Annotated in this window: 50 protein-coding genes and 1 tRNA gene (2 of these 51 only partly in view); 22 read left to right on the forward strand and 29 right to left on the reverse strand. The window is 63.6% G+C overall.

Features of this window, described 5'->3' with window-relative positions:
* Positions 1-2444, reverse strand: the 5' portion of a protein-coding gene (locus E5K00_RS01625; RefSeq protein WP_167856708.1) for a DUF4394 domain-containing protein. 1996 nt of this gene lie to the left of the window's left edge; 2444 of the gene's 4440 nt are visible here — the first part of the coding sequence; its start codon is at positions 2442-2444; its stop codon lies off the left edge, out of view.
* A gap of 262 nt (positions 2445-2706) precedes the next feature.
* Between E5K00_RS01625 and E5K00_RS01630 the strand changes: the two genes are divergently transcribed.
* The gene (locus E5K00_RS01630; protein ID WP_167856709.1) at positions 2707-3177 is read left to right on the forward strand and encodes an META domain-containing protein; all 471 of its coding nucleotides are present in this window, start codon (positions 2707-2709) and stop codon (positions 3175-3177) included.
* 254 nt (positions 3178-3431) lie between these two features.
* Here E5K00_RS01630 and E5K00_RS01635 read toward each other — a convergent pair whose 3' ends face one another.
* The 3 genes from E5K00_RS01635 to E5K00_RS01645 all read right to left on the reverse strand — a co-directional run bounded on the left by E5K00_RS01635 (position 3432) and on the right by E5K00_RS01645 (position 7918).
* Positions 3432-5105 carry a T9SS type A sorting domain-containing protein gene (locus E5K00_RS01635; RefSeq protein WP_135461022.1) on the reverse strand — a complete coding sequence of 558 codons (1674 nt, stop codon included), beginning with the start codon at positions 5103-5105 and terminating at the stop codon, positions 3432-3434.
* Positions 5106-5333: 228 nt separating this feature from the next.
* The gene (locus E5K00_RS01640; RefSeq protein ID WP_167856710.1) at positions 5334-6554 is read right to left on the reverse strand and encodes a tail fiber domain-containing protein; all 1221 of its coding nucleotides are present in this window, start codon (positions 6552-6554) and stop codon (positions 5334-5336) included.
* Positions 6555-6712: 158 nt separating this feature from the next.
* Positions 6713-7918: a PAS domain-containing sensor histidine kinase gene (locus E5K00_RS01645; protein ID WP_135461026.1), complete on the reverse strand. Its 1206-nt coding sequence runs from the start codon at positions 7916-7918 to the stop codon at positions 6713-6715.
* Positions 7919-8269: 351 nt separating this feature from the next.
* Between E5K00_RS01645 and E5K00_RS01650 the strand changes: the two genes are divergently transcribed.
* From E5K00_RS01650 to E5K00_RS01660, 3 genes are all read left to right on the forward strand, one after another.
* Positions 8270-8908: a GNAT family N-acetyltransferase gene (locus E5K00_RS01650; protein ID WP_135461028.1), complete on the forward strand. Its 639-nt coding sequence runs from the start codon at positions 8270-8272 to the stop codon at positions 8906-8908.
* A 141-nt stretch (positions 8909-9049) separates the two neighbouring features.
* Positions 9050-9832: a hypothetical protein gene (locus E5K00_RS01655; RefSeq protein ID WP_135461030.1), complete on the forward strand. Its 783-nt coding sequence runs from the start codon at positions 9050-9052 to the stop codon at positions 9830-9832.
* A gap of 172 nt (positions 9833-10004) precedes the next feature.
* Positions 10005-10571: a hypothetical protein gene (locus E5K00_RS01660; RefSeq protein ID WP_135461032.1), complete on the forward strand. Its 567-nt coding sequence runs from the start codon at positions 10005-10007 to the stop codon at positions 10569-10571.
* 193 nt (positions 10572-10764) lie between these two features.
* Here the strand turns inward: E5K00_RS01660 and E5K00_RS01665 are convergent, their stop codons facing one another.
* A complete protein-coding gene (locus E5K00_RS01665) occupies positions 10765-11409 on the reverse strand; it encodes a hypothetical protein (RefSeq protein ID WP_135461034.1) in 645 nt (214 codons plus the stop codon).
* A 228-nt stretch (positions 11410-11637) separates the two neighbouring features.
* Here E5K00_RS01665 and E5K00_RS01670 point away from each other — a divergent pair, with 228 nt between their 5' ends.
* From E5K00_RS01670 to E5K00_RS01680, 3 genes are read left to right on the forward strand one after another with little or no spacing between them, the layout of a single operon-like run.
* Positions 11638-13218: a class I SAM-dependent DNA methyltransferase gene (locus E5K00_RS01670; RefSeq protein WP_135461036.1), complete on the forward strand. Its 1581-nt coding sequence runs from the start codon at positions 11638-11640 to the stop codon at positions 13216-13218.
* 7 nt (positions 13219-13225) lie between these two features.
* Entirely contained in the window at positions 13226-14461 is a 1236-nt protein-coding gene (locus tag E5K00_RS01675; RefSeq protein WP_135461038.1) for a restriction endonuclease subunit S, read from the forward strand.
* Positions 14461-15063: a Fic/DOC family protein gene (locus E5K00_RS01680; RefSeq protein WP_135461040.1), complete on the forward strand. Its 603-nt coding sequence runs from the start codon at positions 14461-14463 to the stop codon at positions 15061-15063. Before E5K00_RS01675 ends, E5K00_RS01680 begins: the two co-directional genes overlap by 1 nt.
* Here E5K00_RS01680 and E5K00_RS01685 read toward each other — a convergent pair.
* Complete coding sequence (locus tag E5K00_RS01685; protein WP_135461042.1) at positions 15029-15220, reverse strand: hypothetical protein; 192 nt, start codon at positions 15218-15220, stop codon at positions 15029-15031. The two genes, E5K00_RS01680 and E5K00_RS01685, sit on opposite strands and share 35 nt — an antisense overlap.
* Before the next feature lie 198 nt (positions 15221-15418).
* Here E5K00_RS01685 and E5K00_RS01690 point away from each other — a divergent pair, with 198 nt between their 5' ends.
* Both E5K00_RS01690 and E5K00_RS01695 read left to right on the forward strand, forming a co-directional pair.
* A complete protein-coding gene (locus E5K00_RS01690) occupies positions 15419-18505 on the forward strand; it encodes a type I restriction endonuclease subunit R (RefSeq protein WP_135461043.1) in 3087 nt (1028 codons plus the stop codon).
* Between the two features lie 364 nt (positions 18506-18869).
* The gene (locus E5K00_RS01695; protein WP_167856711.1) at positions 18870-19595 is read left to right on the forward strand and encodes a GAF domain-containing protein; all 726 of its coding nucleotides are present in this window, start codon (positions 18870-18872) and stop codon (positions 19593-19595) included.
* Positions 19596-20059: 464 nt separating this feature from the next.
* On the opposite strand, the gene E5K00_RS01700 is transcribed toward E5K00_RS01695, so the two are convergent.
* The 4 genes from E5K00_RS01700 to E5K00_RS01715 form a co-directional block, all read right to left on the reverse strand.
* Positions 20060-21475, reverse strand: coding sequence for a D-alanyl-D-alanine carboxypeptidase (locus tag E5K00_RS01700; RefSeq protein WP_135461047.1), 1416 nt, complete (start codon positions 21473-21475; stop codon positions 20060-20062).
* A 69-nt stretch (positions 21476-21544) separates the two neighbouring features.
* Positions 21545-21991, reverse strand: coding sequence for a VOC family protein (locus tag E5K00_RS01705; RefSeq protein ID WP_135461049.1), 447 nt, complete (start codon positions 21989-21991; stop codon positions 21545-21547).
* 35 nt (positions 21992-22026) lie between these two features.
* Complete coding sequence (locus E5K00_RS01710) at positions 22027-22764, reverse strand: SDR family NAD(P)-dependent oxidoreductase (protein WP_135461051.1); 738 nt, start codon at positions 22762-22764, stop codon at positions 22027-22029.
* Between the two features lie 80 nt (positions 22765-22844).
* Positions 22845-23744 carry an AraC family transcriptional regulator gene (locus tag E5K00_RS01715; protein WP_135461053.1) on the reverse strand — a complete coding sequence of 300 codons (900 nt, stop codon included), beginning with the start codon at positions 23742-23744 and terminating at the stop codon, positions 22845-22847.
* A gap of 204 nt (positions 23745-23948) precedes the next feature.
* Here E5K00_RS01715 and E5K00_RS01720 point away from each other — a divergent pair, with 204 nt between their 5' ends.
* The 3 genes from E5K00_RS01720 to E5K00_RS01730 all read left to right on the forward strand — a co-directional run bounded on the left by E5K00_RS01720 (position 23949) and on the right by E5K00_RS01730 (position 26645).
* On the forward strand, positions 23949-24584 hold the full coding sequence (locus E5K00_RS01720; protein WP_135461055.1) for a hypothetical protein: 636 nt from the start codon (positions 23949-23951) through the stop codon (positions 24582-24584).
* Between the two features lie 87 nt (positions 24585-24671).
* Positions 24672-25442: a DUF2490 domain-containing protein gene (locus tag E5K00_RS01725; RefSeq protein ID WP_135461057.1), complete on the forward strand. Its 771-nt coding sequence runs from the start codon at positions 24672-24674 to the stop codon at positions 25440-25442.
* A gap of 351 nt (positions 25443-25793) precedes the next feature.
* Positions 25794-26645: a sulfurtransferase gene (locus tag E5K00_RS01730; RefSeq protein WP_135461059.1), complete on the forward strand. Its 852-nt coding sequence runs from the start codon at positions 25794-25796 to the stop codon at positions 26643-26645.
* 213 nt (positions 26646-26858) lie between these two features.
* On the opposite strand, the gene E5K00_RS01735 is transcribed toward E5K00_RS01730, so the two are convergent.
* The gene (locus tag E5K00_RS01735) at positions 26859-27389 is read right to left on the reverse strand and encodes an MOSC domain-containing protein (RefSeq protein ID WP_135461061.1); all 531 of its coding nucleotides are present in this window, start codon (positions 27387-27389) and stop codon (positions 26859-26861) included.
* Between the two features lie 202 nt (positions 27390-27591).
* Between E5K00_RS01735 and E5K00_RS01740 the strand changes: the two genes are divergently transcribed.
* Positions 27592-29184: a hypothetical protein gene (locus E5K00_RS01740; protein WP_135461063.1), complete on the forward strand. Its 1593-nt coding sequence runs from the start codon at positions 27592-27594 to the stop codon at positions 29182-29184.
* A gap of 70 nt (positions 29185-29254) precedes the next feature.
* On the opposite strand, the gene E5K00_RS01745 is transcribed toward E5K00_RS01740, so the two are convergent.
* Entirely contained in the window at positions 29255-29965 is a 711-nt protein-coding gene (locus E5K00_RS01745) for a VIT1/CCC1 transporter family protein (RefSeq protein WP_135461065.1), read from the reverse strand.
* A gap of 176 nt (positions 29966-30141) precedes the next feature.
* On the opposite strand from E5K00_RS01745, the gene E5K00_RS01750 reads away from it, so the two are divergent.
* Positions 30142-30822: a Dps family protein gene (locus E5K00_RS01750; RefSeq protein WP_135461067.1), complete on the forward strand. Its 681-nt coding sequence runs from the start codon at positions 30142-30144 to the stop codon at positions 30820-30822.
* A gap of 322 nt (positions 30823-31144) precedes the next feature.
* Positions 31145-31226: transfer RNA gene (locus E5K00_RS01755), tRNA-Leu, on the forward strand.
* A 118-nt stretch (positions 31227-31344) separates the two neighbouring features.
* Here the strand turns inward: E5K00_RS01755 and E5K00_RS01760 are convergent.
* The 5 genes from E5K00_RS01760 to E5K00_RS01780 form a co-directional block, all read right to left on the reverse strand.
* Positions 31345-32898, reverse strand: coding sequence for an NFACT RNA binding domain-containing protein (locus tag E5K00_RS01760; RefSeq protein ID WP_135461069.1), 1554 nt, complete (start codon positions 32896-32898; stop codon positions 31345-31347).
* Positions 32899-32956: 58 nt separating this feature from the next.
* On the reverse strand, positions 32957-33478 hold the full coding sequence (locus E5K00_RS01765) for a hypothetical protein (protein ID WP_135461071.1): 522 nt from the start codon (positions 33476-33478) through the stop codon (positions 32957-32959).
* A 20-nt stretch (positions 33479-33498) separates the two neighbouring features.
* Positions 33499-34266: an MBL fold metallo-hydrolase gene (locus E5K00_RS01770; RefSeq protein WP_135461073.1), complete on the reverse strand. Its 768-nt coding sequence runs from the start codon at positions 34264-34266 to the stop codon at positions 33499-33501.
* A gap of 100 nt (positions 34267-34366) precedes the next feature.
* A complete protein-coding gene (locus tag E5K00_RS01775; RefSeq protein ID WP_135461075.1) occupies positions 34367-34744 on the reverse strand; it encodes a response regulator in 378 nt (125 codons plus the stop codon).
* Between the two features lie 61 nt (positions 34745-34805).
* Positions 34806-38912, reverse strand: coding sequence for a PAS domain S-box protein (locus E5K00_RS01780; RefSeq protein ID WP_135461077.1), 4107 nt, complete (start codon positions 38910-38912; stop codon positions 34806-34808).
* 144 nt (positions 38913-39056) lie between these two features.
* Between E5K00_RS01780 and E5K00_RS01785 the strand changes: the two genes are divergently transcribed.
* Positions 39057-40184 carry a glycosyltransferase gene (locus E5K00_RS01785; protein ID WP_135461079.1) on the forward strand — a complete coding sequence of 376 codons (1128 nt, stop codon included), beginning with the start codon at positions 39057-39059 and terminating at the stop codon, positions 40182-40184.
* On the forward strand, positions 40181-41086 hold the full coding sequence (miaA, locus tag E5K00_RS01790; RefSeq protein ID WP_135461081.1) for a tRNA (adenosine(37)-N6)-dimethylallyltransferase MiaA: 906 nt from the start codon (positions 40181-40183) through the stop codon (positions 41084-41086). The genes E5K00_RS01785 and miaA overlap by 4 nt, the downstream gene beginning before the upstream one ends.
* A 275-nt stretch (positions 41087-41361) precedes the next feature.
* Here the strand turns inward: miaA and pfkA are convergent, their stop codons facing one another.
* On the reverse strand, positions 41362-42333 hold the full coding sequence (gene pfkA / locus E5K00_RS01795) for a 6-phosphofructokinase (RefSeq protein ID WP_135463643.1): 972 nt from the start codon (positions 42331-42333) through the stop codon (positions 41362-41364).
* Positions 42334-42584: 251 nt separating this feature from the next.
* Between pfkA and E5K00_RS01800 the strand changes: the two genes are divergently transcribed.
* Positions 42585-43043, forward strand: a complete 459-nt coding sequence (locus tag E5K00_RS01800; protein WP_135461083.1) for a tellurite resistance TerB family protein — start codon at positions 42585-42587, stop codon at positions 43041-43043.
* Between the two features lie 165 nt (positions 43044-43208).
* Here the strand turns inward: E5K00_RS01800 and E5K00_RS01805 are convergent, their stop codons facing one another.
* The 5 genes from E5K00_RS01805 to E5K00_RS01825 all read right to left on the reverse strand — a co-directional run bounded on the left by E5K00_RS01805 (position 43209) and on the right by E5K00_RS01825 (position 47118).
* Positions 43209-44399, reverse strand: coding sequence for an aspartate aminotransferase family protein (locus tag E5K00_RS01805; protein WP_135461085.1), 1191 nt, complete (start codon positions 44397-44399; stop codon positions 43209-43211).
* Between the two features lie 107 nt (positions 44400-44506).
* On the reverse strand, positions 44507-45379 hold the full coding sequence (locus E5K00_RS01810; RefSeq protein WP_135461087.1) for an EamA family transporter: 873 nt from the start codon (positions 45377-45379) through the stop codon (positions 44507-44509).
* A 167-nt stretch (positions 45380-45546) separates the two neighbouring features.
* Positions 45547-46038: a periplasmic heavy metal sensor gene (locus tag E5K00_RS01815; protein WP_135461089.1), complete on the reverse strand. Its 492-nt coding sequence runs from the start codon at positions 46036-46038 to the stop codon at positions 45547-45549.
* A 36-nt stretch (positions 46039-46074) separates the two neighbouring features.
* On the reverse strand, positions 46075-46536 hold the full coding sequence (locus E5K00_RS01820; RefSeq protein WP_135461091.1) for a hypothetical protein: 462 nt from the start codon (positions 46534-46536) through the stop codon (positions 46075-46077).
* A gap of 30 nt (positions 46537-46566) precedes the next feature.
* Entirely contained in the window at positions 46567-47118 is a 552-nt protein-coding gene (locus E5K00_RS01825) for an RNA polymerase sigma factor (protein WP_135461093.1), read from the reverse strand.
* Positions 47119-47278: 160 nt separating this feature from the next.
* On the opposite strand from E5K00_RS01825, the gene E5K00_RS01830 reads away from it, so the two are divergent.
* From E5K00_RS01830 to E5K00_RS01840, 3 genes are all read left to right on the forward strand, one after another.
* Positions 47279-47977 carry a hypothetical protein gene (locus E5K00_RS01830; RefSeq protein WP_135461095.1) on the forward strand — a complete coding sequence of 233 codons (699 nt, stop codon included), beginning with the start codon at positions 47279-47281 and terminating at the stop codon, positions 47975-47977.
* Positions 47978-48054: 77 nt separating this feature from the next.
* The gene (locus tag E5K00_RS01835) at positions 48055-48918 is read left to right on the forward strand and encodes a pirin family protein (RefSeq protein ID WP_135461097.1); all 864 of its coding nucleotides are present in this window, start codon (positions 48055-48057) and stop codon (positions 48916-48918) included.
* Positions 48919-48987: 69 nt separating this feature from the next.
* Positions 48988-49680: a hypothetical protein gene (locus E5K00_RS01840; protein ID WP_135461100.1), complete on the forward strand. Its 693-nt coding sequence runs from the start codon at positions 48988-48990 to the stop codon at positions 49678-49680.
* Positions 49681-49703: 23 nt separating this feature from the next.
* On the opposite strand, the gene E5K00_RS01845 is transcribed toward E5K00_RS01840, so the two are convergent.
* Both E5K00_RS01845 and E5K00_RS22725 read right to left on the reverse strand, forming a co-directional pair.
* Positions 49704-49916 (reverse strand): DUF481 domain-containing protein, encoded by a 213-nt coding sequence (locus E5K00_RS01845; RefSeq protein WP_167856712.1) that lies wholly within the window; start codon positions 49914-49916, stop codon positions 49704-49706.
* Entirely contained in the window at positions 49819-50430 is a 612-nt protein-coding gene (locus E5K00_RS22725) for a hypothetical protein (protein WP_167856713.1), read from the reverse strand. Before E5K00_RS22725 ends, E5K00_RS01845 begins: the two co-directional genes overlap by 98 nt.
* 139 nt (positions 50431-50569) lie before the next feature.
* Here E5K00_RS22725 and E5K00_RS01850 point away from each other — a divergent pair, with 139 nt between their 5' ends.
* Positions 50570-51172, forward strand: a complete 603-nt coding sequence (locus E5K00_RS01850) for a hypothetical protein (RefSeq protein WP_135461104.1) — start codon at positions 50570-50572, stop codon at positions 51170-51172.
* 300 nt (positions 51173-51472) lie between these two features.
* Here the strand turns inward: E5K00_RS01850 and E5K00_RS01855 are convergent, their stop codons facing one another.
* The 4 genes from E5K00_RS01855 to E5K00_RS01870 all read right to left on the reverse strand — a co-directional run.
* Positions 51473-51694, reverse strand: coding sequence for a hypothetical protein (locus E5K00_RS01855; protein ID WP_135461106.1), 222 nt, complete (start codon positions 51692-51694; stop codon positions 51473-51475).
* 79 nt (positions 51695-51773) lie between these two features.
* A complete protein-coding gene (locus E5K00_RS01860) occupies positions 51774-53354 on the reverse strand; it encodes a DUF6734 family protein (RefSeq protein WP_135461108.1) in 1581 nt (526 codons plus the stop codon).
* A gap of 64 nt (positions 53355-53418) precedes the next feature.
* Positions 53419-55050, reverse strand: coding sequence for a vitamin K epoxide reductase family protein (locus tag E5K00_RS01865; RefSeq protein ID WP_135461110.1), 1632 nt, complete (start codon positions 55048-55050; stop codon positions 53419-53421).
* Between the two features lie 218 nt (positions 55051-55268).
* Positions 55269-56183, reverse strand: partial view of a TlpA family protein disulfide reductase gene (locus tag E5K00_RS01870; protein WP_167856714.1) — the 3' portion only. 540 nt of this gene lie beyond the right edge of the window; only the last 915 of its 1455 coding nucleotides appear in the window; its start codon lies off the right edge, out of view; the stop codon is at positions 55269-55271.

The raw sequence follows: 56183 nt of genomic DNA on the forward strand, positions 1-56183 counted from the left end.
GTCAGGCTCACTTCCCACAGCGACTCATTAGCCACGCCGCTGGGCGCCGCCGCCGCGAAGGCCGTGTTGGCGGGCGTAGCGGGAGTCGACAGGTCGGAGTAAATGTCGAATTCAACCCCGGTGGTGGTGTTTACCGTGATATTGGAACTGCCCAGCGTGGTGTTGGCGCCCGTGTTGGGGTTGCTGAAAATAACCACCTGGTTGGTGCTCTGGTCGTAGCCGTAGAGCGTGGTGCCGGTGGCCGCGTTGTTGTCGTTGTTGGTGTAGGCGGCTGCCGTCAGGGCCCGGCCCGTCACGCCGTCCACGATTACCACGCCGTCGGCCGGGTTCACGCGGTAGTTGTTGCCGTTGCTGCCCACGATGCGGATCCGGTCGGCGGCGGGGTTAAAGTCGAAGCCGATGCCGTTGAAGGCGGTGGTCCCGGTGCCCAGCGCATAAGCGCCCGGGCTGCCCACGGCCGTCAGCGCCCCGGTGCTCAGGTTCAGGGTGTAGAGCTGGCCGGTCTGAGCCGCGGCGTTGTAGCCCAGGGCAAACAGCTGCCCGTCCAGGGGGCGGAAATCAATGCCGGCCAGCACCTGGGAGCCGTCGGTGGGCAGGCCGGTGATGTTGACCGCCGTGCGAATCACGTTGGGCCGGCCCGAGTCGAACGACACGAGGTTGCCGCCGGCGACGCCGTAGAGCAGCCGGCCGGTGAGGGCGGCCGTGGCGTTGGCGCCTTCCAGCAGCGCCGAAACGTCGCGCACCGGTATGCCCAGCCCGATAACGCCCACGGCCGAGGCCGCGCCGGTGGTGGGGCTCAGCGCGTACAGGGTGCTGAACGAGGCCGTGGTGGTGGCGGCGTCGGCATTGGACACCAGGAAGCCCCGGTTGGTCTGGGTGGCCGCGTCGAAGTAGAAGTCTAGGTCATTTACCGCGCCGCTGCTGGGCAGCAGGCCCGCCGTCCCGAAGGCCGAGAGCTGGCCCGCGTTGGGGTTGCTCTGGGTAAAGAGCTGGTTGCGGGCGTCGTCGATGTCGAAGAGCGTGGTGCTGGTGCTGCCGGGGTAGGAGTTGGTGTAGGCCACGGCCCCGATGGTGGGCGTGCCGGTGGCCCCGCTCACGAAGTTCAGGTTGCCGTCGGTGGCCGCCACGGCGCCGTTGTTGGGGTTGAGGCGGTAGTTGCGCGTGTTCAGCCCCGTCACCCGGATGCGGTCCACGGTGGGGTTGAAGTCGAAGCCCACCGCGTTGACGGCCTCAAGCGTCGAGCCCAGGTCCAGGGTAGTCGGGCCGGCGCCCACGGCCGTGGCTACGGCCGTGGCGCGGTTGATAATGTAGAGCCGCGACTCACCGTTGGCGGGGTTGTAGCCCAGGCCAAACAGCTGGCCGGTGTTGGGCCGGAAGTCGGTGCCCACCAGCGTCTGGCCGGCGCTCAGGCCGGTAATGGCCGTGGAGGACAGCAGAAAGTCGGGCCGGCCGGAGTTAAACGAAATCAGGTTGCCGGTCGGCGTCACGGCGTAGAGCAGCTGCCCGCTGGGGGCCGGGGCGGTCCGGTCGATGCGAATGGCAATGTCGGTGATGCCGGGGGCCGGGTTGGCGTTGGTGGGTGGGTCGAAGGGGCTGCCGCCGCCCACGCCGCCTTCCAGCGTCACGGTGCCGTCGCCCAGGTTCAGGGCATACACGGCCGTGACAAACTGCCCGGCCCGCGTGGGCTCCGGGTCGGGGCCGTTGATGCTCAAATAGGCTTTCTGGACGCGGGTAGTGGGGTTGGTAAAGATGTCCAGGTCGGTGCTGACACCGGGCGTGTTCAGCGGAATCGGGGTCTTGATGGTCGTGGTCGTGTTCAGCTTGCCGTCGTTGGGCGGGTTCTGAATCGTGAGCAGGGAGCGTTCCTCATCCACGCTGTAGAGCACGGTAGCCGTCGAGCCGATAAAGCTGTTGGTATACGCCACCGAGCCGATAAACGGGTTCTGGCCGAAGTTGGCGTCGCCGGCGTTGTAGGCCAGTGCGCCATCGGGCGTTACGGTGCCGTCGTTGGGGTTCAGGCGCAGGTTCTGGTCGTTGGTGCTCACCACCCGGATGCGGTCCACGGTGGGGTTGAAGTCGAAGCCGATCCGGTCGAGGTTCGTGCCCAGGTTCAGGGAGTTGGCGCCGCCCACGGCCGTAGCCGGCACCTGCGTCACGGCCAGCGGACTTTCGTAGTTGAGGGTGTAAAGCTGGGCCTGCTGGGCCGTGGCGTTGTAGCCCAGGGCAAACAGCTGCCCGGTCGCGGGCCGGAAGTCGATGCCCACCAGCACCTGCCCCGCCGTTACGCCGACGATAGTCTTGCGGCTGCGCACGGTGGGGTTGGCGATGTCAACCGAGGTCAGGTCGGTGCCGGATAAGCCAAAAACGGTCTGGGCCGTGGCGGCGGGGCTGCCCGTGAGCAGCAGCGCGGCCCCCAGCGCGGCACCGCGCAGCCAGGAAGGCAAGCCAGAAGTACGCGCCGGAGGCGGGAGTAGGGGTAGAGGCATCAGCGAACAGAATAGAGGTGAAAGGATGAAAAGAACGGTTGCCCGCGGGCAGTAGAAGAGCTACGGAAGCGCGGTAGATATTGGATTGCGAAAAAAGGATTAAAAATAGATTAATATGCTGAAAATCAGGATGAGCTTAGCGGCCAGGGCGGGGGCGCCGGCAATCCATTGCCGCTGGCCTGCGTACACCGGGCAGGAGTCCGTCATTCTTTGCCTTGCCATGTCGTTAGTTTCCTGTCTTCGCCCGGCCGCCGCGCTGGTGCTGCTCGTGGCCCCCGCCTGTAGCTTCGATTTGAATGAGCGCCCCAATGCCGGGAGCATTACCACGGATGAGCCCGTGGCGGCCGCCTTGCAGGACGTGCGCTGGGAGCTGCGGGAGCTGGGCGGGCAGCCCGCGCCCCGCACCGAGCGCCGCCCGTTTCTGCTGCTGCGCAACAACCGCCCCCGGGTAGAGGGCCGGGCCGCCTGCAACCAGTTCTCGGGCCCCTACACCCTGGCCGAGCGGGGCCGCCTGCGCCTGGGCCCCCTGGTCACGACCCGCAGCGCCTGCCCCGACCTGGCCGCCGAGGGCGCCTTCCTGCAAGCCCTCAACCAGGCCCAGCACTACCGGCTCAGCCGCAACACCCTGACCCTCTACGCCGCCGACACCCTCGGCACCCCCCTAGCCCGGCTGGAAGCGGTGAATGAGTGAATGAGTGAATGAGTGAGGTGGTCGTTCAACGCCCGTGGGTCATTGCGAGCTTGCGAAGCAGTCCGTCCGCTGCTGGTGACCAATGATCTTTTACCAAAAAGCCCTTTATCGGTGATTCGATAAAGGGCTTTTCACATCAGGAGGCTCCACACATTTCAGAGGACGGATTGCTTCGCAAGCTCACAATGACACGGGTTGTTGAACGACCACCTCACTCATTCACTCATTCACTCATTCACCGCTTCACTCATTCACTACTCCACTACCAGCTTGCCGGTGCGGGGCTGGCCTTGGGCGTCGGTGGTGCGCAGGGTGTAGAGGCCTGGGGCGAGGCCCCGCACCGATACCCGGGCGGCGGCCGAGACGGTTGTTTCGCGGGCTACGCGGCCCCGCGCGTCGAACAGCTGCACGCGGGTGCCGGCGAGCAAGCCGGGCAGGCTCACCTCGGCGGCCGCCGGATTGGGGAACAGGCCCAGCGCCTGGGGGCGGGCCGGGGCCGTGGTCAGGGTCGGGTCGCCGAGGCGGGCCAGGAAGTTGCCGGTAGCAGCACTGCCGCTGCTGACTGTCCGGTTGTCGAAAGCGCAGGTGCCCGAGAACGTGCCGAACGCATAGTAGTAGGGCGAGCCAACGCCCACGTAGTAGCCCACGTCGGAGCCCGGGCCGCCGGCCTGCTGCACCCAGTCGAGCTGCCCGTCGGGGCGGTAGGCGGCCACGGCCACGTCGTTGCCGCCGGCGCTGGTCAGCGTCAGGGAGCCGTAGCGGGCCCCCGTGTTGAAGTAGCCCGCCACGTGGGGCTTGCCGCCCGGGTCGAGGCTGAGGCCGCCCCAGCCGTCGGAGCCGGGCCCGCCGCTGGCCGCCACCCAGCTCAGCGCCCCCAGGGGTGAATATTTAGCCAGGTAGCCATCCAGGCCGCCGGCGCCGGGCAGGGCGATGGTGCCAAAGGTGGTGGGCCCAGCAAAGGAGCCGGCCAGGTAGAGGTTGCCATCGGCGTCGGCCTGCACATCGTTTACCCGCTCGTCGCTCGGGCCGCCTTCCTGCCGCACCCAGGCGGCCTGGCCCTGCGGGTCGTAGCCGATGAGTAGCAGGTCATTGTTGCCGCGCGGGGTGTAGGCCGGGCTGCCGCTTGCCTGAATGGGCACGGTAAAGCTCGTGACGACGTACACGTCGCCGCGCGCGGCCACGGCCAGGCGGGGCGGCTGGTAGGTGGTCGGGCCCGAGGGCGGCTGGTAGTCGAAGGCCGGGGTGAGGCGGCGGGCCTCGCCGGTGGCGGCGCGCAGCTGGAGCAGGAAGGCGCCAAACCCGGTGGGGGTGCTGAGGCCCACGACCGGCGTACCAAAGCTCATCGAGCTGGTGTAGAGGCCGGTGGCGTAGACGTTGCCCAGCGCATCTGTTCCGATGGAGGCGGCGCTGACCCCGGTGCTGGCGGCGGGCGAGCTCTGCGCGGCCCACTGGGGCACCCCCTGGGGCGACACCCGAACCACGAAGACTTTCGAGGCGGTGTTGATACTGGTGAGCTGTAGGCCGTTGGTGGTCAGGGGTATGGGGCCGGTAAAGGTGCCGGTCACGTAGGCATTGCCGGCCGCGTCGAGGGCCACGTCGGTAGCCAGCTCGTTGCTGGCCGTGCTGAAGGAGAACACCCAGGCCACCGTGCCGGTGGGGGTGTATTTCACCAGGTACCCGTCGCTGAGGCCCCGGCTGACGAGGGTGGTGGTGCCGATGGTGATGCTGCCCGTGAAGCTGCCGGCCGCGTAGGTGTTGCCGGCCGCATCGGAGGCCAGGGCCCCGGCGGCGGTGGGCGCAAAGCCGGGCGCGTAGGCATTAAGCCAGGTGGGCGGGTTGATCTGGGCCTGGGCCGCGGGCAGGGAGTAGGCAAAGGCCGCCAGCACGAAGGCCGCGCGGCGCAAAGAATCAGGGGTAGAAATAGGCATTGCCAAAGATTGCCAAAGAAGCCTAGCCGCGCAAACGGCCGCGCCGGCGGCAAAGGACTCCCGCACCCGAAGGAGGTGTTTCTTACTACCGCAAAGCCCTTCACCACCGGAGCAGCAAAGGGCTTTGTCACGCTGGCACAAGCAGCAGTGGGGTATGCGAGCAAGGTCCGTCGCCCAGCTCAGAATGACAGACGAAAAAACTACACCCTCATTCACTCATTCACCCATTCACTCATTCACTCTACGGCGCAGCAGCATGCCCAGCCCGCCGCCGGCCAGCAGCACGGCGGCGGCCAGGGGCAGGCCGGCGGTAGCAGATGGCCCGGGGGCGGGGACCGTAGCGGCGGCCAGCGCCCGGCGCTCCAGGGCGTCGAGGCGGGTTTTGAGGGCGGCATTTTCGGCTTGCAGGGCGGCCAGCTGCCGGGCCTGCGCGGTGGTGCGGGCGTCGAGGGCCTGCACGCCGGCCAGGGCCACGCCGTCGGCATCCACGGTGCTGATGCTGATGCTGTCGGGGCCCAGGCCGAAGGCCCGGCGGAAGTCCTGGGCTATGGGGCCCAGGTGGCGCACGGTGGCCGGGTCGGCCTTGTAGCTCCAGCGCGTGATGGGCACCTGGCGCAGGCGGCGGAGCACGTCTTCGCCCGCAACGACTTCAAACCGGTGCTTCTTGCGGCGGTCGGAGGTGTTGGTCCAGGTGCCGCCGGTGCTCAGGTAGGCCCCGGTGGAGGTGGAAATTACCGCATTCGACTGCCCCCAGTTGCTGGTTACGCTGCCCGACTGGAAGGTAACGCCAGTGGTCAGGTTGCTGCTGGTGAAGACGCGGAAGCCGCCCGTCACGCGCCAGTTGGCCGAGTGGTTCACGCCCGCCCGGAAAGCATTATTGTTCGCGCCGCTGTTGTCGTGCGTTACGGAACGGTCGGCGAAAACAAAGGAGCCCTGCCGGGCGTTGGTGTGCGCGTCGTAGCCCAGGGCCACCGAGGCCGCGCCGGAGGCAATGGAGTATTCGCCCACGGCAAAGGCGTTGATTTGGGCGGCCGTCACGTCCTTGCCGAAAGCAGCGGTGTAGTCGCCGCTGGCCCGGCAGTTGTAGCCGGCGGCGGTAGAGTAGTTGCCGATGTTGGCCGCGTCCCACTGGGTGCCGTTGATGGAGCCGGCCCGGAAAGCGGCCTTTTCGGGGTACCACACCAGGCGGGTGCCACTGCCTTCGGCCGGCACGTACTGGCCGAAGGCGTCGCCGTCGTAGTCGCCGCCCAGGAGCAGGCCCCCGGTCGAGAAGACGGTGAGGCGGGCGGCGCTGGGGTTGCGCTTGCGCACCACCAGCAGGGTATCGGGGCCCTGGGCCGAGGCGGCCAGGGGCGGCAGCAGGGCCAGGGCCAGGGCCAACAGGCCGGCCGCCCGGCGCAGAAGAGCGGAGAAGTTGTCCATGAGAATCAGGGAGGGTAAACGGTGCAAAGTCCTGGTAAAGGTAGTTATATAGCTAAAACCAAATGAACGGCCGGCGGCCGGGCGCTGACTTGGCCGGCGGGCATACAAAAAGCCCCGCCGGGGCGGGGCTTCAACACGCCCCCTGGAAAGCCGCCGGGGCGGCGGCCCCTGCCCGGGCGGGGTGCCTAGCTCAGATCAATGAAGAAGGTGGTGCCTTTATTCTCGCGGCTCTCCAGCCAGATCCTGCCCTCGTGCAGCTCCACGATCTGCTTGGTGATGAACAGGCCCAGGCCGGTGGTGGTGTCGCCGTAGAGGCCGGGGCGCTGGGCCGCGCCGAACTTGTCGAAGACGTGGGGCTGCAGGGCTTCGGGAATGCCCAGGCCGGTATCGTGGACGATGAGGCGGATGTGGCCCGCGTGCTTTTCCAGGCGCACCGACACCCGGCCGCCGCTGGGCGTAAACTTCAGGGCGTTGCTGAGCAGGTTGTCCAGGATGCGGCCCAGCTTGTCGGGGTGAATGTCGGCGTGCTCGGCCTGGGGCGGCAGGGTGAGCACCAGCTCGATGCCGCGCTCCTGGGCGGCCAGGCGGAAGGTTGCCAGGCGCTCGTCGAGGAAGGCGTTGAGGTTGGTGTGGTGCTTTTCCTGGCGCGTCGATTCGAGCTGGCCCAGGTAGAGCACGTCGTTGAGCAGGGCGTGGGCCTGGCCGCAGGAGTGGCCGATCAGGTTGAGGAAAGTGGCGACGCCCTCGGGGTTGCTGGCCGAGCGCAGGGCCAGCAGCTCCTCGTCGCGCCGCAGCAGCTCCATCACCATCTGGATGTGGGCCACGGGGCTGCGCAAATCGTGGGCTATCAGGTGCAGCACCGTTTCCTGCGCATCGTAGAGCCGCTTGTGGGATATTTCGAGCTTCTTCCGGTCGCTGATGTCCTCCAGGGTGGTGTAGCCCAGGTCGCCGCCGTTGTCCTGAAAGAGCACGGCCGTGACCTGGCACCAGAACGACGAGCCGTCGGGGCGGCGCAGGCAGGTTTCGAGCGAGAAGCTGCGCAGCTTGTGGGCCCACAGGCGGGTTTGCAGCTCGTGCCAGTCGGCGTTGTGGTCGGGGTGGGCAAACTCCAGGATGCGCTTGCCCACTAGGTCATCGGGGCCGGCCAGGTCGAGCATCTCCACCAGGGCCGGGTTAACCTGCAGAATGGTCAGGTCGGGGGCAATGATTTTGTGGCCCAGGGGCGAGTTCTCGAACACGGTGCGGAAGCGGGCCTGGCTGAGCTGATACTCGGCGTCGAGGCTCTGCTGCCGGGCGGCTACCTCCCGCAGCCGGGCGTTTTCCTCGCGCAGCGCCCGGAGCTCGGCTTCCGGGTCGTGGGCAGGGGACAGGGAGCAGGGAGCAGAGGCCATAGAGCAGGGGCGCGGCAGCGGAGCCGGCTGGTAAGGTAGCGGAATGTTCGGTGGTAATGGCTTGGGGGTGCCTCACGGGCGCCTCACCCCCCGGCCCCCTCTCCGAAAAAGGAGAGGGGGAGCCGGACGAAGGGGGTGCTTCACTCTTCGGACGGGCGCCTCACCCCCCGGCCCCCTCTCCGGAAGAGAGGGGGAGCCAGACGAAGGGGGTGAGATGGTTCGGCGGGACGTTCTCTTTGCGGTGGTATCTTCCGGCCTTCTTTCCAGCTTCCTTCCGACTTCTTCCCGGCTATCTTCCGGCTTCTTTTTGGCTTTCTTCCGCCCTTCTTCGCACCGCTGACTGCTGCCGTTATGCATCTTGACCTGAACTTACTGGAGCGTTGGCTGACGGGGTGGAGCCTGGCCCGGGGTGTGGCGCTGCCCCGGGCCGGCGGGGGCGGGTTGGTGGTGGAGGTGGGCTGGCCGGGGCAGGTGCGGCGGCATGTGTTCGTGGAGGCCGGCCCGGCGCTGCGCGCCTGCGCGGCCCGCATCCGGGAGCCGTTGGTGTACCTGAAAGCAGCCGTGGGTCCCGACGAGCTGCGGCGGGCGCTGCCGGCGGCCTGGCAGATCGAGGAGGCCCGTTACCTGATGTACTGCCCCGGCCCGATGGCGGCCCCCGCCGGGGAGCTGCCCGCCGGGTACGCGGTGCAGCTCGGCGTCGAGCACGGGGCCTCGGTGCTGTGCCTGGTGGATGCGGCCGGGCAGACCGCCGCCACGGGCCGGGTGGTGGTGCACCGGGGCACGGCAGTGTTCGACCGGATTGAAACGATGGAAGGATACCGCCGCCGGGGGCTGGGCTCGGCCGTGATGCACGCCCTGGATCAGCTGGCGCGGCAGGCCGGCGCCACCGAGCGCCTGCTCGTGGCCACCGAGCAGGGCCGGGCGCTGTACCAGCGCCTGGGCTGGCGGGTGGTAGCGCCCTACTCGACGGCCGTGCTGGCGGCCCTGTAAGGGCCCGGGCCGCCGGGGCCGGCCCACCGCGAGGAGCCGCCGGGCGGTCCGGGGCTTGCTGGCCCGGGGGAATTGCCGACTTTCGCGCCGTACTTCCGGCAGCTGCCCGCGTGGGGTGGCCGCCGCCTTAGCCTTGCGCCGATGAAACGTCTGCTTTGCCTTGTGTTGCTGCTGTTGCCGGGCCCGGCCCTGTATGCCAAAACCCCGGCTGCCCTGGAGCAGGACCTGGTGCGGCAGGCGAAGCGCATCAGCTACTGGGCCGACTACGCCGATGACGCCCCCGGCCTGAACCCGGCCGACTCGCTGGCCCGGGCCAACGCCGGGCTGCGCCGCCTACTGCTGGCCTACACCGCCGCCGAGCCCGCCACGCTCACCTACGCCTTTGCCCGGCTGCGGCAGGAGCACGTCACCATCGCCACGTCTGCGGACGGGCGGCTGCGCATCTACTCCTGGGACACGCGGCAGGGCGGCACCATGCGCTTCTTCGCCAACGTGTTTCAGTACCGGGCCGGGGGCGGGGTGGTGCGCAGCCGGGCCCTGCCCCGCCCGGCCACCGACGCGGGCCAGGAGTACATTGATATCTTCGCCGTGCCGCGCGGCACCCAGACCTGCTACCTGGCCTACAGCCAGGCCGTGTACTCCAGCCACGACTGCTACCAGCAGGTGAAGGGCTTTGCCCTCGAAAGCGGCCGCCTCAACCCCGATGCCCGGCTGATCCGGACCGGCTCGGGGCTGCGCAACACCCTGGGCTTTGCCTTCGACTTCTTCTCGGTGGCCGGCCGCCCCGAGCGGCCCGTGCGCCTGATCGGCTACGACCCCAAAACCCGGGTGCTGACCCTGCCGGTGGTGTGGGCCGATGGCCGGGTGACGGAGAAGAAGATTCGGTATGTGTTTGACGGGGTGGTGTTTGGGAAGGCGAAGTAGGGAGCGGGCCGGAAGCCCGGGACCGGCTTTGGTCCTGCTATTGCGGGCGTAGGTACCGGGCATAGGCGGAAAAGTGTAACGGGCCGGGGGCGGGTAGTGGTGGGTGTTGCTAAGCTGTTAGCTTTGAGAAGGTTTACTCTTTTATTCACCCTCTTTATCACTAACAAGCCACATGGCACGCGTTAACAACAACATCATTACCCAGGGCCTGAGCGGCACGCTGGGCGGCACCCTGGTTTTCCGGCAGTCGGGAAACCGCACCATCGTTTCGACGGCCCCGCGGGAAACGGACCGGGAGCCCTCGGCCAAGCAGCTGGCTCACCAGCAACGGTTTCAGGAAGCGGCCCTGTATGCCAAAGCCCAGTTGGCTACGCCCGAGGGCAAGGCCGAGTATGAGGCCGCCCGCGACGAAAACAACAACAGCGCCTACGCCATTGCCGTGGCCGACTTCATGCAGGCGCCCGACATCCGGGAGCTGGACCTGAGCAATTACACCGGCAAAGTGGGGGACACCATCCGGGCCCGGGTGACGGACAACTTCAAGGTGGTGGGCGTGACGGTGCGGATCGAAAACAGCGACGGTAGCCTGGTGGAGGAAGGCCCGGCCATGCAGCAGCCCAACGCGGTTGATTGGGTATTCACGGCCAAGAAAGCCAATACCAGCCTGGACGGCGACAAAATCACCTTCCGCGCCATCGACAAGCCCGGCAACCCAACTACGGTAAGCAAGACGCTGTAAGGGAATATCTTGGCTTTGTGCAATTTTCGGCAACTAATCGGCTGAATAGGCTCCGTATAGCTTCCGTATAGGCACTGTATAGGCACCCTTTACCCAGCATAAGCGCCGCATCCGGCAGAAATGCTAAAATGAACAACGGCCGCCCCGGATTCCGGGGCGGCCGTTTGGGTTATGCCGCAGAGAAGCTGGCGTATTATTCGGCGGGAGGGGGAGCAGGCCAGTCGAACTGGTCGATGAGCAGCAGGCTCAGCTCCTGGTAGGCTTCGTGCAGGGGGAGGCTCAGGGCGCCGTGGGTGTGCAGGAAGCCGACGAACATGTAGAGCCAGTGGTGAGCGGGGTAGGAGTAGGCTTTGGTGAACAGGCTTTCCGCCTCCAGGCGCAGCTGCTCGACGTGGGCAATGGGCCGGCTGGTTTCGGTGCAGCGCAGGGCCTCCTGCATGATTTGCCAGAGGGCCTGGCACTGGGGCACGCTCAAGGGCTCCTCGGCGCTGAGCGAGTAGCGGGGCTGGGCCTCGCGCAATTCGCCCAGGGGCACCTGCGTAAACCGCAGGACGCTGCCGTGGTGCTTCAGGGCCTCTACCCAGTTCATGAAGTGGGGAAGGGCAGTAGCGAAGCTAGTCGCGAAATGGGAGTCCTGACGGTGGAAGACGGAGGGCGAACAGGTTATCAGGTAGATAGATTCGGCTTCTATTTCTTCGATGGTGAAGTGGCAAAAGGTGTCAATCTGCAGGTAGAACTGACACATCTGGGGGCGGGTGTCGATGACGAAGACCAGGGAGGCTAAGCCGGCCTCGCGCACGAGCTGGAAGAAGAGCTGGGTTTCACTGAGGAAGAGCATAACTAGATTAAGCGAGGGGCTGTGTGTGATAAGGACACGTAGGTAGCCCTCTTGTAGGTAAATAATTGGGTGTCCAATAACGCATAATCAGAATATAATACCCCACAGAATTGTACGCATTGTAAGGTGTGTAAGCTTCGTAAGAGTTGTAAGCATTGCGTAGCTTGCGAGGCCGGACGCTATGCCTATAGCGGCCGGCTTCGTGTTTTTGCCTGCTTTTGCCCTTTCATGACTGATACTCAACTCGAAAAGACCCTGTGGAGCACGGCCGATAAGCTGCGGGCCAATATGGACGCGGCCGAATACAAGCACGTGGTGCTGGGCCTGATTTTCCTGAAATATATTTCCGACGCCTTCGAGGCCCGGCATCAGCAGCTCGACCAGGAGTTGAGCGACCCGTCCAGCGACTACTACGTGGCCGAGCCCGCTGCCCGCTACAATACCCTGGAGGACCGCGACGAGTACACCGCCGAAAACGTGTACTACGTTCCCCCAAGTGCCCGGTGGAAGCACCTGCAAAGCCACGCCAAGCTGCCCACCATCGGGACGGAGCTGGACGAGGCGATGGAGGCCATTGAGCGCGACAACCCCCGCCTGAAAGGCGTGCTGCCCAAGATTTACGGGCGGCCCACGCTGGACAAGATGCGCCTGGGCCAACTGATTGACCTGATCGGGACCATCGGGATGGGCGGCAGCGGGCACATGAGCAAGGACTTGCTGGGCCGGGTGTATGAGTACTTCCTGGGCCAGTTTGCCGATGCCGAGGGCAAGAAGGGCGGGCAGTTCTACACCCCGGGCAGCATCGTGCGGCTGATGGTGGAAATGCTGGAACCTTACCAGGGCCGCATCTACGACGGAGCCTGCGGGAGTGGGGGCATGTTTGTGCAGAGCGACAAGTTTATTGAGGAGCACCGGGGCCGCAAGGACGCTATTTCGGTGTTTGGGCAGGAAAGCAACCCCACTACTCACCGGCTGGCCCGCATGAACCTGGCCATCCGAGGCATTGAAGCTACCATTGAACTGGGCGATACGCTGCTGCACGATGCCTTCCCCGATCTGAAGGCTGATTTCGTGCTGGCTAACCCGCCGTTTAATATCTCGGACTGGAACGGGGAGCAGCTGCGCGACGACCGGCGCTGGAAATACGGGGTGCCGCCCCTGGGCAACGCCAACTTTGCCTGGCTCCAGCACTTCGTGCACAAGCTCTCGCCTAAGGGGCGGGGCGGTATCGTGCTGGCTAATGGCTCGATGACCAGCGCCTCGGGCGGGGAAGACGCCATGCGCCGGGAACTGGTGCAGGCCAACTTAGTAGACTGCATGGTGGCTTTGCCTACCCAGCTGTTTTTTAACACCCAGATTCCGGCCTGCATCTGGTTTTTGGCCCGGGACCGGGCCAGCAACCCCCAGCGCGACCGGAGCAAGGAAATCCTGTTCATCGATGCCCGGCAGCTGGGCACCATGATTAGCCGCCGCAACCGGGAGCTAACCGAGACTGACATTCGCCGCGTGGCCGATGTGTATCACAACTGGCGCTGCCAGAGCGCCAGTGTGGGGCCAAATGGCGAGCCGCCGGTTACTTACTTGGATGAGCCCGGCTTCTGCCGCGCCGCTTCAATTGAAGAAGTAGAAGCTCATGGCTTCGTGCTGACACCGGGGCGGTATGTGGGGACGGAGGATGTGGAGGAGAACGAAGAATATGAAGAGTTGCTCCAAGAATTGGGTGCTGAATTAGCAACACAGCTTGCTGAGTCTGCTCAGCTAGAGGACAAAATTCGTCAGAGCCTTCTAAGTGTAGGAATCACAATCTAGCAGTGCAATGATGAACAGTTGGCGAAATGTTAAGCTAGGTGATATAGCACGCTTGATAAAAGACGGCTATACTCCCGAACCTGATGATGACACTCCCTATATAGGACTTGAGCATATAGAGCAGCAGACCTTACGGCTTATAAGCTGTGGTATAGCTTCGGATGTAACTAGTACAAAGGCCCAATTCAAAACCGGTGATATTCTCTTTGGGAAGCTAAGGCCATACTTTAGAAAGGTTTACCGGCCTAAGTTTGATGGAATATGCTCTACTGATATTTGGGTAATTAGAGCAAGGACAGGAGTAGATCAAGGCTTCTTGTTCTATTTACTAGCTAGTTACGAGTTCGTTGATATGACAGCAGCAGGGTCATCTGGAACACGTATGCCCCGTGCTGATTGGAAGTATCTTAGTAATTCCGAATGGCGCTGGAAACTTCCTCCGCTTCCCGAGCAACAGCAGATAGCAGCCATTCTTTCCAGCCTCGACGACAAAATCGAGTTGAACCGGCGTATGAACCAGACGCTGGAGCAACTGGCGCAAACCCTGTTTCGGCAGTGGTTCGTGGCTTTTGATTTTTCGAATGCCGAGGGGCAGCCTTACCGCAGCAGTGGCGGGGAGATGGTTGAGTCGGAGTTGGGTGAGATTCCGCAGGGGTGGCGGGTCGGCTCTTTGGATACTATCGCTACCTACCTGAATGGGCTTGCTCTACAGAAGTTTCCTGCTGATGGTCCAGACTCTCTGCCTGTAATTAAGATTCGGGAGATGCGGCAAGGTATTACAGATGCTACCGATAGAGCTAGCCGTGCTGTTGGAGAGAAATATATTATCCAAGATGGAGATATACTTTTTTCCTGGTCGGGTACTTTGGATGTTGTAATGTGGAGTGGAGGTGAGGGTGCTTTAAATCAACATCTTTTTAAAGTTTCATCTTCAGCTTACCCCAAATGGTTCTTCTATTTGTGGACCTTGTTTCACTTAGAGCAATTTAAGCAGATAGCTAAAGATAAGGCCACGACAATGGGTCATATTCAGCGGCGGCATCTCACAGAAGCGATAGTTACTATTCCGAATGAATTTCAGCTAGAGACTATGAGCTTGGTACTTGAGCCTATTCTGAGCAGAATTCTTAACAATATGCTCGAATCCCGCACCCTGGCCACGCTGCGCGACACGCTACTGCCGCAGCTGCTGAGCGGGCGGCTCACGGTGCGGCAGGGCGAGGAGCTGGCAGCGCAGAGCTGATGAAGTACCAGGCCGCCGATGGGGAAGGGGAGGTGCTGCCCAACCGGCTGGGGCTGACCGAGCGGGCGGCGGTGGAGCAGGCCGAAACCCAGGGGTTTCTGCTGGCCGAGCAGGAGCTGCTGGAGGAGCTGCGGGAAGACCAGGTATTCGACGCGGCCTACCTCCAGGAGCTTCACCGCCGGGCCCTAGGGGAAGTGTACGAGTTTGCGGGGCGCTACCGCAGCGTGAACATGTCGAAAGGCGGCTTCACGTTTCCGGCGGCCCTGCACCTGCCCCAGAGTATGGCGGCATTCGAGCGGGAAATGCTGCTGCCGCTGCCGCACGCGTGGCCTACCACCGCCGACCTGGTGCGCGACGTGGCCCGGGTACACGCTGAACTGCTGTTCATTCACCCGTTTCGGGAGGGCAACGGCCGCACGGCCCGGGTGCTGGCCAACCTGATGGCCTACAAAAACGGCTCGACCAGCTTTCAGTGGGAGAAGCTGGCCGAGCCGGAACAGTTTGCGCTGTATGTGCGGGCCGTGCAAGCCGCCGGGCGGCAGGTTGACTACGGGCCGATGGAGGCGGTTATTCGGAGCGTTTTGCCTTCGGAGCTGGCGTAGCGCACTTGCTGATGAATTGTTGCAGCTGGTCGGTGTTGGCCTGGATGCCTTCCACCCTGGCCGAGCCTACCGCGTTGCGCACCAGCATCTGCTGCCGCTCGGCGCTGTCGCGCAGGTGGGGAAACCGGTCTACGATTCGCTTGGCGTTTGCTTTCATGGGGAGGAACATTTTACCTTTCTACGACAAAGTAACCAGAATAATCATTCCCCGCTGTTATTCCCGCTTGTCTGCTTCCAGATCTATTATCACTCCAGGGTGTGGATGGGCAATGAGCAAAAAGAACGTCATGTCGAACGCAGTGAGACATGACGGACGTGTTTTAAGCAGTTATTGTCTACTCCCCCGCGTGCCCCGATGACCGAAGACGATATAGAGCAACTTGCGCTGGAATTTCTAGCGGCCCAGCAATACCAAACTGTATACGGCCCTACTTTGGGCCCACCCGATAGCAACCACGGCGGCGAGGAACGGCAGCACTACGACGACGTAGTACTAGCCGGCAGGCTGCGCGACTTCCTGGACCGTCACAACCGCCACCTGCCGGCCGACGCCCGCCAGGATGCCCTGCGGCAGGTGCTGCGCGTGGGCGAAGGGCTGACCCCGCTGGCTGCCAACGAGGCATTCCATACCCTGCTCACCGAGGGCGTGCCTGTGGAGTACCGCGACCCGGCCAGCGGGGAAGTGCGCGGCGACCGGGTGTGGCTGATCGACTGGGACCGACCCGAGCAAAATCAGTTTCTGGCGGTCAATCAGCTTACCATCATAGAGGACGGGCAGAATAAGCGGCCCGACATGGTGCTGTTCGTGAATGGGATGCCGCTGGTGGTGCTGGAACTGAAGAACGCTGCCAATGCCAAGGCTACCTGCAAGCAGGCTTTTCAGCAGCTACAAACCTATAAGAAGGCTATTCCGGGGCTGTTTGTGTACAACGCCCTATTGGTCGTGTCAGATGGCTTCGAGGCCAAGGCCGGCACGGTGTCGTCGGACTGGTCGCGCTTCTCGGCCTGGAAAGCCCGCGACGAGTACGGTTTGGCCCCGACCAATGAGTCGCAGCTGGAAACGCTGTGTGCTGGCCTGCTCCCGCCCGCCCACCTGCTCGACGTGCTGCGTCACTTTCTGGTATTCGAGCACGCCCGCAACGGCACGATTAAGAAGCTGGCGGCCTACCACCAGTTCTTTGCCGTGCGCAAGGCTGTGACGGCCACCCAGAAAGCCGCCAGCGTGCGTGGTGACAAGCGCGCTGGGGTAGTGTGGCACACCCAGGGCTCGGGCAAGAGCCTGAGCATGGTATTCTACGCCGGCAAGCTTGTAGTGAGTGAAGAGCTGGGTAACCCCACGCTGGTAATTCTTACGGACCGCAACGACCTTGACCAGCAGCTTTACCAGACCTTTACCGACTGCCGCGCCCTGATGCGGCAGGTGCCCGAGCAGGCGGAAGACCGCGAAGATCTACGCCGCAAGCTGAGCGTAGCGGCCGGCGGGGTGGTATTCACTACTATTCAGAAGTTTCTGCCCGAAGAGAAGGGAACCCGCTACCCGGAGCTAAGTGCCCGGCGCAACATCGTCGTCATTGCCGACGAGGCCCACCGCAGCCAGTACGACTTTATCGACGGCTTTGCCCGCCACCTGCGCGACGCTCTGCCCAATGCTACCTATATCGGCTTCACTGGTACGCCCGTCGAAAGCACTGACCGTAATACCCAGGCGGTATTCGGCGACTACATCGACGTGTACGACATTCAGCAGGCGGTGGAAGATGGGGCTACGGTGCGCATCTACTATGAAAACCGACTGGTTAAAATCAACCTGAAAGCGGGGGAGGAAGATTTAGTAGATACTGCCTTTGAGGAGTTAACTGAAAGTGAAGAGTTAACGGCTAAGCAGCAGCTTAAGGCCCGCTGGGCGCGGGTGGAAGCTCTGGTCGGCAGCGACGACCGGGTGCGCCGTATTGCTCAGGACATCGTGCAGCACTTTGAGGCCCGCACCGCCGTGTTGGCGGGCAAGGGTATGATTGTGTGCATGAGTCGCCGTATCTGTGCGGCTCTGTACGCTGAAATCGTGAAGCTGCGCCCCGAATGGCATTCGGCCAATGACAAGCAGGGCAAGCTAAAAGTGGTCATGACTGGTTCCAGCTCCGATGCGGAGCACTTGCAGCCCCATATCCGCAACAAAGCAGCCCGTACGGCTCTGGCCGACCGGATGAAAGACCCCCAGGACGAGTTGCAGCTCGTTATCGTGCGCGACATGTGGCTCACTGGCTTCGACGCGCCCAGCCTGCATACACTGTATGTCGATAAGCCTATGAAGGGCCACAACCTGATGCAGGCTATTGCCCGCGTCAACCGGGTATTTCCGGGCAAGGACGGGGGGCTGGTAGTAGACTATCTGGGTATTGCCACCGATTTGAAACGGGCCCTAGCTACTTACACCGAAAGCGGGGGAAAGGGCAAGCCTACCCTCGATCAGGCCGAAGCAGTAGCCGCTACCCTAAGTTTCCACGAAGCTGTAGTGTCGTTGCTGCACGGTTGTAACTACGGGGGGTATTACTCCCTGACAACGAAGCAGAAGCTGGCCGGCATTATCGACTTGGCCGACTGCGTGCTGGCTTTGCCTGACAATGGCCGACAGCGTTTCTTGGACCAGACGTTAGGTCTGCTTAAAACCTTCGCTATTGCCGTACCGCACCCTACTGTATTAGCACTTAGTGACGATGTGGCCTTGTTCCAGGCCGTGCGGGCCCGACTGCTAAAGCTGGAAGAAGGCAGCAAGCCGGCAGGTAAATCGGATGAAGAAGTGGATACAGCCATTCGCCAAATCGTGTCCGATGCTGTCGTAGCAGGCGACGTGGTAGATATCTTCGCCGAAGCCGGCCTGCGCAAGCCCGATATTTCTATTCTATCAGATGAATTTCTTGCCGAAGTGCGGGGGTTGAAGCAGAAGAATATTGCCCTAGAGTTGTTGAAGAAGCTGCTAGTCGAGGATATCAAAAGCCGAGCACGTAGTAACGTTGTACAAAGCCGCAAGTTCTCGGAGATGCTCGATGCGGCGGTGAAGAAATACCAGAACAACGTCATCACAGCCGCACAGATAATTGATGAGTTAATTAAGCTGGCCAAAGACCTTAAGGAGCAAGATGCCCGGGGTGACAAGTTCAACTTGAACAAGGATGAATTAGCATTCTATGATGCTTTAGGAGCTAGTGAAAGTGCTGTTGAGGTGATGGGTGATGATAAGCTACGCATTATTGCCCGCGAACTGGTCGATATCGTGCGCAAAAACACCAGCATCGACTGGACGCTGAAGGAAAGTGTGCAGGCTAATCTGCGTCGGCTTGTCAAGCGCATATTGAATAAGTACGGTTACCCACCGGATTTACAAGCTAGGGCTGTGGAAACGGTGTTAGAACAAGCGAAACGGTTGGCCGTGTCGAGTAATATCTAGCTAAGGCCTACTGATTTTTGTTGGTGTTTACTTAAAAGTAATTGCCTCTTGTAGGTAATAGCAGACTTGACTCAGAATGCGCTGCATCTCGTTGCAGGGAGGGTCGTCGTTGCCGGGGATGCTGCTGTTAAGGAAGGTGACGATCAGCAGCCGACCGCTACAGGTGCGTACGTAGCCAGCGTGCCAGTCTTGCCCCAGAATCCAGGGCCTCTAAAGTCACGGGGACTAGCTCGGAGCATTTGGACAGGAGGACAAACAGTCGTCCCAGCCTCTGGTGCCGCGCCTACTTCCGTTGCGCCTGTTGGCCGCCTCCTGCCGCCGCTAAGCTCATCCGTTTGTATAGTGGATGGGTTATATTTGCAGTATGAATACGCCTTCTCATCTACTGTCTTCGAATGAGCCCCAGCGCCTGGCGGCCCTGCAGGCGTACCAGGTCAGCGGGGATGCGCCCTTCTTCGACGAGTTCGTGCGCCTGACGGGCAAGCTGTTCCAGGTGCCCATTGCGCTGGTGTCGTTGGTGGAGGCCGATACCGTCTGGTTCCGGGGCAACGCGGGCCTGGACGCGCCCGCGCGGGTACCCCGCAGCGTGAGCCTGTGCTCGGCCGCCATTCTCTCCGACGAGGCCACCGTGTTTGAGGACCTGCACCAGCAGCCCTGCTCCCTGGTGGCGCCCACGGCCGTAGAGGCCCTGGGCCTGCGCTTCTACGCCGGCTACCCCCTGCACACTTCCAGCGGGGAGGCCGTGGGCACGCTCTGCGTTATCGACCGCCAGCCCCGGACCCTGGCCCCGGAAGAGTTGGCCCTGCTGCCGCAGCTGGCGGCCGTGGCCCTGCAACTGCTCGACGTGCAGGTGGAGCTGGCCCGGCAGCGTGGCACCCTGGCCTCGCTCTGGCCCGACATCTACCAGGCCATTGCCGGCTCGCTCAGCCGCCTCGATACCCTGGTCGGGCTGGCCCAGTGGGAAGAGTCGCCTGATACGCCGGCGGCCCGGGCTTACCAGGCCTCGCGCCGGGAGGAGGCGAGCCTGCTGGTGAGCACCCTGCAACAGCAGCTCGCCCAGGCCCTGCGGCAGCTGCGCGCGGCCGGCTAGCGTTGCCCGGCGCGCGGCCTGGTCGGGTCTGTCAGGCTGAGCAATGCCCTTACGCTTGTTATCCGGAGGCGCAGCCGAAGGACCTGCCTTCCTGTTCTGATAAACGTCTTTCAACACACAAAAGCCCTTTACCACGCTGGTGGTAAAGGGCTTTTGCACGTTGGCACTACCGGCGGTGGGGTAGGCAAGGCAGGTCCTTCGGCTGCGCCTCAGGATGACAGACGAGAAAACGCGGGAGAAAAGGGCCGAGGTGCTGTCCGGCTCCCTGCTGCTCTTCGGAGACGCTGCGCATCAAGCAGACGCGGCGGAGTGAGCAGCTGTTTGAAGTAGACGTGAACGGTGTAGAGACGCAATATTTTGCGTCTCCCCGTTGCTGAATCCGCCACCCACCTGCGGCCAACTGTTCAACGAGGAGACGCAAAATATTGCGTCTCTACATCGTGCGGACAGCTTGTGAGGCGCCCCTACAGCCGTTTCCTGACCTGGCCCAGAATCCGCTGCATCTCGTTGCGGGTGGGCTGGTCGGAACCGGGGATGCTGTTGTTGAGGAAACTCACGGCCAGCAGGCGGCCGCTGCGGGTGCGCACGTAGCCGGCCAGGTTGCAGGTGTGGGTCAGGGTACCGGTCTTGCCCCAGAGCCAGGGGCCCCGGGCGTCGTGGTAGCGGTGGCGCAGGGTGCCCTGGCCGCCGCCGGCCGCCAGCAGGCGCAGCAGGCGGGGCTCGGGCACCTGCTGGTGCAGCAGCACGAGCAGGGCGCTCAGAGAGCGGGGCGTGACCAGGTTGAGGCGGGACAGGCCCGAGCCGTCGACCCAGGGCAGCGCATCGGGCAGGGCGCGGAAGTAGGTGCGGCGGGCGTGGCGCAGCACGCGCCAGGCGCTGAGCGAGTCGCGGGGCGGACCCAGCCGGGTGGCGCACATCAGCAGCAACTGCTCGGCCAGGAAATTGTCGCTGACCCGCAGCATGCGCCGGTAGAGCGAGTCGGCGGGCAGGCCCCGCAGGGTCCGGATGCTGTCCTGGGGGCGGGGCTGCCAGGGGGCGTGCACCACGGCGCGGCGCAGCGTGTCGCCGAGCAGGCGCAGCAGCAGCGTGCGGCTGGTGCGGTAGGGCACCTCATCCACCCACCGCCGCGCCGACGGGAAGTAGGTAAAGCGGTTCTCCAGCTGGGCCCGGCTCACGTGCTGATCGGGGTGATGGCCGGCCATTTCCTCGGCGGTAGCCCGGCCCAGGAGCGGGGCGAAGGGGCGGGGCAGCACCCGCACCCGCTGGGGCACGGCCGGCAGCCGGCGGCGGGCCGGCACCGGGGCGCGGGCGTAGAAGCGCACCGTGTTGCCGTAGAGCGGGAAGGCCGTGCGCTCGGCCTGGAAGTAGTAGCGGAAGTCGTCCCAGGCCCAGCTGGGGCCGTAGGGCGGCGGGGTGGCAATGTCGCAGTAGGCCAGCCGCCGCTCGGGGCGGCCGGCCAAAAAGGCGTAGGCCCGGCGCGAGGGCACGTCGCCGTGCAGGAAGGTCGGGTCGCCGGTGCCCTGGAAAAACAGCGTGTCGTGGCGGCTGAAGTAGCGCAGGCTGGGCAGCGAGTCGCCGAGCAGCTGCAGGCCGGTGTAGAAGCTGAAGAGTTTCATCACGCTGGCCGGGGTGAAGTAGCGGTCCTCATTCAGGCCGTACACTACTTCACCCGTGGCCGCGTCGGTAATGCTCAGGCCCACCTGGTGCCGGCGCAGGGCCGGGGCCGTGGTCAGCAGCGAGTCGAGCCAGGGCAGGGGGGTGCTGCCCCCGGGCCGGGCGGCGACGGGGGCGGCGGTTTTGGAATCCGGGGTGCAGGCCGGCAGGCTGGCCGCGGCCCCGGCCCCGAGCAGCAGGCAGAAAACAAGTCGTAGTAGCAGCACAGCCCGCAAGGTAGGCAGGGAAGCCGGCTAATCAGGCGTTCGGGCCCTGGGAAGTAGGGCCGGCGCTACTCAGATATTCTCGGCCAGCTCCAGCACGTTGCCGTGCAGGTCGGCCACGAACCCGCAGCGCGTGCCGATGGCCGGCACGCGGAACGGCTCCCGGATGACCGGCACGTCGCGGGCGCGCAGCTCGGCCAGGGTTTCGTCCAGGTTGTCGACCTCGAAGCAGAGGTGGTGGAAGCCCGCTACCAGGGGCTGGCCGGGAGCCGGGGCGGGGCCGGCGGCGGGGTCGTGCAGCACTTCCAGCCAGAATTGGTCGTCGTTGGCCGGGGCCAGAAACGCCAGCTGCAGCTCGCCCACGGTCCACTCCTTCAGGATGCGGAAGCCCAGCTTGCTGGTGTACCAGTGCAGGGTGGCCGCGTAGTCGGGGGTGCGCAGGCCCACGTGGGCCGCGCGCAGCTGGCCGGGGCCGCCGGCGGGGTTCCTGGGGGGCAGGGGAATGGCAGTATTGTCCATCGGATAAAGAAGTCAGGGGAAGAAATGAGTGGAGTTTACCAGGGGCTGAGGCCGGTTTCGGGGGCGTTGTCGTCGCTGAAAAACTGGCTGGTGGGGCCGTCGGGGCCCAGCACGGCGGCCCTGACCACCCGGGCGGCGGCCGCCGCTACCGTGCCCGGGCCGCTGTGGTGGTTGAAGTCGGTGGCGGTGTAGCCCGGGTCCACGGCGTTGACCTTGAAAGCCGTGTCGCGCAGCTCGTAGGCCAGCATGATGGTGTAGGCGTTCAGGGCCGCTTTCGAGGGCACGTAGGCGGCGCCCTTCACCGGGTAGTACTTCCAGGTCGGGTCGTTGTGCAGGGTAAGGGAGCCCAGGCCGGAGGTGACGTTGACGATGCGGGGCGCGGCCGACGCGCGCAGCAAGTCCAGGAAGGCCTGGGTGACTTCCATCACCCCGAAGACGTTGGTTTCGAACACCTCCCGCACCACGCTGACGGCCGTGGTCAGCGTCGGCTGGGGCATGCCGCCGCTGATGCCGGCGTTGTTGATGAGCACGTCCAGGACAGAGATTCTCTGGCCCAGCGCGGCGCGGGCGGCGGCCACGGAGGCGGGGTCGGTAACGTCGAGTGGCAGGGGCTCAACCTCGGCGTAGCCTTCGACCCGGAGCTGGTCGGCGGCCTGCTGGCCTTTGTGCGGGTCGCGGCTGCCCAGGAACACGTGGTAGCCGAGCCGGAGCAGCTGGCGGGCGGTTTCGAAGCCGATGCTTTTGTTGGCGCCGGTAATCAGAGCGGTTTTCATGGGGCTGGTAAATAGCGGGCTGAATGAACAGCACAAAGCTACCGGCCCCCCAGCGCCCCGCCGGCCCCCATTCCGCGGTATTACTGGTACATTTTGCGGATGCTGCTGCGGTACTCGGCCGGCGTGGTGCCCACCTCGCGCTTGAAGAAGCGGTTGAAGTAGGACGCGTCGGAAAAGCCCAGGTCGAAGGCAATTTCCTTGAGCGACAGGGGTGTGTAAAACAGCAGGCGGCGGGCTTCGAGCACCAGCCGCTCGTGAATGTGCTTGATGGCCGGCCGCCCGCTCTGGGCCTTGACGACCTCGCTCAGGTGGCCGGCCGAAATGTGGAGCTGCGCGGCGTAGGCCCCTACCGCGTGCTGTTCGCGGAAGCTCTCCTCAATCCGGGCCCGGAAGGTGCGCAGCAGCAGCTGGTCGGCCGACGGCTCGGCGCCGGTGAACTGCTCGGTGTAGAGCCGGCTCAGGTAGGTGAGCAGCACCGTGAGGTAGGCCGTGAGCATGCGGTGCTGCCACTCGCCGGGGCGCTGGTACTCGGCCGCGAGCTTGGCCAGCATATCTTCGGCAAACGCCCAGTCGGCCTCCGAAAGCCGCAGCTCGTGGCCGTGGTGAGGGTTCAGAATCAGGGGCAGCTCGCGCAGGGCGGCGTGCTGCTGCAGGGCCAGAAACTCGGGGGTGAAGGTGAGGTAGGTGCCCCAGAACGGCGTGGGCGCCTCTTTCACCAGCACCTGGTGGGGCGCGGTGAAGTAGAGCGTGCGGTTTTTGCGCGCGTAGGAGGTCATGTCGACCCAGTGCCGGCCCTGGTTCTGCCGCACGAACACCAGCAGGTAATACGACTTGCGGTGCGGAATCAGCAGGTCTTCCTCGTACACCAGCGCCCCTTCCGACTGCACGATGCTAAAGGGCTGGCTGCCCTTGCCGCCGGTCAGGCCGTGGTGCTCGGAGGTATAAACCGGAATCAGGGGTTTGCCGGGAAACGGATACATGCTCGGGGGAAAGGCTAGTCTGGGGGGTACTATACTGCGGGGCAACCTACGAAAGCCCGACCAGCCCCTAACCACGCCCGGCCCGAATGGTTGGCCGGGGGCGCGAAGAATACCGGGCCCGGGCGGTTAGGCTGCGCCGGGCCGAGCGGTTACCTTTGGGTCTTACCTCGTTTTCCGGCTTCTGAATCTACTGCTACCCACGTCATGATTATTTACGGTACCAATGGCTCCCACGTGCGCACGGTGGGAGCCGTGCCCGAGCTGGCTTGCCCCGCCTGTGCCACGCCTAATGTCGTTCAACTAAGCGTATTTAGCCGCTACGTGCACGTGTACTGGGTACCGCTGCTGCCCTACGCCAAGCCCGCCGTGGCCCAGTGCGGGCATTGCGGCGGGGCCTGGGAGGCCAAAGAGCTGCCCGTCGAGGCCGGGGAAGTGCGGCAGGCGCTGCGCAGCCTGAAAACGCAGACCCGGGCCCCGTGGTGGCAGTGGTCGGGGCTGGCGGCGCTGCTGGTCGGCATGGTCTGGGCGTTTATTGCCAACGGCCAGGATGCGCGCGACAATGCCGCCTACGTGGCCGCGCCCCAGGTCGGCGACGTGTACACCATCCGCAGCACCGACAGCACCGGCAGCGCCCACTACTCCCTGCTGAAAGTGGTGGGGGCCCAAGGCAACGGCGTAGAGCTGGTGGCCAACGAGTACATGACCGACGACGCTTCCCCGCTCGGGCAGCTCAACTTCCCGGAGCGCTACGCCAAGGAGTCGTTCCCGCTGACCAACCTCGACCTGCGCATCATGCTCAACAAAGGCGAGCTGACCGACGTCGACCGGCTGGGCCAGTAAGCAGGGGAGGCGGGGCAAATCGGGGTGGGCACTTTTGGCGTGTGGGTTCCGGCCTTACCTTCGCCGCCGCAACGACCCTTCCGCCCGATGAACAAAGCCTTGTGCGTAGTAGTGGCCCTCGGGGGCCTGATTGGCCAGCACGCCGCCCACGCACAGACGCCCGGCACCTGGGGCAACTGGTACATCGGCACGGTGGTGCTGCCCGGCAGCGTGGAGAAGAAGTGGGGCGGCTACGTGGAAGTGCAGGCCCGCTCCGACGGCCTGTTCCGGCAGTACTTCTACAACGAGCTGAAAGGCGGGGTGAGCTACGATCTGGACAAGAACTTCACCGTGCTGCTGGGCACCGGCCGCTACAGCACCTTCGACGAGCCCGGCCCGCGCACCCTGGAAAAGCGCCTGTGGCAGCAGCTGGTGCTGAGTCAGTACATGGACCGGCTCAAGATTGAGCACCGCTACCGGGTGGAGCAGCGCTGGCTGCACTACCAGGCCGAGGACAGTACCGCGTTTCGCCAGCGCCTGCGCTACCGCCTGAACGCCTTCCTGCCCCTGAACCACAAGACCGTGACCGAAAAAACGGTGTTTCTCTCGGTCTACGACGAGGTGTTTCTCAATCCCAGGGGGCCGGTGTTCGAGCGAAACCGCTTCTACACTGGTCTGGGCTACCAGTTCAACCGGCACCTGAACGTGCAGCTGGGATGGGTGCGGCAGGCCAACTATTCCCAGCCCACCCTGAAGCAGGGCCAGCTGCTGCCGCTGCGGGCCTCGGTGAAAGACAACGTGGTGCTGACCGTCATCTACAGGCTGGCTCACCGCGACGCGACGCCCCGCCCCGAAAGCATGCCCTCCCAGCAGGACTAGGCGAGTTGCAACCCTAACGCGGGCCTTGCGGGCGCCTCACCCCCCGGCCCCGCAAATGCTTTATGCGCATTATCCGAAAAAGGAGAGGGGGAGCCGACCGATTACTAGAGGTCCGTTCCCTAACCTTAGGACTTGTTGCAAGCAAGCAAGCAAGCAAGCAAGCAAGCAAGCAAGCCGTGGCTCCCCCTCTCCTTTTTCGGATAATGCGCATAAAGCATTTGCGGGGTCGGGGGGTGAGGCGCCCGTCAGGCCGGGGACTGAGGCGCCCGTTAGGCCTTGCGTTAGGGCGCAACCTTAGCGCGGCGTATCTTGGCCTTCCCACCAGTTCACGTGCTTTCCCTCCCGCCGCAGATGTCTGACTTCCCGCAACCCCTTATCAGCGCCCCGGAACTGCTCCAGCGCCAGCAAACCGAACACTTTGTTCTGCTCGATGCCCGCTCCGGCCCCGAGGCCCGGCAGCGCTATCAGGCGGCCCACCTGCCCGGGGCCCTGTTCGTGGATCTGGAGCAGGACCTGGCCCGGCCCACCGCCGACGCGGCCCAGGGCGGGCGGCACCCGCTGCCGCCCGTGGCGGAATTTGCCCGCCTGCTGGGCTGCCTGGGCATCACGCCCGAGACGCCCGTCGTGGTGTATGACGACAAGAGCGGGGCCAACGCGGCGGCCCGCGTGTGGTGGATGCTGCGCGGCGTGGGCCACGCCGCCGTGCAGGTCCTCGACGGCGGCCTGCCCGCCGCCCAGGTTGCCGGCTTCCCCCTGACCGATGCTCCCGAGCAGGCCACGCCCGCCGCGCCCTACCCGGCCAGCGGCTGGCATCTGCCCATTGCCCCCGTGGCTTTGGTGCGGGAGGCCTCCGCCACCGGCAGCCACCTGATTATCGACGTGCGCGAGGCGGCGCGCTACCGGGGCGAAACCGAGCCCATCGACCTGGTGGCGGGTCATATTCCGGGGGCGGTAAACGTGCCTTTCGCCGGCAACCTCGACGCGCAGGGCCAGTACCGGCCGGCCCCGGAGCTGCGGGCCGCCTACGAAGCCGTGCTGGCCGGCCGCGCCCCGGAGCAGGTTATCGTGCACTGCGGCTCGGGCGTCACGGCCTGCCACACGCTGCTGGCCTTCGCCCAGGCCGGCCTGGAAATCCCGAAGCTCTACGTGGGTTCCTGGAGCGAATGGTCGCGCAACGACTTTCCCCGGGCTACCGGGGAGTAAGGGTTGATTGTTGACTGCTCACCCTGTCATCCTGAGCTTTTGCGAAGGACCTGCCTCTGATAAGTGACAAGCGTCCATAAATGCACAAAACCCTTTCCTGCCTGCGCGAGAAAGGGTTTTTCGTGTTGGCAGCAGCGGTGGGGTAGGTAAGGAAGGTCCTTCGCTCGACTCAGGATGACAGAAAGGCGGTGCGCTTCTATAAGTGACAAGTGGCTAAGAAGCACTTTCTGCCGGCAGTACCCGCACCGCGTCGCCGACGCGCAGGTGGCCGCCCTGGATGATGCGGGCCGTGAGGCCGCCGTGGCCCCGCATGGCGTTGTAGCCACCGGGCCCCAGCTCTTCCTCCATGCGGGAGCAGGGGTGGCACTCGCCGGTGATTTCCAGAATGACCTCCTCGCCGAGCTGGATGCGGCGGTTTTTCAGGGCCAGCAGGTTCAGGCCGCTGACCACCAGGTTGCGGCGCAGCCGGCCGGGGTCGAGGGGCGCGCTCAGGCCCAGGAAGCCGGCCACGGCCGTCAGATGCTCGTGCTGCACCAGCGTCACCTGCCGCTTGCCGCCGGCTTTCACCCGGGCGTGGTCGCCGTGCAGGCGGGCATCGGTGAGCACCTCCACGGCGGACAGGCTCTGCGGGGGCTCGCGCCGCCCGGGCCGGATGCCGATCCACTCGACGCGGCCCTGCTGGGGCAGCGTGGCCAGCAGCTGCGCGATTTTCGATTTGTCGTCGCCGAAGAAGGGGAAAGCCATATGCGGAATCAGAAAGAGGAGGGTGGAAGAGGGCATACTGTCCGGGCCCCGGGCGGGTTGTGGCCCCGGCCGCAACCGGCCCGGGCCGGCCGTAAAAAGTACGCCCGGCCCGGGCTGCATTGCTTAGCTTTGGCAAAGACGGAAGCGGCGCCGCTTCCGGTGACTTATCCTTTTCTTCTCATCCTCATTTTCCTTATTGCGCATGACTACACCATTACTCTTTATGCGGTGGGTGCTGCTGCTGCTGGGTTTACTGGCCGGTTACTCGGCGCAGGCTTCCCACGTGCTGGGCGGCGAAGTATTCTACCGTCATCTGGGCGGCAGCCAGTACCGGATTGTGTTTCGGGTGTACCGCGACTGTGGCGGCGCTGCCGTCTCCACGCTACAGCCCCGCCTCGAGTACCAGGCCAGCGGCTGCAGCGGCTTTACCTCTAGCGTTCCGATGACGCTGGTAGGCGGCTCGCAGCGCGCGGATGCTCCTTACTGCGCTACCATCGGCAATGCCTGCGGCTCGGGCCAGCGCACCAACCAGGAAAGCGCGGATTTTGACGTTATTCTGGCGCTGCCGCCCACCCAGTGGAAGCTGATTGTGACCCTGAACGCCCGGCCGACAATGGGCAACGTAAATTCCGGGAGTGGCAACCTGTACTGCGAGGCGGCGCTCGATAACCGCAACGGCCTGAACAATACTTCGGCCGTTTTCACCGCCAATACGCTGGCCGTAGCTTACGTCGGCTGGAACCAGCCGACCAGCTTCAGCGCAATGGCCGTCGACGCCGATGGCGACTCGCTGGCATACGAGCTGGTGGCGCCGCTGGTGGGCTGTAATGACCCTTTTACCTACAAGAGCTTCGTCCCACCGGCCCTCGTGGACCCTACCGACCCGGCTTGTGTTGTCAACGGGCCGGCCGCAGTTACCTATTCGCCTACGCTGCCGCTGCTTTCTTACAACGTCACCGGTAGCTGCCCCCTGAAGCAGGCCCAGCCTTTTTTCAGCTTCGGCCCCAGCAGCGGCGCAATTAGCGTCAAGCCGGCTCTTTTCACGGCGGCAGTAAATTCCCCGGAGAACAAGTACGCCATTTCCGTCAAGGTGTCCGAATACCGGCGGCTGGGCCCGGGCAGCTACGTATTCGTGGGCAGCATTCGGCGGGAGATGATGCTGGTTGTCGTCGATGCCGGCACCAACCAAACCCCGGCGCTGGGGCCGGTGACGGTCAACAACAGCGCCAGCCCGCAGCCGGCCAGCACCGTTATTCCGGTGCGGCCCGGCCAGCTGGTGAGCGTGCGCCTGCCCGGTACCGATGCCAACGGCAACCAGATTCTGACCATGAGCAGCAACGCCGAGCAGGTATTGCCCAACGCCGAGTTTACGCCCCCCGCGCCCGGCTTCAGCCCCACCGCGCAGCTCGACTGGCTGCCCCCGGCTACCCTGCGCCCCGGCCTCTACTACTGCACCGTCACGACCACCGACGAGAACTGCCCCATCAAGGCCAGCAACACCCAGACGCTGACGTTCCGGGTGGGCAGCCCGTCGCTGGCCACGCAAGCGGCCCGGCCCGTAACCACGCTGAACGCCGTGCCCACCCCGTTTCAGAGCCAGGTAAGCTTCACGCTGGCCCAGCCGGGCGTGCAGGCGGTGCTGGTATTCGACCAGCTCGGCCGCCCCGTCACGACGCTGCGCAGCCTGCCCTCGGGCGAGGTGCAGTGGCGGCCGGCGGCCGGCGTACCAGCCGGCCTCTACCTGGCCCGCACCGCCGATGGGCGGCAGGTGGCCCGCCTGCTGCGCACGGAATAGTTTTACTGTCATCCACAGAAAAGGCCGTAACCAGCTAGTTACGGCCTTTTTTATGGGCAACAGAGTAACTCTATTCGCCGAATTGCCGGGCCACGAGAAATGCTGCCCCGGCGGCCAGCGCCCCGGTGCCGGCCATTTTCAGGGCCCCGGTGATGGGAGGCTGGCCCGTCAGGCGGCTTTTCAGGTAGCCAAAAACCAGCAGGCAGACGATGGTAATGACGGCCGACCAGAGCAGCCCTTCACGGGGTGTGGCAGTCAGGAAATAGGCGCTCAGCGGAATCAGGCCGCCCACGGCGTAGGCCAGGCTGATGGTGGCGGCGCTTTTGGGGGCTTGGCGCGGGTCGGGCTTTTCCAGGCCCAGCTCGTACTTCATCATAAACCGCACCCACTGCTCGGGGTCGGCGGTGAGCTCCTGCACGGCCAGCTTCCGGGTGGCTTCCGACAGCCCGATTTCGGTCAGCAGCTCGTCGACCTCGGCCCGCTCTACTTCCGGCACTTCCCGCACTTCCCGGTGCTCCCGGGCCAGCTCGGCTTCGTAGTGCTCCACTTCGGTGCGGCCTGCCAGGTAGCCACCCAGCCCCATGGCAATGGAGCCGGCCACGATTTCGGCCAGTCCCGCCGTAATAACCAGCGCCGACGAGCTGACGGCCCCGCTCAGGCCGGCGGCCAGGGCGAAGGGCACGGTCAGGCCATCGGAGAGGCCAATGACGATATCCTGCAGCATGGCCGAGCTGCTCAGGTGGTCTTCGGGGTGCGGATGGGAGTGCGGGGCGTGTGGCATCGGTACTACAACTTACAAAGCGGGGTTCGGGTTGGCAAAGTAATGCGGCCAGCGGCGGGCTGGTGCCGGCGCCGACTTCCCGGCCCGCAGCAAAAGGCAGAACCTAGCGCGTCGGCACTCGTAAAGCCCTGTAGTGGCCGCCCCGGCTGCTACCATTTTCTGCATACTACCTACTCATGGCTACCAAAGACACCACCAAGAAACCCGCCGCGGCCAAAGCGGCGGCTCCCAAAAAAGCTTCTCCCACGGCCTCGACCGGTTCCAGCAACGGCAACGGCCAGACCGCACCCAGCGTGCAGCCCGTACTCAACCAGCAGCGCAATGCCCCCGCCCCTTTGCAGAAGTACGGCACCGTTTCGCAACGCTTGCCCATCGGCCTTTCCGACGCCGTGCGTCAGGATAGCGTAACGATGCTCAACCAGCTGCTGGCCGATACCATTACCCTGCGCGACCTCTACAAAAAGCACCATTGGCAGGTGGTGGGCCCCACGTTCTACCAGCTGCACCTGCTCTACGACAAGCACTATGAGGAGCAAAGCGTACTGGTCGACACCATTGCCGAGCGCATCCAGATCCTGGGGGGCGTGGCCATTGCTATGGCCGCCGACGTAGCCGAGCTGACGACCATTCCCCGCCCGCCCAAAGACCGGGAAGAAGCTCCCATTCAGGTTTCGCGCCTGCTGGAAGCCCACCAGATTATGCTCAAGAACTGCCACGAATACGCCAAACGCGCCGATGAAAGCGGCGACGACGGCACCAATGACCTGGTGGTTAGCGACGTAATGCGCGCCAACGAAATGCAGGTATGGTTCGTCTCCGAGCATGTGGTCGACACGCCCCTGGCCCGCGCTGAGTAAGCCCGAGGCCTGATCCGAATAAAAAGCCCGCCGTCCGTCCCGGATGGCGGGCTTTTTTGTTAGGTAGTCCCCGGCAAAAGCCCCCGGAGCACTGTTGCGGGCCGCAGCCGGCAGAAAAAAGCAAAATTTCTTGACCGGCTTTGCCCTTGATTATGAATGGATCAGCGCAACGGAGACGGCGGGAGGAAGTCTTTTTCGCAGAAAAAACGCGCCTGTGCTTGCACCGCTTGGCATAAGCCCCTACTTTTGTGCCCACTTCGCCTCCTCAGCGAAGTCAGCGGCCCTCGGGCTGCTGCTGCGAGTACCGCTTTCTTGCCCTTTTGCGCACGTGGTGAAACTGGTAGACACGCCATCTTGAGGGGGTGGTGCCTTCGGGTGTGGGAGTTCGAATCTCCCCGCGCGCACACAACGAAAATCCCTGCTTCAGCTCGCCTGAAGCAGGGATTTTGCTTTTAGCCTGGCCCGGCGCGGCCGACGATTTTCGTTCAACGGCGAGATGCAAGTATGCGTCTCTACACGCCATCAGCCGCCGGCCCGCTCGAAGGGGTTGGCCGGCACCACCAGCACCACCCGTTCCCGCTCGACTACTACCTGTCCGGCCACGGCACCCTTGCGCTTGCGCACAAACTTCTTGGGCGTGACGGTCACGGGGCAGAGCGAGTCGTTTTTGCGGCGCGAGTACCAGGCGGCCAGCTGGGCGGCCCGCTCTATCACCGGCTCGGGCGTGGGGTGGCCCGGCTTCTGCCGGATGACGACGTGGGAGCCGGTTACGTCCTTGGCGTGCAGCCAGAGGTCATCTTTGTGGGCGTAGCGCTGGGTGAGCAGGTCGTTGTTCTGGGCGTTGCGGCCCACCAGAATGGTGTAGCCGCCGTCGGTGAATACTTTGAAGGGTAGCTCGGCGGCCTCCTGGGCTTTGGTGGCGGGCAGCAGCTCGTGGGTTTTGCGCCAGGTGCGCAGGGCGCGCAGGTCGGTCAGGGCCGGCAGCTCTTCCAGGCGCTCCAGGCACCAGAGGGCTTCGGTTTCGCGCCGCTCGATGCGCTCCTGCAGCTGCTCGGTTTCAATCTTCTGGTTTTTGGCCTTGCGGTACAGGTTTTGGGCCGTGCGCTGGGGCGTTTCCGAGGGCTTAAGCTTGATGGTGCGCAGTTGGTTGTCCTGGTAAAAATCGACGACCTCGACCTGCGCGGCGCCGGCCGGAATATTCGTCAGGTTGGCCATAATCAGGTCGGCGGTCTGGCGGTAGCCGGCCGTGTGCTCCAGGGCGTAGAGGCGGGTGCGGGCCTGGCTGGCGCTGATGGTGGCTTCCTCGGCCCGCTTCTCCAGCTGCTGCCGCACCTGCCGCAGCTCGGTTTCGTAGGCCCGCCGGCCCAGCGTGAGGGGCACAAACAGGCGCAGGGCCGCCACCGGGTCGGGCGGCAGCGTCCGTTCCACGTCGCCGATGGGCAGCAAGGTCAGGCGGGTTTTGCCCTCCACGGCCACGAGGTAGAAGTGGGCCGGGTTTTCGAGCTGAGTTACTATGTCCTGCACCATTCGGATACGAGTGGTAGCATCGGCCGCGTCGTAGCCGTGGGCGCGCAGGTAGCGCGGCGGCACGTCGCCCAGGCCCGGAAAGCTGCGCAGCGGATTCGTGGGGTCGGGCAGGGGCTCGGGGGCCGGGGCCAGGTCGGCATCGGCCGAGTAGCGCTGGTGAAACAGCTCGGCGGGCGCGTCGGGAGCCGAGCGGAACACGGCGTTGGGACGCGGGCCGTAGAGCTTGAACAGCAAAGAGCCGCCGCCCAGGAAGTGCAGGCGCAGCACCCGGTCGTGGGGAAATACGCTGACATCGGCAACTTCCTGGCCCAGCAGGCCGGGCAGCAAATCCACGGAGTTGGTCCGGGCCCGGTGAAAGGTTTCGGGCAGGGCCAGCACCGGGAAGTTGGCCGAGAGCTGGGCCTTGATCCAGAATTCCTCCTCGCCTTTGAGCAAGCCCACGACCAGCTCGTCTTTCTCCTGCGAAAAGCAGGTGGCAACCCGGAAACCGGCCAGCTGCCGGGTGAGGGCTGGGGCCAGCTGGCGCAGGAAATAATAGTTGTTATGCATGGAGAAGGGGGTGCCGGGGGTAAGAAACCCAGGCTGAAACGAAGCGGGGCGGTAACGGCTACTTGAAAGAGTACGTCAATGGCACCGCTATGGAGTCCCGCGGCAGGGTGGCCGGGCTGAACCGCATGGTGCTGACTATGCGGTTGGCCTCCTTTTCCAGGGCCGCTACCACAGTGGGGCTAAAGCGGCTTTCTTCTAACGCGAAGTTGCGCTGCAAAAGACGAGGTGGCAGGATACTCCCGTCGGCGTTGATCCGAAGCTGGAAAACGAACTGCACCTGAATGGCCGTGTCGGCGGCACTCATCAATTGCAGAGCCTCTTTCGGCCACCGCATCCGTTGGGTCAGATACGATACGACCTTGAAGCTGGCAGCCCGCCGGGCCGCCGGGTCGGTAAGATGCCAGGAGCGGGGCAGAACTACCGGGGCCAGCACCCGGGCCGGGCTGTAGGGCGTCCTCACTTTGTGCCCCACCGACAGCGGCATGCCCGGGGCACTGTGCACGCCCGCACCCGACTGGGCGACCAGCGGGCCGGCCGTGGCGCATAGAATCATCAGCGGAAAGAGGAGGCTTCTACGCATACGGCCGGTCGGGAAGAAGCCTAGAGCGTCACTTGCAGCCCGTCGTAGGCCAGCCGGATATTCTCGGGCAGCGTGGCTTCTACTTCGCGGTGCTTGCCCAGCTGGTGCCCGATGTGGGTGATGTAGCCCACCCGCGGGGCCAGATCCGCGAGAATCGCCACCGCCTCCGACAGGCTGAAGTGCGAAATGTGCTGCTCGTGGCGCAGGGCGTTCAGCACGATTACCTCCGAGCCCCGCACCCGGTCCAGCGACTCCTGCGACAGATGGTTGGCGTCGGTGATGTAGGTGAAATTATCGATGCGGAAGCCCAGCACCGGCAGCTTGTAGTGCAGGGCCCGAATGGGGTGCACTTCCACGCCTTCCACCAGAAAGCTGTCCGAGTCGCTCACGATGGGGTAGGTGGCCACTTTGGGCACGCCGGGGTACTTGTGCTCGGCAAAGATGTAGGCGTACTCGCGCCGGAGCTGCTCCAGCACCCGCGGCTCGGCGTACACGGGCATGTCCTGCTGCTGCTTGAAGTTGTACGCCCGGATGTCGTCCATGCCAGCCGTGTGGTCTTTGTGCTCGTGGGTGAACAGCAGCGCGTCCAGGTGGTCGATGCGGGCCCGCAGCACCTGCTGGCGGAAGTCGGGCCCCGAGTCGATAATCAGGCTTTTGCCCTGGGTCTGCACGTGCACCGATACGCGCAGGCGCTTGTCGCGGTAGTCCACGGAGCTGCATACCGGGCAGTGGCACCCAATCATGGGGACTCCCTGGGACGTACCGGTACCGAGAAAAGTAACTTGCACTGTTGCTTGAATTATGAATGCTGAATTATGAATTATGAATTATTCCTGGCCCGCCGGGGTAGCACCAATTCATAATTCAGCATTCATAATTCATAATTCCTTACCCGATATACTGCTTCACTACGCGCACCAGGGCGTCGAAGTCGAGAGGCTTGGGCAGGTAGTCGGTCACACCGGCCTCGCGGAACTGCTCCATCGAGTAGTTGTTGGCGTTGCCGGTAATGGCGATAATCGGAATCTGGGCGATGCGCGGGTCGGCGTTGCGCCGGATTTCGCGGGTGCACTCCATGCCGTCTTTCACCGGAATGTTGATGTCCATCAGCACGCAGTCGATGGGCTGGGACTCCACCTGCTTGATTACTTCCCCGCCGTTCTTGGCCGATACAATTTTATATTTCTGGAGCTCCAGAATTTTTTTGGTCAGGTTCAAAATAACAGAGCTATCCTCTGCTATCAGGATCGTTTTAGAATCAGCCATGGAAGAGAAGGTTTAGGGTCGGACGGGTACGGGAAGGGTCGGTTAAGAACTACTACGGCGTTTACTCGCTCTGGGTAACAGACGAATAGGTATTCACGAACGTGGTGAAATGCCGCATGATGGTGCGGAAATCCTGTTCCACGTGGTCAAGTTGGCCTTTTTTTAGGTCATGTTCCAAGCTTTTTACGCATTCGGCCAGCTCATTTATGCCCAGCGTGAAGCCCGTGCCCTTGAGCTGGTGCAAATGCGGCAGGATCTGCGCGTACTGTTTTTCATCGACCAGCTGTTGGGCTTCGCTGAGCAGCTGGCCGGCTTCCTGCTCGAAATCGGCGTAGAGCTGGGCGGCAAATTCGGCCCCGCCCAGCTGCCGGAGCTGGTCGAGTACCTCGGGGTCGATGTAGGTGGTTTCTGACGGGGCGGCTTCCGGCGCGGCCGGCGCCAGGAGCGGGGCGGGCAGCTCGGCCACGGTGTCCGGTTCCGAAGCGTTGGACAGGTGCAGGGCCGCCAGGCGCTCGGCCGCGCCGGTCCAGCGCAGCAGCACGGTGTAGAGGTCCTGCGACTTCACCGGCTTGGAAATGTAGTCGTCCATGCCCTGCTGCACAAACCGCTCGGCGTCCTCCTTCATCGAGTAGGCCGTCATGGCTACGATGGGGGGGCACTGCCGGCCCAGGCGCTGCCGGATCTGGTTCATGGCCGTGATGCCGTCCATTTCGGGCATCTGAATGTCCATGAAGATCAGCTCGTAGTGGCCCGTGGGCGCTGTGGCCTTGCTGATAGCCTCAAACCCGTCGCTGGCCACGTCGATCTGGCAGCCCAGCTTGTCGAGCAGGCGCACGGCTACCTTCTGGTTGATGGGGTTGTCGTCGACGAGCAGCACGCGCGGGGCCGTTTCCAGGCGCATAATTTCGTGGCTCCGGTCGCGGGAGGCCACGCGCTCCTGCACGATTTCCTCCTCGTTGAGGGCCACCCGGCAGCGCATCGTAAACCAGAAGGTGGAGCCGTCGTCGGTGTTGGAAATCATGCCGATTTCGCCGCCCAGCAGCTCGGCCAGCTGCTTGCTGATGGCCAGGCCCAGGCCCGTGCCGCCAAAGGCCTTGGTGGGCGTGGTGTCGAGCTGGGTGAAGTTGGTGAACAGCAGCTTGGCGTTGGAGGGCGAAATGCCGATGCCCGAGTCCTGCACCGCGAAGCGCAGCGTGTGCTCCACCCCGTCGGTGCTCACCGACGAGACGATGATGCTGACCGTACCCGCCGAGGTGAACTTGATGGCGTTGGAGGTCAGGTTGCTCAGAATCTGCAGCACCCGGGTTTCGTCCGTGATGATGAAGCGCGGGGTGTGGGGCGTAATGTGGTAGGTGAACTTGAGGTGCTTCTGGTTGGCGCGGTTGGCAAACAGGGAGTGAATCTTCTCCAGGGTGTAGTGCAAATCAATGCCCGACTCGTTGAGCTGGAGCTTGCCGGCCTGAATCTTCGACAGGTCCAGAATGTCGTTCAGAATGGTCAGCAGCGCGTCCGAGGACTTGCGCAGCGTGTCCACGTACTCTTCCTGCTCTTCCGAGGCCACGGTCTGGTGCAGCAGGTCAATCATGCCGATGATGCCGTTCATGGGCGTGCGCAGCTCGTGGCTCATGTTGGCCAAAAACTGCGTTTTGGCTTCCAGGGCGGTTTCGGCTTCCTCCTTGGCGTGGCGCAGGTCGTCCTGCATCTGCTTGAGCTCGGTGATGTCGCGCCCGATGCCTTCGGTGCCTTCTGGCCCGTCGTTTACCTTGCGGGCATTCACCAGCACGCTCACCGAGTGGCCCAGCTTGTGGCGCATGGCCACCTCGATGTTGCGCGCCTCGCCGAAGTTCTGCACGCTGTTCAGGAGCTCGTCGCGCTGCGAGGGGTGCACGTAGTAGCTCATAATGGGCGTGCCGATGACTTCCTCGGGCTCGTAGCCCAGCATGTCCTGCACCGAGGGGCTCACCAGGGTCAGAATGCCCTTGCCGTCGGTGCGGTAGTACACGTCCTGGAACGACTCGAAGATGGCCCGGAACTTCTCTTCCTGGGCCGCCAGCTCCAGCTGGGAGCGTTTCTTGTCGGTGATGTCGTGGGCCATGCCCGAAATTTCCTCGAAGGTGCCGTCGTCGAGGTAAATCGGGTTGAGGTAGATTTCGCGCCAGGTGTCCTGCCCGCGCGAGTCGCGCAGGCGCACCTCGAAGCGCTGGGGCTGGCCCTGAAACGCGCGGCGGTAGTTCTCGATAAATGCCTCCCGGGTTTCTTCCTCCATCATGCCCAGGTCGGCCTGCCAGAGGTTCACGTTCAGGGACGGATACACGCCGTTGCGGCGCAGGAAGTAGGCCGAGTAGTTGCGGTTAAAGGACGTCAGGCGCGAGTGCATGTCCACCGACCACATCAGGTGGGTGCCGCTCTCGAAAATGGCGTTCAGGCGGGCGTTCTGCTTGTTGATCTGGACCTCGTTGCGCTTGCGCTCAATGGCCAGGGCCACCTGGTTGGAAATAAAGTGCAGAATCTCGATGTCGGCCGCGGCGTAGGCATCGGCCTTGTGGTAGTCCTGCACGGCAATAACGCCGATAATCCGCTCCCCGATGCTCAGGGGCGAGCAGAGCATCACCTCCGGCATCAGCCCGAAGGCCGTAATGGTGCCGTTGGCAATGAGCTCCTGCAACTCGGCCCGCAGCAGAAACTGGGGCCGCCCGGTGCGGATAATGTACTCCGACACGCCCGAGGAAAACGGCCGCGACACCAGGCCCTGCTCGCCCTGAATGTTCTGGTCGACGAAGTAGCTGAACTGCAGCTGGGTGCGCGCGTCGTCGCAGAGGGCAATGTAGAAGTTGTTGGTTTCGATGATCTTGCTCAGCTCCCGGTGAATGGCCCCGTAAAGCGACTGTAGGTCCTTGGAGCTGATGGCCAGGTTGGCAATGCTGTAGTACACCTTCTGCAGGCGCTCGGCCTTGATGCGGTCGGTGATGTCGTGCAGAATGGCGCGGGTGCTCACCGGCTCGTCGTCCTGCCAGGAGCAGCTGATGGAGCCAATCAGGTGAATGGGCTTGCCGGTCTTGGTCAGGAAAACCGTTTCGAGCTTGTTGACTTTCTCGCCCTTGTAGAGGTTACGCAGCTGGTAGAGCAGCTTGGCCTTGTAGTAGGGGTGCACCACGTCGCCGAGGGTCATCTGGGCCAGGTCCTCGTCCGAGAAGCCCAGCTTTTCCTTCCAGGCCTTGTTCACGAACAGGAAGCGGTTGTCGATGCTCAGGTTCTGAATCAGGTCGTGGGCATTGTCCAGGAAGTCCTGCAGGCGGTGGCGGTTGTCGGTCAGGGCGCGGGCCGCCACGTGGCGGTCGGTGTAGTCGCGGCCCACCACGAAGACGCCGGTAACGAGGCCCCGCTGGTCGCGCGAAAACTCGGCGTGCCAGTACACCATGCGCGTCTGCCCCGACTTGGTGACGATGGCGCGCTCGTAGAAGTCCTGCAACTGCTCGGTTTCGATGCAGGTCAGGAAGTTCTGGCGCATCCGCTCCCGCTCCGCCGCCGGGGTGAACACCAGATGATACAGCTGGCCGACGACTTCTTCCCGGGAGTACTCGGTGTAGTGCAGAAAGTAGTCGTTGACGTCGACAATCACGCCCGCCCGGTCAACCGCCACGTAGCTCAGGTTGGTCCGGCTCAGCAGGTCGCGCACCTGCTCCTGGGCGCGGCTCAGCACCAGCTCCTCGGTGTGGGCGTCGGGCGCGGGCGGGTTTTCCCGCGCGTCGCGCAGGAGGAGCTGCACGGCCGCGCCGCCGGGCGTGGCAATGCGGTGTAGCGTCGCGGTGGCCTGCAAAGTCGTGCCGTCGGCCCGCTGGCCCCGCCAGTTCTTCGCTACCCGGGTGCCGGTTTGGGCGGTCTGGCGAATGGCTTCCTGCAGCTCCTGCGCCGAGTGCCAGTACGATTCCGGGCCCGTGCCGGAAGCCGGCAGCTCAGCCGGCCCGGGCAGCCCGGCGGCCAGCAGCGCCGGGCGCGTGGTGCCCAGCAGCTGCCGGGCGGCCTGGTTGCAGTCGACCAGCACGCCGTGCTCATCGTAGAGCAGCAGGGCGTCGTAGGCTTCCTCGAAGAGGGCGCGGTAAAAGTCGGCGCTGGGGGCCGGAGCAGCCCCCGGTGCCGCGGCAGCCGGTGATACAGGTCGGATCGACATCGGGTAGGATAGGGGGTCGGCGGGGGAGGTAATCCACCACACGTAACCAGTACGCGAGTTTTAACTCCTTAAATTTGTCAAAAATATCCCAAATAGCGTGTTTTCACGCGGGATTGGGCCCGGAAAAATGCCGCTGATTTCTGTATGCGCACCCTTATCTTCACGGTAACCACCGATTTAAACTACGATCAGCGCATGCAGCGAATCTGCGGGAGCCTGGCCCGGCATGGCTACCAGGTGCTGCTCGTGGGGCGTCAGGGGCGGGCCTCGCAGCCCCTGACGCCCCAGCCGTATCGGCAGCACCGGCTGCGCTGCTGGAACAATAAAGGCAAATTATTCTATTTAGAATACAATATAAGGCTGTTTTTTTACCTGCTTCGGCAGCAAGCCAGCGCCTGGTGCGCCATCGACCTGGATACGGCCCTGCCGGTGTGGCTGCGCGCCCGGCTGGCGGGCCAGCCCTTTATCTACGATGCCCACGAGCTGTTTACCGAGGTGCCCGAAGTAGTAAGCCGGCCGGCAGTGCAGCGCTTGTGGCGGGCCGTCGAGCGGTTTATCGTGCCCCGCGCCGCGTTGGCTTACACGGTGGGGCCGGCCCTGGCCCGGGTGTTTGAGCAGCGCTACGGCCGGCCGTTTGCCGTGGTGCGCAACATCAGCCGGCTGAGCGCCGCCGAACTGCCGCCGGCCCCGGTGGCGGCACCCCAAGAGGGGTACATTCTTTACCAGGGCGCTCTGAATGCGGGTCGGGGCCTGGAGGCGCTGCTCGACGCCATGCCGCACGTGGCGGGCCGCCTGGTTATCTGCGGGGAAGGCGACTTGTCGGGGCCGCTGCGGGCGCGGGCGGCCCGGCTGGGCCTGCTTGATTCCGGTAAGGTTGACTTTCGCGGCTACGTGCTGCCCGACGCGCTACGGGAAGTCACGAGTCAGGCGGCGGTGGGCATTATGCTGCTCGAAAACCAGGGGCTGAGCTATTACTATTCCCTGGCCAATAAGTTTTTCGACTACCTGCACGCCGGCATTCCCCAGCTGATCGTCGATTTTCCCGAGTACCGGCTGCTGAATGAGCAGTACGAAGTGGCCGAGGTGGTGGCGCTGACGCCCGAGTCGATTGCGGCGGCCCTGAACGGGCTGCTGCGCGACCACCCGGCCCGCTACCACGCCCTGGCCCAGAACTGTCGCCGCGCCCGGCTGGCCTTCAACTGGCAGCGCGAGGAGCAGCACCTGCTGGGCCTTTACCAGAGCCTGTGGGCTCCCCAACCCGTTTCCGCATGAGTTTTTCGCTTCCTGACTTCTCGCCGCCGCAGCCCACGCTGCTGGTCGTGGCCGGCCCCACGGCCGTGGGCAAAACCGCCCTGTGCGTGCAGCTGGCCCAGCACTACCAGACCGACATCATCTCGGCCGACTCCCGGCAGTTTTTTCGGGAGTTGAGCATCGGTACGGCCAAGCCCACGCCGGCCGAAATGCAGGGCGTAACGCACCACTTCATCGACTCGCACAGCATTACGGAAGACTACAACGCCGGCCGCTTCGAAGCCGACTGCCTGGCCCTGCTCGACGAGCTGTTTCAGCGGCACCGGGTGGTTATTCTCACCGGCGGCTCGGGGCTGTATCTGCAGGCCGTCACGGAGGGGCTGGATGAAATGCCGCTGGCCGACCTCACGGTGCGGGCCGCGCTGCAACGGGAGCTGGCCGAGCACGGCCTGGCGCCGCTGGTGGCCGAGCTGGAGCGCCTCGACCCGGTAACGCACGCCCGTATCGACCGGCAAAACCACCAGCGCGTGGTGCGGGCCCTGGAAGTGACGCGCAGCACGGGCCAGCCGTTTTCGAGCTTTCACACGCCCAAAGTAGCGAAGGAAAGGCCCTTCCAAACCGTTAAAATAGCCCTCAGCCGGGAGCGGGAAGAGCTCTACCAGCGCATCGACCAGCGGGTAGACCAGATGCTGGACGCGGGCCTGCTGGCCGAAGTCACCGCCCTGCTGCCCTACCGCCACCACAACGCGCTGCAAACCGTGGGCTACCAGGAAATCTTCGGCTACCTCGACGGCCTCTACGACTGGCCCGAAGCCGTGCGCCTGCTCAAGCGCAACACCCGCCACTACGCCAAGCGCCAGCTCACCTGGCTGCGCCGCGACCCGCAGTACCACTGGCTGCACCCGGAGGCGGTGAGATGGTGATTTAGTGATTTAGTGATTTAGTGATTTAGTGAGTTGTCGTTCAATGACTCCTGTTATTGCGAGGTGTAGCTGAAGCAATCCGTCCTCTCAAATATGCGGAGTGCTCTTACGTGAAAAGCCCCTTATTCCGGTTGGAATAAAGGGCTTTCTGGTAAAAGGTCGTTAGTCACTGGCAGCGGATGCCGGCGGCCTCGTAATGGCAGGAAACTCAGCGTCAGTGCGGTGAGAACGAAAAACTCACTAAATCACTAAATCACTAATTCACCAACTCACCGCTACACCGACAGGATTTCGACCATGCGCATGAAGGTCTGGTTGATGAGCTTTTTCTTGTGGATCGTGTCGCTGAAGGGGGTGTAGACCAGCTTGCGGTCCACGATGCCGGCCATGACGTTGCGCATGCCGTTCATCAGGCCCTCCACGGCGGCAATGCCGATCTGGGAGCCCAGCAGGCGGTCGGCGGCGGTGGGGGAGCCCCCGCGCTGCACGTGCCCGATGATAGTCACGCGGGTGTCGAGCTCCGGAATGGCTTCCTTTACCTGCTTGGCCACGGCCTGGGCGTTGCCTTCCTCATCGCCCTCGGCCACTACCACGATAAACGAGGTTTTCGAGCGTTTCCAGCCGGCTTTCAGCGTTTCAATCACCGCCTCGGTCGACATCTGGGTTTCCGGAATCATCACGATTTCGGCCCCGCCCCCGATGGCGCAGGGAATGGCGATGTAGCCCGAGTCGCGACCCATTACCTCGATGAAAAAGCACCGGTCGTGCGAATCGGCGGTGTCCCGGATTTTGTCGATGGCCTCCAGGGCCGTATTCACGGCCGTGTCGTAGCCGATGGTGTAGTCGGTGCCGTAGAGGTCGTTGTCGATGGTGCCGGGGGCGCCCACGGTGGGAATGCCGAACTCCTGCTCGAAAATGGTGGCGCCGGTAAAAGTACCATTGCCGCCGATGGCCACCAGGCCGTCGATGCCGTTGTTGACCAGCTGGTCGAAGGCCTGCTGCCGGCCTTCCTTGGTCTGGAATTTCTGGCTGCGGGCCGACTTCAGAATCGTGCCGCCCTTCTGCACGGTGTTGGCCACGGAAGCCGAATCCAGCTTCACGAACTCCCCTTTGATCATGCCGCTGTAGCCGCGCATGATGCCATACACCTCAATGCCGTGGTACACGGCCGTGCGCACCACGGCCCGGATGCAGGCGTTCATACCCGGCGAGTCGCCGCCGCTGGTGAAAACTGCAATACGTTTCATCATAATTCAGGTATTCAAAACTGCCCAGTGCGGGCGGGGCAAAGGTGGTAAATCCAAATTGAAAACAAAGTCTTTGAGGGGTGGAAAGGCAAAAAAACAACGCAGAAAATAGGTTGCTGCCGGCTATTTTTTTTAGAACTGCGTATTGCAACAAACCTTCCTGCCGAGTATCTTAACCGCTCTGCCGCCGCCGCTAAACCGCCCGGCAGGCTCTGTTCTTTTCCTTCACCGTTACTTAAGCGACGCCCTATATGTTTGGCTTTTTTGAAAACGAGCAAACCAAGAAAGTGAAAAGTCACCTCATGAATCTGGCAGCGCTGGCCAAAGCCGACGGCCACATTGACGAGCGGGAAATGAGCTTCATCGTGGCGGTGGGCAAAAAGAACGGAATGCGGGCCGACGACGTGCGCTCCATCGTGGCCAACTCCGGCAACATCAACCTGGTGTTGCCCGACAACGATTCGGAGCGGTTCGACCAGATTTTTGACTTGGTGGACATGATGCTGGCCGACGGCATCGTGGACGACCACGAAATGGACTTCTGCATTGGCATGGCCGAAAAGCTGGGCTTCCGCAAAGCCATTGTGGGCGTGCTGGTTCGCAAAATATCGGTCGGCGTAAAGGACGGCCTGCCCCGGGAGCAGATCAAAACCGAGTCGGAGTCGTTTCTCAACTACAACGGCACCCACCCCAAAGGCAGCGGGCTGTAGGGGTTTTAGTGCTTGGTGCCTAGTGCCTAGTGCCTAGTGCTTGGGTTTTGGCATCTCGTGCACACAGCTTCGATATTAGAATTAAATCTGGTGCCCAATGTCGATGTAAGGCATTGGGCACTACCTCTTTCTAAGCACCAAGCACCAAGCACCAAGCACTAAGTACTAAGCACAAGCATCAACTGAGCGCAGCAGGGCGGCGCAGGCTTCCTCGATTTCGGAAACGGAAATCGTGAGGGGCGGGGCGATGCGCAGGGAATTGTCGCAGAACAGAAACCAGTCGGTTAGGATGCCTTCGTGGGCCAGGGCGTGGTCGATGATGGGCTTGAGCACGGCGAAGGAGTCGAACTCGACGGCCAGCAGCAGGCCGTGGCCCCGCACCGCCCGAATAGCAGGATGCTGCAGAAGCCGCCGGAACAGGGCGGCTTTTTCGTGCACGCCCGCCAGCAGATTTTCCTCCTGAATAACGCGCAGCGTGGCCAGGGAGGCCGCGCACGACACCGGGTGCCCGCCAAACGTGGTGCAGTGGCCCAGAATCGGGTTGGTTTTGAAGCCCGCCATGATTTCCTGGGACGAAATAAACGCCCCAATTGGCATACCGCCGCCCATCCCCTTGGCGCACACCAGAATATCGGGCGTCACGTCGAACTGCTCGAAGGCCCAGAAGGAACCGGTGCGCCCGAAGCCGCACTGAATTTCGTCCAGAATCAGCAGGGCACCTACCTCGTGGCAGCGCCGGCGCAGCGCCGGCAGGTAGCCCGGCTCCGGCACCCGCACGCCCGCTTCGCCCTGCACCGTTTCGACGACGACGGCGGCCGTGCGCTCGGTTATCAGCGCCAGGTCGGCGGGCTCGTTGAAATGGATGTGGCGCACGTCGGGCAGCAGGGGGCGGTAGCTGTTTTTGAAGCCCTCGGAACCGGTGATGGACAGCGCGCCGTGGGTGGAGCCGTGGTAGGCGTTGTGGCAGGAAATCAGCTCGGTGCGGCCCGTGTGGCGCTTGGCCAGCTTCAGGGCCCCTTCGATGGCCTCGGCCCCGGAATTGGTGAAGTATACGCTGTCGAGGTGCGCGGGCAGGGTTTGGTGCAGGGCGTAGGCCAGCTCGGCCGGCGGGGCCTGCACCAGCTCACCATATACCATCAGGTGCAGGTACTTATCGGCCTGGTCCTTGATGGCCTGCACCACGCGGGGGTGGCGGTGGCCCACGTTGCTTACCCCAATGCCGGAAATCAGATCCAGAATGCGGCGGCCGGCGGTATCGTACATGTACACGCCTTCGGCCCGCTCAATTTCGAGCAGCAGCGGAAAGTCGGAAGTCTGGGCCTGGTGGCGCAGAAACAGCTGGCGGGGGGTAAGCATAAGCAAAGCAACTTCGGGTTTGGGGGCGCAAAGGTAGGTAGACTCCGGGCCGTAACCAGTGGCCGGCCCGAGCTGCTGCCGGCCCGCCGTATAAACAACGAAAGCTCTTATTCGGCTCCCAGGGCTGGCTCGGGCCGGCTGGTGGTAAGCGTGGCGCCGGCGCTGGCCAGCACGATGCAGCCCACGGCCAGCCACTGGGGCAGCGTCAGCCGCTCGTGCAGCAGCAGCCAGCCCGACAGCGCCGCGGCCACCGGCTCCAGGCTCATCAGGATGCTGAAGGTGCGGGTGGGCATGGTGCGCAGGGCCTGCATTTCGAGGGAAAACGGCAGCACGCTGGAAAACAAGGCCAGCAGGCTGCCCAGCAACAGCAGGTGGGGCGTCAGGGCGTGAAAGCTGCCACCGGCCACCCCGAAAGGCAGCACCGGCAGGGCCGCAAACAGCATTCCGACGGCCACGGCCCGCTGGCCCGGCAGCACAGTAGCCGTGCGTTGGCCCAGCACGATGTAGACGGCCCAGCAGGCTCCGGCCGCCACGGCAAAAAATAAACCCAGCAGGTCGAGGCCCTGCCCGTTCCAGGGCGCAATCAGGGCAATGCCGGCGGCGGCCAGCACCACCCACACGAAGTCGAACCAGCGGCGCGCCCCCACCAGGGCCAGGCTCAGCGGGCCAATAAATTCGAGGGTGACGGCCAAGCCCAGCGGGATGCGGGCCAGGGCGCAGTAAAACAGGAAGTTCATCAAGCCCAACGCCAGGCCGTAGGGCACCACCGCCCGCCATTGGGCCGGCGTCAGGCGGGCCAGGCGGGGCCGCACTACCACCGCCAGCACCAGGGCCGAAATGCCGATGCGCAGGCTGGCAGTGCCGGCTGCTCCCAGCATCGGGAAGAGGCCTTTCGCAATGGCCGCCCCGCATTGCACGCTGGCAATGGACAGCAGTACGGCGGGCAACGGGGGAAGGGACAAACGAAGGGAACGACTCATGCGGCGGAAAAATGGCTACTCAGGCCGCAAAGGTGGCAACTATAACCGGGCCTTTGGTCATTGGCTTTGCCTAGCCCCGGTTGGAAGGCCGGGTATAGGGTGGCCAGCAAACAAAAACAGGCTGCCACGGGCAGCCTGTTTGGGAGCAATAGAGCGTGCGGAAAAAACTAATCTTCGGGTGGGCCGGCAAACTGGCCCGCGCCGGGCCCACTACCCCCGCGCCGGTCGGCCACGCGCTTGAGGACTTCCTTGGTAAAGTCGCGCTCCGCAATGAAGAGCCGCCCCACCTGGCGGATGGTGAGCACCTTCTGGAATTTGTCGAAGTACTCCTTTTCCAGATTCACCTCGCTCTGGCGCAGGGCCAGGGCCTGGGTCAGGTTATCCTTGATCTGCTGGTCGGAGAGGCCGTCGGGGTTGGCCGTGCGCAGCTGGCGCATGCGGCGGGCCACGTCGCGGCGCTTGTCCGAAAACTCGTTGTAGAGCGGCCAGAAGCGCTGGGCCTGGTCCTGGGTCAGGGATATTTTGTCGGTCAGGTAGGCAATCTTGGCGTTTTCCAGCTGACTGAGCCGCCCGCCCTGGCGGCCGCCCTGGGCAAAGCCCGCCCCGGGCAGGGCCGCCAGCAGCAGCAAGGCCAGGAGGCTACGAAGGAGATATTTCATGGGAGAAGAGAGCAAGAGAAGCGTCAAAAATAGAGGTTACAGATAGTTTTCATCGGTGGGCTGGGCGTCCAGGGCATCCTGCAACTCCCCGGGCGAAGCCTGCAAAAAGCTCTCGGTCAGGGTACGGTCGGTGGCTGATAGCTCGGCCAGGTCCGTGAGCGTCACGCGGGAGTCGGAAGCCAGCAGGTACTGCACCATCTCGGTGCGGGGCACGGCTTCGAGGGCCGCTACCGGCGCCGAAACCGACGTGGCTGCCGGCTGGCTCAGGAAAAAGCTGGTGGCAAAGCCGCCCAGCACCACGGCCGAGGCCAGGGCCGTGCGCGCCGGGCCCGACAGGACCGTCAGCCAGTGCCAGCCCAGCCCGGCCGCGTCGCGGCCGGTGGCGGGCTGCACCCGGGCCATTACCTGGCGCGGCAGCCGCTCGAAGTAGTCGGCTGGGGGCGGAGCCAGCGGCTGGGGCCGCCGCTTGTGGTCATCCAGACGAAAAGGAGTGTTCATAGGGCTTAGATGGGGCGCGGGCCCCAGGGTTTAATCGTGGTGGGATTCTTCGTTGACATACTGTTCAATTTTCTTGACGGCGTGGTGATAGGACGCCTTTAGCGCCCCTACGCTGGTGCCGGTGATGTCGGCCATCTGCTCGTAGGTTATTTCGTCGTAGTACTTCATGTTGAACACCAGCCGCTGCTTGTCGGGCAGGCGCAGGATGGCTTTTTGCAGACGCAGCTCGATTTCGTCGCCGGCCAGGCCGGGGTCGGCTTCCACTTTCTGGGTCAGTTCGGCGGCCACGTCGTTCAGGGGCAGGAAAAACTTGCGCCGCTTGCTGCTCAGAAAGTTCAGGCACTCATTGGTGGCAATGCGGTAAATCCAGGTGTAGAGCGAGGCATCCCGGCGGAAGTTGCCCAGGTGGTTCCACACCTTGATAAACACGTCCTGGGTCAGGTCGTCGGCATCGTCGTGGTCGATAACCATCTTGCGCACGTGCCAATAGATCTTCGACTGGTACTTGCGCACCAGCTGGTTGAAGGCCACATTGCGGGCCGCGGGGTCGGCGAACTTGGCGAGGATTTCCTGGTCTTCCAAGCAGGGGAGCGGGTTAGGAGCGGCGGGGTTGTGCGGGGTTAGAACAAGAAAATGCGCCAGGGTTTAGCGCAAGACGCAGAAAATTTGCGGGCCGGGGCCGCAGAAGCGGAGAAGAGGAATACTTTCGTACCACACGCCCCCAATAATAGCCCGTTTGCCCATGCCCAACGTCCATTCCCGGTTTTGCCTGCTGGCGTCCCTGCTAGTTTCGGCCTGCAACTCCCAGCCGCCGGGCGCTGCTGCCACGAAAGCGGGCCCGGATGCGCCGTATCCGTATCTGCGGGGTACTTGGGTCGAACAGACGAAGACTGGCTTTACCCTGCTCGAAATTCAGGATACGGCCCACGTGCGCTATCATTTCTACGGCCAGCAAAGCCCGGGGAAGGATGCGGAGTATTATTACGCGGCCTCCCAGGCCACCATGGGCTACCACGACCACAACTCGACCTCCATCTGGGTGCTGACCGACCACGTGCGGCTGGATTACAAAATCGACGGCGACCAGCTGCGCGAATACGATAAGATGGGGGAGCAGGCCGTGTTGCGCCGGGTGTATACCGGGCCGCAGCAGGACTACCGGGAATTCGACGGCAGCCAGCTCCGGGGCGTTATTACCGACGTCCAGAATCCGTTGGTGGTGGAAGGCGCGACCCGCAAGCGGGATACCACCGAGCGGCTGGTGCTCAACGACCGTGACCGGCAATACACGTTCACTACCGTTCCCAACGCCACCGGCCGGCGGATTACGGAGCTGGCCGCCGTGGGGGATTCCGTCATCAAGCCCAAGTTCTCGGACACGCTGGTGCTGCGTCGGCAGCACACCGGCCAGCGGCTGAAGTTCACGTTCCGGAAGTTCTAGCCCACCTTCTGCTTTTCCCTGGCTCAGCCCTCAACTCTCCACTCAATCCGCCCCGGCCCGGCGTTACCTTTGCCCTTATGTCCCTGAAAACCATCCGCCGCCGCATCGTGGCCGAGCGCCTCGAGCAGGAGCACCTGACCACCTACCAGCCCCTGCCCAGCCGCTTTGCCGAGCAGCTCGACCCGTTTCTGCTGCTGCACCACACCGGCCCCGAGGAGCTGGAGCCGCACGGCCGCGGCCTGCCCTTCGCGCCCCACCCGCACCGGGGCTTCGAAACCGTGACCTTCGTGCTGGCCGGGGCCGTGCGCCACCACGACTCCCGCGGCAATACCGGCGTGGTCGGAGCCGGCGGCGTGCAGTGGATGACGGCCGGCCTGGGCATCGTGCACAGCGAGAATATTCCGCGGGAATTGCGCGAGACGGGCGGCACCCTGGAATACGTGCAGCTCTGGATTAACCTGCCGGCCCGCCTCAAGCGCACCCAGCCCCGCTACCAGGGCGTCGCCGCCGCGCAGATTCCGCTGGTGACGCTGCCCGACGACCACGGCACCGTGCGCGTAGTAGCCGGCCGCTGGCAGCATGTAACCGGGCCCGTCGAGTCGATTACCGGCATTCAGGCCGCCGTTATTCACCTCAAGGCTGGTGGGCAGCTGCGGGCGGCGGTAGAGGCCGGGCGCACCCTGCTGCTGTACGTGCTGCACGGCAGCGCGCAGGTGAATGGGCGCGCCATCGGGGACCGGACGCTGGTCGAATTTGAGGCCGAGGGCGAGGACGTGGAAGTACAGGCCACGGAGGAAACCACCCTGCTGTGGTGCACCGGCCAGCCCTACCACGAGCCCGTGGCCTGGCAGGGGCCCTACGTGATGAACACCCAGACCGAGCTGATGGAAGCCATGCGCGATTATCGGGTGGGCAAGATGGGAATGCTGTTTGATGAGTAAGTTGCGCCCGTGCTGGCGGCCCGCTGCGGCCGGCTACCTTTCCTCACCGCTTTTTCTTCCCCTTTCCGCGTGTCTCGTTCTTTCGCCCAAGCTGCCGCCTGCGGGGCTTTTCTTGGCCTGAGTGTGCTGGGAGCCTGCTCCACCAAAAAAACCGACGACCAGGCCACCCAACAGCCTGCCCCGCCGCCCGTTGCCGCCGCCTATTCGGCCGCTGTGCTGCCCGCAGCGGCGGCCGCGGCCCCGAAGCTGGAGCTGACGGACTCGGCCAACCTCTCGCCCCGGTTTCTGAAGGAGCTGCGCGCGCTGGGCGGGGCGGGGGCCTACGCCGTGCGCGGCCAGTGGCTGGTCATGGGCAAAGAGGATTCGGTGCAGTTTCCGCTGGATTTGCCCGCCGGCAAGCCCGTGACCTACACCAGCCGGCAGGGCGGCCAGACCTTCACCCTCACCCTGACCCGCACCAGCTACACCACCCTGCGCTTTGCCGCCGACGCGGTGGGCGGCAGCGCCGGAGCTCGGCACGAGGAAGGCACGGCCGACCTGAATCCGGGGTTTCTGCTGGCCGCCGAAGTGCCGGAGGACTCCGAAAGCCAGGTTTCCTACGGGGCCAATGAGTACCAGGGCGAAACGCCGACCCGCACCTATTCCATCCTGGTCGGCATCGGCCCCGACGCCGACAAGGCCGAGCTGAGCGTGTTCGACGCCACCGGCAAGCCCCTGCCCCAGTGGCAGAACCTGCCCACGCTGCGGCGGCCGGCGCTGTAGCCACGGCGGGCAGGGGCTCCGGGCTACTTCGTGCTGAAGGCCACGCCCACCGTCACGTTGGTGTTGTCGGTGGGCTTGCCTTCCAGCACCCGGCTTTCAAACGTGTAGCTATACGTACCCGTGATGGCAAAGCGCGAACTAAAGCGCAGGGCCAGCGTGGTCAGCTGGGTGGCGCGGTAGTCGGCGGTATTTTGCAGGTTGGGCTGGTAGAGCGTGGTGGCGCTGAGCGAAAACACCCGGTAGGAATACACCAGCTTCAGGCGGGTAGAGCTGCGCGACACGCCGCTGGGTGCCGCCCTGGAAGTACGTAGCCTCCCGGATAAAGAGGTTGCTCACCGCTAGCTCCCGGCCCAGCGAGTCGGCGTAGAAGGCCCAGCCCGGCCCCAGGCCCAGCTGAAACCGGTTGTTGATGCCCCGCAGGTTGCTGCGCTCATAGCCCCCGATGCCGTAGAAGCGGAACCGCCCCTTCCAGTAGTAGGGCGTGGCATTGAACAGCCACTCGCGCTCCTTGAGCAGCCCTTCCTGCTTGCCGAAGGTGAAGCTGCCCGTCAGCGGGGCCCCGAAGTGCAGCCCCCGCAGCAGGGTAGCCGAGTGGGAAGTGGAGAACAGGGCGCGGTTGACGCCCCCGGCCGAGTACTGCCCCGCCAGCTGCCCGCTGTAGCGGATGAGGGTCGTGTCGGGTTTCTGGGCGCGGGTGGGCAGCCGGGAGCCGAGCAGTACGGCCACCGTGAGCAGGGTGCGAAAGGACATTCCGGGCGCGGCATGGCTGCCATGATGAGCGGCAAAGGTAGCCCGACCCCGGAAAAGCTGGCCAACCGGCCCACTTTCTCTATCTTCTGGCCCTTTCTATTGCTACGCCCCAACATCTGCCAAACGATACCCCGCCAGCATGCATACGTTACTTATTTCCCTGGGCCTGCTGCTCAGCGGCCTGGAGTATGAATCTGCCCTGCGCCCGACTATTTCCCGCGTGAGCCCGCCCGGCCGCTGCCAGCCGGACCCGCTGCTCCAAAACGAGGACTGTACCCGGGGCGCGGCCGAGCCGGTGGTGAAAAAGGCGGTGTTTCCCAATACTACTTTCCGCTTGCAGCCCGACCAGCGCACCGGCATCGAAACCGTACGCTTCGCCAACGGCGACCGGCTCCAGATAAAAAACTGGGGCTGCGAGTCCTACGTGCTGACCTTCCGCTTCGAAACGACCCGCTTCCCGCAGCCACCTTCCGACCTGGCGGCCTGGTACGCGCATGCCATAACCCTGCTCCGGGAAACGCGCCCGGGCCTGCACGCGCCCCTCGACCTGAACGCCGGCATCCGGGCCCTGACAAGCTACCTGGCCCGCCACAAAAACTCCCAAGCCGCGCCCCTGCGACTAGACGAGGAAATCGGCTTTGGCCCTGAGACCATGCCCACCGTCGTGACCCTGGACAAGGTGGAAAAGCTGGCCGGCAACCGGGCGGCGGTGGAAGTTTCGCTGGCCCTCGGGCCCCTGTGAGTGCCGTAGCGCTAGCCTGAGGTGCGGGGCCGTTGCTATGGGGTGGCAGGCCACGGGGGTAGCAGCTTTCGGCCAAAGATGAGGCAGGCACCGGGGCATACAAAAAGCGTGTTGCTCACTGCCGCCAGCCAGATTACGCGAATCTGAGCTGGGTATCCGAGTTATTTTACCAGGAGCGTCCGGGTAGAATGCAACTCAGATACGGCAGTAAGCAACACGCTTTTTTAGCAATGCCGCCGTCGGGGGCTACTCGCGCGGGCGCGCCGGGCCGGCGCTACCCTCGCGGGGTATCTGCTGGTGCTAGCTGCACATCGAAGCGCCGGTTCCGGAGCCGCGCATCAGGCAGTAGCACGTGCCGCCACCGGAGTAGCAGCCAAAGCCCGAACACGAGCCGCAGCCACCGTCGCCGGCAACCAGCCCCTTCATTTGCTCCCGGCTCAACAGATTTTTGATTTTCGAGCCACTAAATTTTACAGCAGTTTTCATAAAAAAAGGAAATTGAAAAAAATAAATTACGGTCATGTTTAAGGGTACACAAGCCAGAAAACCCATGTTCGGCCGAACAATATCAGGTAAGAAGAATCAGATTAGCTAGCGTATTCTACAGCGCAGGATGCAGCTCCCGCACTACCGCTTCGGCGGTACTCCCCACCGCCGCCGGGCCGACAACGCACAGGTTGCCGGTGTGGGTGAGATGAAAGCAGAGGAAGCCAAAAACCAGGCTTTTAATGTGCGTAGTCGGAATTTCGCCCGGATTGTTAGCGTCTATTATTTCCATCAGCTCGTTGCCGCTGAGTACTTCTCCCTGGAAATAAGTCAGGAGTTGTTCCCAGTTGACGAGCGGCTGCATGAATACCTCGTCCGTGTCCAGCTTCGTCAGAATGGAAAGAATACTATCCTCGGGCTCCAGGGCATCGTCAAAAGCGCCCGACAAGGCAGCGTGCAGCGTGCTGGCCGCCGGCACCTCGATGATAGCCGCGCTGGGAGCCAGGGTAAACGCGGTGTGCAGAATATCCTCGATGCTGGCCTGGGCCATGAAACGATAGACAGCCTCCGCGTTGGGAAACCCAAAGCCGGTGAGGTCGGCCACGGTGGCCTGAAGAGCTTCCAGGTTCAGGCTGTCGGCTGCGGCAACGCGCAGCGGCGTTTCGGTCGCCCCGGTAAGCTCCCGCCGGGGGCCGGGCTCCAGCACGAGGTCCGGGGTGGCCCCGGCAGTCGGCCCGGCCCAGGCTACCCGGTACATGGGCGCCTGCGTATTGCCTTCCGGAAATAAGCGGTCCGGCTCCTGAAAAAGCTCCTGCTGCTTATAAAACCGGTTAATCCGGTGGTAAACCCCGGGAAAGTGATACCGCAGGCGGTTTTCTACCTGCAAGCAGTTATAATACTTCTGCTTGGCGCTGCCCAGCACGTGAATGTAAGTGCCCGTGACGGGAACCTGGTCGAAATGCAGGATTTCCTCGAAGTTCTTGCCGAGCTTATCGAACAGGAAATTGATTTTTTTACCCTGGCTTTCCGCTAGCTGCTTAAAGAAGAACTGCTCAATAATGGTGTTCGAATATCCGGCAAATACGTCGGCGGCCAACCGCTCTGTATTGGTGTCAATCAGCGCCAGCGCCTGCCGGGAATAGCTGCTGAGAAAATCCAGGTCGGAGCCGCCCAGTACGCCGGCGTTTATGGCCGTCACCACGGGAGCCTGGGTAGCGGCCGGCCGCATGCAGCCAGGCAGGCCCTGTAGCGTAGCCTGAAAGTGCTGCAGCGGCCGAGCGTAGGACTCGTGATGCTCCAGCTCCGGACTTTGCACCAACAGAAAGCTGGGGCCCAAGTGCTCTACTTTAAAGGGCGCCCAGGTAAAAACGTCGCCGTCGACGTGCAGGAAGGGCTGTTGCTGCAGATGATAGGCATACAGCTTGGGCAGGCTCCAGAGGCCTGCCGGGTAGTGGTTCAGGCGGTCCAAGCACACATTTACGTGGGTATAAGGCAGCTGCAGCTGGTCGATGAGCAGCTTGGCCCCGGCCTCATCCGTCACCAGTTCTACCTGCGGGTACCACCGGCGCAGCAACGAGCAGCTCAGGGCCATGCTGTAGTGATGATACTTCTCCGACAGCCACCCGCCCCGCACCCGCGACTCTTCAATGGCGGCCCCCTTCGCCGGAGCGGACCACAAACTCTGAACGATTTTCATATCCTAATTCTTGGCTAGCAATACTTGTCTAAAACGTGCTATATCGGGCCCGTTCGGCGCTGTGTTATCCGGCTACTTCTTCTTTGCCGGCCGAATAAATCAGCTCCTGCGTCATGGCCAGAATATCATCCAGGGTATAGTTCTGCGGCAGGAAATACCCGTTGATAAACAAGGCTGGCGTGCGGGTAATGTGCTCCCGCAAAATCCACTGCCGGTGCGCCAGGCTCAACTGCTCGCTGTGGCTGTCCGGTACCGAAAAATCAACCACCCGCTTCTGCTTGAAGCGCTCCAGGTCCATGTCCTCGAACCAGTCTTGCAGCAGGCGTACCGTACGCTGGGTTTGCTCGGGCTGCCCCTGGATATTTTCCCGCCAGTAGCGAATCAGGTAGTGCACGCTCGTCGGCGAAATGTCGGCATCCCGGCCGCTGAGCACAAAGCGCAGCGCAATCTGAATTTCCCGCGGATACACCTGAATAGCATCCACTACCTTCTGGAAATGCTCTTTGCAGGGTTGGCAATGCAGATTGAGCACCAGCACGAGCTTGAGCTTGGCCTCGGGGCTGCCCAGAATAATCTCGTCCGTGAAGGGCGTTATCGTGATGCGGCGCGTGAACTGTAGCAGGTGCTTGAAGACGGCTACCGAGCCTTTAACGCGCAAGGCCTCCGCTTCCGATTTGATGACGGTGAAGTACTCTTTCAGCAGGCCCTTGCCCAGCACGGTCAGCGCCAGCACCGCCCCGAGCAGGAGGGCAAAGCCCAGCACGGCCACCGGCGCAAGAGCGGTGGCTTCCACGGGCTGCAGCTGGTGCAGCACCACGCTGATGCCGAGCTGAGCCAGCAAAACGGCATCAACGAGCAGGCACAGCTTGCACCAGGTTTTGGCAATGGCATACTGGTACACCACCGAATAGCCGATAACGGGCAATGCCAGCAGGCTCAGGGCCAGGAAAACGGCCTGCGCTTCGTGGTATAGTACCCCACTCAGAACTGCCGCATACAGGGCCAGAATCTGAAAGGTGAAGTAAGCAAATACCGCCTCGGAAAGCTTGAGTACACCCAGAATAGAAGCACCCTCCGAATTTAGCAGGCGGTTGCAATCCGTTTTGGCATTGCCTTCCACGGCGCAAAAATTCTCGACCGAGCTGTACTTAATGCCCAGGTCTTTGGCCAGCAGAAAATAGCCGATTGCGCCCCCGGCCGCCGCCAGCACCAACAGGCCGCCCATGCCGGCGCCTACGGCGGCGGAAGGAGCTTGCGCGGCCAGCCGCAGCCCGCCGTAGACCGTCGTCAGGACCCCCGTAAGCGCCAGGGCCATGACTAAAAAGCGGGAAAACTGCTGGCGCTTGTAGGCCCCAATGCGCTCCTGCACGGCCAGGACCGGCTGAGGATCAACCTGAATAATGACCCCGCTCCAGAAGGCCAACGCTTCCTGATTGGCCGCAACGTCGCCGGGCTTCCGGATGGCAACAATGTCGCCCCCATCGGCTTCGGTGTGCAGCAGGCAGGGGTAGGGCAGGGCGTCAAGCTCGGCCCGGTCTACCATGCTCATTTCGTGCTGTAGTCCCAGGCGCTCAAACGCATCGGAAATACTGACCAGCGCCGGAAAATCCGAGTGGGTACGAATCAGCCGTTCGCAGTGCGCCTCGGCCACCGGGGCCCCTATATGGGACAGAAAAGTTGCGACTGTTTTTTCCATTACAAAATAGACTAATGGTAATGTATCGGATAGTTTGTGACGTATTCCCCGTGCTGCGCCATTCGAACGAGAGGGCACAGCCGGCTTAAGATAGAATTACCGTTGCCGGCAAGGGATATTTACTTACTTGATTAACTGACTGGTGTCGAGCAATGCGGACCTGAAATAGCCGCTCATAAAGACCAGCGAGACGATGGGGCCAGCCCGGCCCTTACGCGTTATTTGCGCAGGGCGCTTTCAATGGCGGCTTCCGCTTCGGCGCCCGCCGACGGTGCCGGTGCCGGCCGGGCCCAGATACGCCCGTCGCGCCCGATAAGCAGGTGCGACGGATACGAATACACCTGGTAATCAGTCGCCAGGGTGTTGTCGGGGCTGCGTAGCTGCACGCCGGCCGCCGACGTAAGCTGATGCTCCCGCAGGGTCCGCTGCCACTTCTCCTCCGTATCGCCCACGGCGACGGAAATAAACACGACCTCACGTCCCGCCATCTTTTGCCGCAGGGCAGTACTGGCTGGTATTTCGGCCAGGCAGGGCGCGCACCAGCTCCCCCAAAAGTCGAGGTACACTACTTTGCCTTTATAATCACTGAGCGCCACCTTGTTGCCCATGTTGTCGAGCAGGGTAAAGGCCGGGGCTGGCTGCCCGGGCTGCACGCGCAGCTGCTTACCGACCATCTCGCGCAGGTTGCGCGCCAGGGCGGAGTCCCGGTTTTGCTGCCGGAAGGTGGGCATTGCCGCTACTACGCCGGCCGTATTGGTATCCAGCTGGTAGCTCAGCAGTTGGTATATAGCTTTGTCGCGCGCGGCGGTGGGCCCCAGGTCGGCCGTGGCCTGCGCATAGACCCGGGGGCCCTCCGTGGGGCTAGGGCTGAGCGTGCCGGACGGAACCAGCCGGCTACTATAAACGGTCAGAAACTGCAGCACCAGTGTCGACTCGTAGGGGTCGCGGCCGGAATAGTAATCCAGCTTTTTCAGGGGCAGCTCAGACAGAAAACTGAAATAAGAAGCCGGTAAAGAGAGGGGCTGCTTGTTGGTATCGCGCAGGTAGCGCGGGTAGTCGAGCAGCGAAATTGCCCACTGCAGGTCGATGTGCAGGGCCGCATCCTGCTTGAAGGTGGCGCTCAACGCATGGGC

It is taken from the genome of Hymenobacter aquaticus (assembly GCF_004765605.1).
GTDB classification, from domain to species: domain Bacteria; phylum Bacteroidota; class Bacteroidia; order Cytophagales; family Hymenobacteraceae; genus Hymenobacter; species Hymenobacter aquaticus.

Bases quoted from the DNA above. Each gene is read 5' to 3' on its own strand.
- E5K00_RS01815 (WP_135461089.1), bottom strand. From the start codon at position 46,038: ATGAAATATCTCCTTCGTAGCCTCCTGGCCTTGCTGCTGCTGGCGGCC.
- E5K00_RS01650 (WP_135461028.1), top strand. From the start codon at position 8,270: ATGCATCTTGACCTGAACTTACTGGAGCGTTGGCTGACGGGGTGGAGC.
- E5K00_RS01635 (WP_135461022.1), bottom strand. From the start codon at position 5,105: ATGCCTATTTCTACCCCTGATTCTTTGCGCCGCGCGGCCTTCGTGCTG.
- E5K00_RS01860 (WP_135461108.1), bottom strand. From the start codon at position 53,354: ATGAAAATCGTTCAGAGTTTGTGGTCCGCTCCGGCGAAGGGGGCCGCC.
- pfkA (WP_135463643.1), bottom strand. From the start codon at position 42,333: ATGAAACGTATTGCAGTTTTCACCAGCGGCGGCGACTCGCCGGGTATG.
- E5K00_RS01740 (WP_135461063.1), top strand. From the start codon at position 27,592: ATGACTACACCATTACTCTTTATGCGGTGGGTGCTGCTGCTGCTGGGT.
- E5K00_RS01775 (WP_135461075.1), bottom strand. From the start codon at position 34,744: ATGGCTGATTCTAAAACGATCCTGATAGCAGAGGATAGCTCTGTTATT.
- E5K00_RS01660 (WP_135461032.1), top strand. From the start codon at position 10,005: ATGGCACGCGTTAACAACAACATCATTACCCAGGGCCTGAGCGGCACG.
- E5K00_RS01765 (WP_135461071.1), bottom strand. From the start codon at position 33,478: ATGCGTAGAAGCCTCCTCTTTCCGCTGATGATTCTATGCGCCACGGCC.
- E5K00_RS01695 (WP_167856711.1), top strand. From the start codon at position 18,870: ATGAATACGCCTTCTCATCTACTGTCTTCGAATGAGCCCCAGCGCCTG.
- E5K00_RS01680 (WP_135461040.1), top strand. From the start codon at position 14,461: ATGAAGTACCAGGCCGCCGATGGGGAAGGGGAGGTGCTGCCCAACCGG.
- E5K00_RS22725 (WP_167856713.1), bottom strand. From the start codon at position 50,430: ATGTCCTTTCGCACCCTGCTCACGGTGGCCGTACTGCTCGGCTCCCGG.
- E5K00_RS01645 (WP_135461026.1), bottom strand. From the start codon at position 7,918: ATGGCCTCTGCTCCCTGCTCCCTGTCCCCTGCCCACGACCCGGAAGCC.
- E5K00_RS01720 (WP_135461055.1), top strand. From the start codon at position 23,949: ATGATTATTTACGGTACCAATGGCTCCCACGTGCGCACGGTGGGAGCC.
- E5K00_RS01780 (WP_135461077.1), bottom strand. From the start codon at position 38,912: ATGTCGATCCGACCTGTATCACCGGCTGCCGCGGCACCGGGGGCTGCT.
- miaA (WP_135461081.1), top strand. From the start codon at position 40,181: ATGAGTTTTTCGCTTCCTGACTTCTCGCCGCCGCAGCCCACGCTGCTG.
- E5K00_RS01830 (WP_135461095.1), top strand. From the start codon at position 47,279: ATGCCCAACGTCCATTCCCGGTTTTGCCTGCTGGCGTCCCTGCTAGTT.
- E5K00_RS01850 (WP_135461104.1), top strand. From the start codon at position 50,570: ATGCATACGTTACTTATTTCCCTGGGCCTGCTGCTCAGCGGCCTGGAG.
- E5K00_RS01725 (WP_135461057.1), top strand. From the start codon at position 24,672: ATGAACAAAGCCTTGTGCGTAGTAGTGGCCCTCGGGGGCCTGATTGGC.
- E5K00_RS01800 (WP_135461083.1), top strand. From the start codon at position 42,585: ATGTTTGGCTTTTTTGAAAACGAGCAAACCAAGAAAGTGAAAAGTCAC.
- E5K00_RS01665 (WP_135461034.1), bottom strand. From the start codon at position 11,409: ATGCTCTTCCTCAGTGAAACCCAGCTCTTCTTCCAGCTCGTGCGCGAG.
- E5K00_RS01705 (WP_135461049.1), bottom strand. From the start codon at position 21,991: ATGGACAATACTGCCATTCCCCTGCCCCCCAGGAACCCCGCCGGCGGC.
- E5K00_RS01675 (WP_135461038.1), top strand. From the start codon at position 13,226: ATGATGAACAGTTGGCGAAATGTTAAGCTAGGTGATATAGCACGCTTG.
- E5K00_RS01670 (WP_135461036.1), top strand. From the start codon at position 11,638: ATGACTGATACTCAACTCGAAAAGACCCTGTGGAGCACGGCCGATAAG.
- E5K00_RS01855 (WP_135461106.1), bottom strand. From the start codon at position 51,694: ATGACCGTAATTTATTTTTTTCAATTTCCTTTTTTTATGAAAACTGCT.
- E5K00_RS01655 (WP_135461030.1), top strand. From the start codon at position 9,050: ATGAAACGTCTGCTTTGCCTTGTGTTGCTGCTGTTGCCGGGCCCGGCC.
- E5K00_RS01760 (WP_135461069.1), bottom strand. From the start codon at position 32,898: ATGCATAACAACTATTATTTCCTGCGCCAGCTGGCCCCAGCCCTCACC.
- E5K00_RS01730 (WP_135461059.1), top strand. From the start codon at position 25,794: ATGTCTGACTTCCCGCAACCCCTTATCAGCGCCCCGGAACTGCTCCAG.
- E5K00_RS01820 (WP_135461091.1), bottom strand. From the start codon at position 46,536: ATGAACACTCCTTTTCGTCTGGATGACCACAAGCGGCGGCCCCAGCCG.
- E5K00_RS01745 (WP_135461065.1), bottom strand. From the start codon at position 29,965: ATGCCACACGCCCCGCACTCCCATCCGCACCCCGAAGACCACCTGAGC.
- E5K00_RS01715 (WP_135461053.1), bottom strand. From the start codon at position 23,744: ATGTATCCGTTTCCCGGCAAACCCCTGATTCCGGTTTATACCTCCGAG.
- E5K00_RS01865 (WP_135461110.1), bottom strand. From the start codon at position 55,050: ATGGAAAAAACAGTCGCAACTTTTCTGTCCCATATAGGGGCCCCGGTG.
- E5K00_RS01810 (WP_135461087.1), bottom strand. From the start codon at position 45,379: ATGAGTCGTTCCCTTCGTTTGTCCCTTCCCCCGTTGCCCGCCGTACTG.
- E5K00_RS01835 (WP_135461097.1), top strand. From the start codon at position 48,055: ATGTCCCTGAAAACCATCCGCCGCCGCATCGTGGCCGAGCGCCTCGAG.
- E5K00_RS01785 (WP_135461079.1), top strand. From the start codon at position 39,057: ATGCGCACCCTTATCTTCACGGTAACCACCGATTTAAACTACGATCAG.
- E5K00_RS01710 (WP_135461051.1), bottom strand. From the start codon at position 22,764: ATGAAAACCGCTCTGATTACCGGCGCCAACAAAAGCATCGGCTTCGAA.
- E5K00_RS01735 (WP_135461061.1), bottom strand. From the start codon at position 27,389: ATGGCTTTCCCCTTCTTCGGCGACGACAAATCGAAAATCGCGCAGCTG.
- E5K00_RS01805 (WP_135461085.1), bottom strand. From the start codon at position 44,399: ATGCTTACCCCCCGCCAGCTGTTTCTGCGCCACCAGGCCCAGACTTCC.
- E5K00_RS01630 (WP_167856709.1), top strand. From the start codon at position 2,707: ATGTCGTTAGTTTCCTGTCTTCGCCCGGCCGCCGCGCTGGTGCTGCTC.
- E5K00_RS01690 (WP_135461043.1), top strand. From the start codon at position 15,419: ATGACCGAAGACGATATAGAGCAACTTGCGCTGGAATTTCTAGCGGCC.
- E5K00_RS01750 (WP_135461067.1), top strand. From the start codon at position 30,142: ATGGCTACCAAAGACACCACCAAGAAACCCGCCGCGGCCAAAGCGGCG.
- E5K00_RS01685 (WP_135461042.1), bottom strand. From the start codon at position 15,220: ATGAAAGCAAACGCCAAGCGAATCGTAGACCGGTTTCCCCACCTGCGC.